Raw genomic sequence first — 40,758 nt, forward strand, 5'->3', positions numbered from 1 at the left:
AAATCATCCGTGATTATTGTGTATCTTAATGTCTCATTCTTAAGTTAAATGACTATAATATTTTTCTGTAGCTAGAGCTAACCATTTCTTTTACTTTAGGTTGAGCTATGAAAAGTGATCTTAAATGTTGAAAATCTTGATGATATTCTAATGGTAAATTGCCGAGAAAGTTAAAAGTAAATGCAGGTAACATACGAGAAGATATTTGATCATTTGTTGAATTTGATGGTAAACCAAAAATAGGATAGGGAATATCGTAAGATTTACCTCTTAACTGAAATTCACCTGCACTATTATGATGATTTAAACTAAACTGCATAAAACAAATATCATCTTCAAATCTTGATGCTTCTTTATCAGTATAGTTATCTTCATGAAATTTTGGGGCAACTGCTATTAACTTAACTGGTAAAGAATAATTTATTTGTTCTGCAAAAGGTTTTTCTATTAAAAGTATTTTACGATAACGAATTAATTGAGGTACTAAACCTCTATCTTCTTCGTTTTTTAATTCAACTATTACAGGTTGTTGATCTAATTTTGTGCAACATAATAAATCAGTTCGTTGCATTTTAATACTAAACTGACGCTTGACTAAATCTAAATCAGGAAATATGAGAGTAAAATTTTCTTCAATATAATTTTCTAACTCGATTTCCGAAGCAAAACGTATTTCTCCTCCTGCATATATTAGCTTATGGCTGTTTTCATTGGCAAGTTCATTCCACTTTTTACCACTTTTAGATAGATGTCGAGCTTTGAGGTATGGCATAACACTGGATATAACATTAGTTTAGATAATTTTACCACAATAATAATCCTGTACCTCCTCAAATCCTGGATATCCTGATTCAGACAACCACAACTTAACAAAGACACAAAAACACAACAGAAAAACCCTTTGCGTCTTTGCGTCTTTGCGTGAGACTATTTAACTATAAGCCTCCATCGGTAAACAAGAACAAACAAAATTCCTATCCCCAAAAGCAGCATCTATCCTACCCACACTTGGCCAGAACTTATATTCCTTACTCCAACTTGCAGGATAAGCAGCTTGTTCACGAGAATAATCATGTTTCCACTCACCAACAATCAAACTTTCCGCAGTGTGAGGCGCATTTTTCAACACATTATCTTGTAAATCCATCTTACCAGATTCAATCTCAGAAATCTCCTTTCTAATTGCAATTAACGCCTCACAAAAACGATCCAATTCTTCCTTAGATTCGCTTTCTGTTGGTTCTACCATAATTGTACCAGCCACAGGCCAAGATACAGTAGGTGCATGAAAACCATAGTCCATTAACCGCTTCGCAACATCATCAATTTCAATCTGCGCTGATTTCTTCAAACTTCGCAAATCTAAAATACATTCATGTGCCACTAAACCATTTTTTCCCTGATACAAAACTGGATAATATGACTCTAATTTCTTAGCCATGTAATTAGCATTCAAAATGGCGATTTTGGTTGCTTCCGTTAACCCATCAGCACCCATCATGATAATATACATCCAGGAAATTACCAAAATACTCGCACTACCCCAAGGTGCAGCAGAAACAGCACCCAAATTACCACCCATTTTCATTACAGAATGTCCAGGTAAAAACGGTACAAGGTGGGAAGCGACACCAATGGGACCCATACCGGGACCACCACCACCATGGGGAATGCAGAAGGTTTTGTGTAAGTTCAAATGACAGACATCTGCACCAATATCACCAGGACGACAAATACCCACTTGGGCGTTCATATTAGCGCCGTCCATGTAAACTTGTCCACCGTGAGAATGAATTACTGCACAAATTTCTTGAATTGCTTCTTCAAATACGCCATGAGTTGATGGATATGTCACCATTAAAGCTGATAATTCATGACTATGTTTTTCAGCTTTGGCTTTTAAATCTTCAACATCAATATTACCATGATCATCACAAGCAATTCCCACTACTTTCATTCCACACATTACCGCACTTGCGGGATTTGTACCGTGTGCAGATTGGGGAATTAAACAAACGTTTCTGTGTCCTTCACCGCGACTTTGATGATATTCATGAATTACTAAAAGTCCCGCATATTCACCTTGAGAACCTGCATTTGGTTGTAAAGATATTCCCGCAAAACCTGTAATTTCTGATAACCATGTTTCTAGTTGTTGGAAGAGGATTTGATAACCTCTGGTTTGGGAAATTGGCGCGAAAGGGTGAATTTTGCCGAATTGTTCCCAAGTTACGGGAATCATTTCCGAAGTTGCGTTTAATTTCATGGTACAAGAACCCAAGGGAATCATTGAAGTTGTTAATGATAAATCCTTGTTTTCTAGTTGATGTAAATAACGTAATAACTCGGTTTCTGAATGGTAACGATTGAAAACTGGGTGGGTGAGATATTTACTTTCTCGTGATAATTGAGCATGAGAAATTGGTAATCCTTCCACAGTAAAAGGTAATTGATCTTTGAGTGCGAAAATTTGCCAAATATCAATTAAATCTGTTTCTGTGGTAGTTTCATCTAAGGAAATACCCACGGTGGAATTATCAAAAATTCTCAAGTTGATATTTCTCTCATTCGCAGCGTCAAGAATTTCTTCTAATTTGGTATTTCCTAATTCTACCCGCAAGGTATCAAAGAAGTTTTCCGAAGTGATTTTATAACCTAACTTTTTCAGTCCTGCGGCTAAAGTTGCGGTTAATTGATGAATATTTTGGGCAATTTCTCTGAGTCCATCAGGTCCATGATAAACTGCATACATACTCGCCATCACTGCCAATAAAACTTGGGCTGTGCAGATATTACTGGTGGCTTTATCTCTGCGGATATGCTGCTCACGGGTTTGTAAGGCTAAACGGTAGGCAGGTTTACCATGAATATCTTTTGATACTCCCACAATGCGCCCTGGGACTAAGCGTTTATACTCTTCCTTGGTGGCAAAATAAGCAGCGTGTGGTCCCCCAAATCCCAAGGGAATACCGAAGCGTTGGGTACTACCTACGGCAATATCAGCCCCTAATTCACCGGGGGGTGTGAGCAATGTTAAACTTAAAGGATCTGCGGCTATTGTCACCAATGCACCCTGAGCATGGGACTTTTCTATAAAGTTGCGGTAGTCGTAAATTGTACCATCAGTTGCGGGATATTGCAGAACTGCACCAAAGATAGTTTCGGTAAAATCAAAGGTTTGATGATCAGCGATAATGATGTTTATGCCTAAAGGTTTGGCGCGTGTTTGCAATACATCAATGGTTTGAGGATGACATTCATGGGATACAAAGTAGTTATGGGATTTGTTTTTGCACACACCATAACTCATACTCATTGCTTCTGCGGCCGCCGTCGCTTCATCAAGTAAAGAAGCGTTAGCAATTTCTAAACCGGTCAAGTCAATGATCATGGTTTGGAAGTTTAACAACGCTTCCAAACGTCCTTGGGCAATTTCTGGCTGATAAGGGGTGTATGCTGTATACCAACCGGGATTTTCTAAAATGTTGCGTTGAATGACCGCCGGGGTGATACAATCATAATACCCTGTGCCGATAAATGAGCGATAAACCTGATTTTTATCGGCTATTTGCTTTAATTTGGCCAATGCTGCATATTCGCTTTGTGCAGGTGGTAATTTCAACTCTTGCCGAAAGCGAATTGCCTCTGGTACTGTTTTATCAATTAAGTCATCAAGATTGGAAATCCCTAATGTATCAAGCATTTGCTGAATATCATCAGGGTTTGGTCCAATGTGTCTTTGTGTAAAGTTACCCAATTTTTGATTGGTTTTGGGTTGAGTACGGGCAAAATTAGCTACCACAAATTGTTCTCCAAGGATTTATATCTTCATATATTGTAATGATTACTTTTGGATCTTAGGGTTTTTGCTAGATATTGATTTTGTTTCGCGCAAAAATCTAAAAGTTAGGTGTGGGTTGAATTTGTAAGTTGGTATTGTTTCCATTTTTCTTGTTGTCGTTTTCTTTTGTCCGGTGTTAGACTGTGGAAGCAGTGGGGGCAAGAAATTCCCGCTTCATATTCAGATGATGATTTATCTTCGTCGGAAATGGGGTTTCCACAACAAAAGCATAATTCATGACTTCCCGGTTTTAAGCCATGACTGACAGCAACTCTTTCGTCAAAAACAAAACATTCTCCTTCCCATAAACTTTCTTTCTGGGGGACTTCTTCTAAATATTTGAGAATGCCGCCTTTGAGGTGATAAACTTCTTCAAAGCCGTGAGAAAGTAAGTAAGATGATGCTTTTTCACAGCGAATACCTCCAGTACAAAATAAAGCCACTTTTTTATGTTTACTGGCATCAAGATGTTTTTCTACATATTCGGGAAAATCTCGGAATGTCTGAGTTTGGGGATTTTCTGCACGTTTAAAAGTCCCAATAGTGACCTCATAATCGTTGCGAGTATCAATAACGGTGACTTCCGGGTCAGAAATTAAATCATTCCATTCTTGAGGTGTGACATAAGTTCCCACTTTTTCATTGGGGTTCACTGCTGGTATTCCCAAAGTCACAATTTCTTTTTTTAAGCGAACTTTCAGCCGCTCAAAAGGGGGAATTTCGGCATAAGATTCTTTATATTCTAAATCTCTAAACCGCGAGTCATGACGGAGAAAAGCTAAAACTGTATCAATTCCCTGACGAGAACCAGCAATTGTACCATTAATTCCTTCGGGAGCGAGTAATATAGTTCCCTTGATATCCTGTAACTGACAACAATTTAATAAAGGTGCTTGCAGTTGGCTATAATCAGGTAAACTGACAAACTTATACAATGCAGCAACAACTACAAAATTTTCTTGGTTCATGGTATTGACAAAATAATAATAAGAGTTTACGATGGTGTAGTTATATAATTATTGCATTCTTTGTATTAAAAACAGAGCTTGGGGGTTTAGCTCAGTTGGTAGAGCGCCTGCTTTGCAAGCAGGATGTCAGCGGTTCGAGTCCGCTAACCTCCATTTATTTGCGAAATTATGTAAATATGTCTCACGCAAAGGCGCAAAGGCGCGAAGATTCAAGGTTGATAGATTGCGTGGCGTAGCCATATTTTCCGGTTTGATATTTTAATTCAGCAAGCCCTAATTATGTTTAAATATTAGCGAAAGGTTATTTGCTGGCATGGGGTGAGTTTGGTGCAATATCAGATTTTGTGCTTCAGCAGATTTAATCACATCCTCTAAATTACGGACTCCCCAAGCTGGATCTTGTGCTTGTAAAGACTCGTCAAAAGCAGTGTTACTGGGTGCTGTATGTTCTCCATTTTGTTTATAGGGACCATATAAGTAAAGTATACCACCTGGTGGCAAAATTCTCCCAGCCCCTGCCATTAGTCCTAAACAAGCAGACCAAGGAGAAATATGAATCATGTTAATGTTTACTATAGCAGAAATGGGCGGTTCTGGCAATGGCTGTTTTTCTACAGGCCATATTGGTGCATTGGCATCTAAATCTAGGGGTGGCTTAAGATGATCACAGGGGAGATATTCAGCCCATGCTCTAATACTAGCACGCAGTTCTGGGTTGGGGTCAGATGGTAGCCATTGCCGGGGTGCTAAATGTTGGGAAAAAAATACAGCGTGTTCACCTGTGCCGCTGGCTACTTCGAGTATTGTCCCATTTTGAGGTAATATTTGTAAAAGCACTTCTAGAATGGGTTCGCGGTTGCGCTGGGTTGCGGGGGCAAATTTCCGCCAGTCTGGTGTCATAATTGGATGGGAGGGTGTTTGAGAAATGTTGGACGAATATAATATGGTAATATGGCTTCGCTACAGGGAAACGCTACTACACAGGCTAAGTCCACCTGGGTGGACTTAGCCTGTGTAGACGCGATTTCTAATTGCTTTCTTCGCTACACCACAGGAGAACAACTTGCCTAAATCTATTCATTCTACCCAACCACCGCTCAAGTTTATTCCCCAATTTCATAATCCATTGGTTGTAAAAATTATATCTTGGTTTTTGCCCTTGATTTTGCGGGTGAGAACTAGACCCTGGCTACCTGCGGGTATTGTGAATATTCAAGCTAAAAATGCTGAAGTCCTAGCTGAATTATACCATGAATTTCAGGCTGGTCAAGTCCGATTTTTAATTGCTTTTCGTCACCCGGAGGTAGAAGATCCTCTATCTATGTCATATTTGTTATCACGGATTGTCCCTAGAGTGGCGCGAAAAAAAGGTATTAAGCTCAAATATCCACTTCACAGCTATTTTATGTATGAACGGGGGATGACAATCTGGGCAGGAAATTGGTTAGGATGGTTATTTTCTAGACTTGGTGGTATACCTGTTCGTAGGGGTAAACGCATAGATAAGACGGCTATTAGTCAGGCAAGAGAATTATTTGCAACCGCAGAGATGCCCATAGCGATCGCTCCTGAAGGTGGTACAAATGGACACAGTAGTATAGTCAGTCCCTTAGAACCTGGTGTAGCCCAGTTGGGTTTTTGGTGTGTAGAAGACCTAAAAAAAGCTAACCGTGAAGAACAGGTTTTTATTATTCCGATTGGGATTCAATATAGCTATGTAAACCCACCTTGGAAAAGAATAGATTGGCTATTATCTAAATTAGAACTTGATAGCGGTTTACCTGTTAGGAAAACTAGTGAAATTGGCCAGGAAAGGGAAGAAATTTTATATCAGCGGGTGGTGGATTTATCTGAATATCTAATTTCGGAAATGGAGGAATTTTATCGGCGTTTTTATCATCAAGAATTTCCAGAAATTATAACTTGCGAAATTCCCAAAAATGAAATTTTAATTACTAGATTACACCGATTGATGGATACAGCTTTAAAAATTGCAGAACAGTATTTTAATATCCAGCCTCAAGGTAATTTTATTGATAGATGTCGCCGTTTAGAAGATGCTGGTTGGAATTATATTTATCGGGATGATATCGCTGATATTCAAAGTTTATCACCTTTCCAACGTGGTCTAGCTGATTGGGTAGCCCAAGAAGCAGATTTGAAAATGCAACACATGAGACTTGCTGAAAGTTTCGTCGCGGTCACTGCTAATTATATTCTAGAAAAACCAACCCCAGAAAGATTTGCAGAAACAATTTTATTAATGTTTGATATGTTGTCTCGCATTAAAGATTCTACCTTACCAGGCAGGCCGCGTTTAGGTTGGAAACAAGCCATGATTTCTGTCGGTGAAGCGATTAATATTAATGAAAGATGGGAAAATTGTCAAGGGAATAAACAAGCTTTACGAAAGGGTGTAAGTGATTTGACCCAGGATTTACAGACGATTTTGCAGGGGTTAATTAAGGATTAGTTTCTCCCTCCAGACCCATAAGGTAGACCTGTAGCGGGCGAGATGCCCGCACCACAGGGGTTTGATTATTTTGGACTTCATTTACTCACAATCTGATGTAATTATACTTAGTGATAGGATTAAGTTTGATTACCGCAGATATCGCAGATTCCCTCAACTGTCACTTCATACCTTTCTACTGTTAACCCCTCCCGCAGTTGACTGACATCAATACCGGGAAAAACATTCCAGTTAATGTCTTCAATCGCACCACAGCAGGTACAGCGAAAATGATGATGGGGCGCTACATTGGCATCATAACGAGATATTCCCTCTTGTAATAGCACTTCTCGCACTAAACCCACTTCACGCAGTGCTTGAAGCGCCGCGTACACCGTAGCTTGGGAGGAAGTCGGCGCTTCCTGGTTTAAGTCTCTCAAAATTTGATCAACTGTAGGATGATCTTCCCTTGCTAATAGGTTGGCATAAACCCCAAATCTTTGGGGTGTGACTCTCAACCCTCTACTTTTCAGGGTTTTGATAATATCATTAGCTTTTTGCTGCATAGGATTTACTGGATTATATAAAGATATAAACCCCTATTATAACTTTTCCTTTTTCAGAATTAAAGCTTTTTAAAAAATACATTATAAAATAAGTATTTATAACTATTGACAAATTCCTAAATCAGAATTATTCTGATTTGTAAGTTAAAGACACGAGTTAAAATCTTCCATCTAAAAAAGAGGTATTTATGACTGCTATTACTCACGTTCCAAATGTAGTATTCAAGACTCGTGTTCGGGATGAATCTGTACCGGGATCCAATCCTTACCGTTGGCAAGACGTAACCACTAAAGAGATTTTTGGTGGTAAAAAAGTAGTATTATTTGCCCTTCCTGGTGCGTTCACCCCCACCTGTTCTTCCACCCATTTACCTCGTTACGAAGAACTCTTTGCAGAATTTAAAGCGCAAGGTGTTGATCAGATCATTTGTTTGTCAGTTAATGACGCATTTGTTATGTTCCAATGGGGTAAACAACAAGGTGCTAAAAATGTCTTTTTGTTACCCGATGGCAGTGGAGAATTTACCCGGAAAATGGGAATGTTAGTTGATAAATCTAACATCGGTTTCGGAATGCGTTCTTGGCGCTATGCAATGGTTGTTAATAACGGCGAAATTGAAAAAATGTTCGTTGAACCTGGTTTTGAAGACAACTGCGGTAGTGACCCCTTTGAAGTATCTGATGCTGATACTGTTCTTGCTTACCTCAAAGGTGTACAACGTCCTGCTGAAGTTGCACCTCGGTTAGCATTTGTTGGTTAATTAGTAAAGTTAGAAATTTCTAACTGGCGATAGAAGTTGATAGTTTTTAATTTATCTAAAGCGAAGGAAGTTACTCAAATAAACTTCCTTTGCTTTTTTTGTTTTCATAGACAAAACACCCTTAATTCTGTCTAATAAATTAGCTAAAAATCATTTGTTTTGTCAGATACTATTCCAAAATATAAGTAGGGGATAAATTGATAGTTTTATTCCAGGGAATAAAGTATTTGAGGAGGTAAACCAATAGTGAAAATCATAATTTCCGAATTAGGAAAAAGGATTCCAGAACCGATTCTGGATGAACTAACACCTTGGGAAATGAAAAATATCAACGGTGGTTACATGACCAGAAGACAAATGGCAAGATATAACATGGCCAACAGTAACAATACTACTACCAATACTAATGATTTTTCCACCATGATCAAAGAAATAAACAGTAGTATAGCCGAATGGAAAACAACCGTCCAAGATACAACAGATAGTCTGGGAGTTAACTTTACTTTTTAAAAGATGCTGTTGTAAATTGAATATTTTCCTTGCTTTCGTGTATTTTCAGATGTTTTAATCTGAAGATCCACGATTTTCTTATTTAATTACAGCAGATTTCAACTTTATCAGGCACAAAAATAGCCCACTTTGCTAGGGTGAGGGTGTAAAGGTGTAGTTCATAAACCTAAAATAGCCTGTAGCTTAAACTAGGAAGTTAACTTTTAATAAAAGACAAAATTCATCTATTTGTGTCTTTTTTACTAGGTTCAAAGCCTTGATTTTTCTATTTTTCTTAAATAAAAATAGGAGTAACAGTTAAGAAAACACAAACTTAACTGACTCACAAGTCTCATTTACAAAAACAAGGAAGTTATGGCAAGTATTACTCTTTCCCAATTAAATGTAACTGGTTCTGAATTATTCCAAGATTCTGAAAGCTATCTTGATGACCTCAATGATGCAAGTTCTGTAGCGGTACATGGTGGTGGTAGTGATAGTAGTCATAGCGGCTTGGGGGCATATGGCGATTTTGGTGTGAAATACCTTGAATACTTAGTTGGTGGCTATGCGATCGCTAGTATTAAGAGTATAGCTCAATCTTTTAGTCATAGCGACTCTGCTAGCTACAGCCACCACTAATAATTCCTTAGCTTTGTAGTTCGCAAGGCTGATTTAGCAATCCTCAAGGAATTGTGAACACCGATATAGATGTTTATAATTTCTGTCAGGATTGCTAATACCTATCCAGAATGAAAAAGTAAAAGAAACAATCTATTACTAATAATTCTGGATAGTTAATCAGATTGGTTTTGATATTTTGATCTGCGGGCAGATTAATTGACAATTTACAAAAATTAGAATTTAATTTTTCTCAAGGTAGTAAATGGCAACTATTAGAATTTATAATCTACCTATCTCCCAGGAAATAGAGTTTATTAAGGATCTGAATAATAGGGAATTATCATCTTCTTTTGGCTGTGGGGATAATGATATGAATCAAATATTTTATTACGGTGTTAAGGGGCTAGAATTTATGTTAGCAATTTTTGCTATAGATAGCATTTTATTCTTAACAAACAAAGTGAGAAACTTTTTGTGATCTTTGAAATAACACAACTAGTTTATTTCGGATATCATTGACTTCTTTCACATATTATCATCAGCAATTATGCCATTTATTATCAGTTCTAGCAATGTGTTTGATTACTTAATTGAACACCAAATTTGTCATCCACAAGATAATTCAATCACTAAAATAGAGCTAAAACCTGCTAAAAACTTTAACTTATTAATCAGTTTAGCAGATGGTCGTCAACTCTTAGTAAAACAAGAACGTCATGATCGAAATGGTAAAACATTGGGTGAATTTATAGATGAATGGAAAATTCATGATTTTTGTCAACAATTACCAGAGATTAAGCATTTACAATCATCTTTTTCGGAAGTAATTCATTTTGACTTAGAAAACTCTATCATTATTTTTAATTACCTAAATCAATATCAAGATCTAGCAGAATTTTACGCTAAAGATCAGATATTTCCTGTGGAGATTTCCCAGATAATTGGTACAACTTTGGCAATGGTGCATTGCTTAACTATAAATAATAAAAACTATCGAGAATTTCTAGAAAATTCTCTCCAGCAGCAAAATATTACCAAAGGATTAGATAGAATTACCCCGCAAGTATTTGGTCAAGTTACTGCTGATGGTTTGAAGTTTTTTTCTCTCTATCAACGTTATGATAATTTAGGAAAAGCAATTAAAGAATTGAGTCAGGCTTTTACTGCTTGTTGTCTGACTCATAATGATCTCAAGCTTAATAATATTCTTTTATTTTTGAATTGGAAAACAGAAATTGAGCAGAAACTAGTAGGAAATCAAAATATCATTAGGTTGATTGATTGGGAAAGAGGTAATTGGGGAGATCCTGCTAATGATTTAGGGACAATAATTGCTAGTTATTTACAAATTTGGTTGCATAGCATAGTCCCTAATAAAAGCATATCCATTGAAGAATGTTTGCGTTTAGCTGCTATTCCGTTATCAATGATTCAACCTTCTTTATCAACATTAGTTAGTAGTTACTTAAATACCTTTCCAGCAATTTTAGAAACTCGTCCACACTTCTGCCAATTAGTTATGCAATTTAGCGGTTTAGCATTAATTAGAGCTATTCAAGCTAGAGTTCAACATGAAAAAATATTTGATAATTCTAGTATCTGTATGCTCCAAGTTGCTAAGAGTTTATTATGTCGTCCCCAAGCATCTATTCCCACCATTTTGGGAATGGAATTTTCAACAATAACCTCTAAAAATTTATCTCTTGTTTAGAGAAGGAAAGCCTGTATGCAAGTATTAGATTCTATAAAGAGTCAACTTTTCCAATTACCAAAAGAGTTACAAACAGCACTGCAAAATATTGTTGATCATCTGGAAATTGAATCATTTTATGCAATTAAACATCCAGAATACAAGTTATTTGAATTACCAGAATCGGTAATCTCTCGCTTTAAAGATTTACCCTTGGATATTCAACATAAACATTTGAGTATGCAATTGCGTAATTTTCTTTATAGTGCTTATTATAACGGTTCTTGGAGTGATTTTTCTACCGCTGATTCGCAGATAAATAACCTGAGTAATAATAGCTTATTTGGCATAGATTTGGCTTTTTATGAACGACTACATACCAGTAATAAAGGTATAGGCTATTGGAGTCAAGATTGGTTAGTAATTAATGAAGAAGAAGATGGATCTTTGGCAGTCCACAAAAATGGTTTAACCTTGCATATTGAGCGGAATTTATATTTATCAGAAGTTGATAAGTCTGCTACTGTTGGTAACTTAGTAGCGATCAAAATGCCAAAAAATTTAGTTCAAAATGGATTTTATATGGCAGCATCTAATTTAGGGACTGAACATAATCAAGATATTCTGAGAATTTACTTTAATGTATCACCAGAAGGTGCATTATCAGTGATGGAAAATATAACTACAGAACTCAATAATCTGCCAGTTGCTTTCTCATTCAAAGCCCTATATACCCCCGATGAATATAAACGTTATGATTCAGCCGTACTATATTTCAATAAACATGAATATAAGACTATTTACCCTATATTGCAAAAGGTATATTTAGCCAATCAAGAGATTTTTTCTCCACAAGTACCGTTGTTTACTAAACCACTAGCACCAGGATTGAGTTGTGCTGAAGAACCAGAAAATAAATTTGGTGAAAAAGAAAGTTTTGGTACTCATCGTTGTCAAATTATTGCTAATGGTTTAATTGCTGCTTGGCAAGCAGATAAAAATGATTCAGAAAGTCGAATGACAGCTATTTTTGAACAATTTGCATTACAAAAAATTAAATTACAATATCCTTATCTTAATACACATTCACAGGATATCTATACACCATTAGATAGATAGTTTTCCTGAAAATTATCTCATAATAAGATCCCTGGTTAAAACATTCAGGGATCTAACTCTTCTCAATTTTAACTGGCTTTACTCAATATTTCTGCTGGAGAAGAGGAAAAATTAGCACTTTGTCCTAGTGTAGCGACAATCTCTAATTTATTAACTTGATCTTTTAACCAATTAGTAAATAAATCGTCGAAGATTTGTACACGCATTTGTTCATTTAATTCGGGTTCAATTATTTCTTCAACTATGATGATATGCGCTCCTTTTGGTGTAATTACTGGTTTGAGAATTTGTGGGGGATTAGCTGCAAATACTAGAGAGGCAATTTCTGGCCTAAAATCACTACGTTTGCGAATACCTTGATATCCTCCAGCACGTCTTATTTCAGGATTTTGGATATATTGACGAGCGATTTCTTGAAAACTAATTTCTCCTTCTTGAAGAGCGTAAAATATCTCTAACGCTAAGTCTTCATCATCTAATATCACTTCATAGGTAACAGCAGCACTGTAATTAAGTTGATGAGCATAAAAGAATGGTTCAACTTTATCAGCAAATAAATGATGAGCTAATTTTGTAGATAAGATATTGAGATGTGCTATTTCTTCAAAATTATCTAAGGAAAGATAATGTTTTTGTAACCATTCCCAGGTTTCTTCAGCTTTAATAAGTTTATTAGCTAATCGTAATCTATCTGCGGACTCTTGTAGCTCTGATATTTCGACAGTAATCCCTACTTTTTCAGATGTTTCAGTAATAACTTTTCTAGCGGCGATCGCCTCTAATAAACTAGGGATTTGACAAGATATTTTTAGATGATAAATAATATCTTCATTGGATATTTTTAAAATATCTGACATGGCGTAATTCCTCAATTTACTAACTCAATTAAGAATTTATTTGATCCTATTTAAATGAATTATCAGTGTATCTATTATATTTACCTGATATGTTATTTTCTTATCTCTATCTAATGATACTTTTAATATTTTTGATAATTTTATATGAGAAAAATTACCAGATTTATACCCCCGAATTATCTGAGAATCGGGGGATATGATTGTGATCAAGTTATTTGGTAACTAAATAAAGAGATGGATTGGAAAAATCAACACTAAAAATCTTGTTATTACGGGGATCTGAACCAAATAGCCCATTATCACTTGATGCCTGGTTAGTGATAAAATCCTGAATGGTAGTTACCAGAAAATTAAGATCAAAACCACCCGATAAAGGGAGAATATCAGTATCTAATATTTGTTGTATTTTCTCGGAATTTAAGTCATACAAGAATGTATTTTTATCAATAGTTTTCAAGTCAGAAATTATGATTTTAGCCATGACATGATTTCCTAATCACAAAGTGAACAGTTGTACAATTATCACTGCGTAAGTATTCAGCTACAGCAATTATCATTCATGCCCAGATCCCCCAATTTAACAAAGCAATTTGTTAAATATTCAGATTACTAAATAGGCAGATATTTTGGAAAAGTCAATAGCAAAAATCTTGTTATCATGGAAACCAAATGGACCTTCATACGTTGTTTGAGGATTGTTCATTCCATCATAAACTGTTGATAACTGAACAGCAGGACGATCTCGATCCCATAAAGGCAGAAAAATACTACCTAATATTTGTGTAATTTCCTCTGAATTTAAGTCATGTAAAAATGTCTTTTTTTCAGAAGTTTTTAAATTAGAAATTATGATTGTAGCCATGATATTATTTTATTATCGAAAGTGAACATTTTGGTTGATCGCACCTTAAAATTAGGTGAAATAATTAATGATATACCCAAGCATTAACTGTCCGCGCATAATCTATCGTATGGAATTTATTATCATGAAAATTCCCTGCTCCTTCATAAGTTGTTGATATGGTATTTAAACCATCATAAATGGTCATGACAAAAACATTAGGGGTTTCTCCCCAATTTGGATAATCGCCCCAAACTGATCCTCCTAATACAATACTTGATTCTATTTGTTTTAAATCATAAATAAAGCTTTCTAAATCCGTGGAATCAAAGTTATTAATTACTATTCTTTCCATTATATTATCCCCTTAATCTTCACTCTACTCTTATATTTTTACATTATTCCCTCATGGATTATATAAAAGTTGCATATTAAATTATTTTTTTATTAGACATAATTCAGGGAATTATGTCTTTAATTTTTGTTTACATTAAAGTTCTAAACCATTTTTTTGTAACTTCTTAAATGGATCTAAAACAAAGTCAATAACTCGACGTTGACGGATAATTGCTTCGGCGCTTGCGGTTTGTCCAGGGGTAAGAGGAATCTGCTTATTACCAACTTGAATATAAGGATTTTCCAAAGCAATATCTACTTCATAGGTTTCTAGACGATTGGCACTATTTTCCTGAATTTTAGAGTTAGGTGAAATCCAAGTAATTCGCCCTGATAAAATTCCATATTCTTGGAAAGGATAAGCATCAAATTTAATTTTTACTGGCATTCCTACCTTAACAAAACCACTATGTTGACTGGCCATGTGTGCCTTTAAAATCAAGTCCGCATTTTTGGGTGCAATTTGAGCAATCATTTGTCCTGGTTGCACTACAGAACCAGGTTTTTTAATGGGTAGTTCAAAAATTGTTCCATCAATAGGAGAGCGGATAATTCGCTGTTTTAATTGTAAGTTTAGGGAGATGATCTGTCCTTCTGTTTGCATAATTTCTGATTGCAGGGAAGTAATTTGATTTTGTAGGTCTTTAAACTGTTCTTGACTTTTTAATAATGCTAACTCTCCTCCTTGCATAGCACTTTTATAACTACTTTCCTCTTGTTGTAATCGCAATTTTGCTTGTTCAATATCTGATTTAAATTGATTCATAAGCAATTGATAACTACTTTCTTGTTCTTTTAAACGTAACCGTGCTGTTTGAATATTAAATTTTGCTTCTTCTTGTAAACGTTGACTTTCTTCGGCAATCTTTTCTAATTCTACTAGTTTAGTGTTAGGAATTATGCCTTCCTCTAACAGGAGACGATAACGGGCAACTTCTGAAACATCTCGACGCAAACGGCTTGTAACTAACCTATAGTTACTTTGAGTAGATTTTACATTCTGTTTCATCTGATCAATTTGTGCTAATTTCTCTAAATTTTGGAAAGTATAAGCACTTTTTCTAGTTGCAAATGTTTGTCTGGCTTGATCAACTTGAGCCATTTTTTCTAATGATTGAGATTGGTTTTGTTGACGTTGAATATTAATCGCCATTAAAACTTGATTTTTCAATATTTCTAGTTGAGCTTTACGATTTTTTAAGCCTTCTAATTTAGCTTTTATTTGTTGTATTTCTGTTTCCATCACCTCAGATTCCATTTTCACTAAAACCTGCCCTGCTTTAACTGTTTCTCCTTCTTTCACATTAACAGAAACAATAGTACCAGTCACCGCACTATCTAATTTTTGTGTTGCACCTTTTGGTTCTATTCGTCCAATAGCATTTCCAGTTTCATCAACTTTAGTTAACATCATCCAAGGTAAAATAATTGCTGCAAAACTGACCAGCAAATACAACATTGAACGAGTCCAGACTTTTGGTAAAGCATCTAATAATTCTTCTGTACCATAAAACCAATCCTGGGTTTTAACTAATGTCTGATTCTGATTTTGATCGGGGAGAAAAGCAGTAGATTCGGTTTGATTCTGCTGATTTATAGTAGTTGTTGGTTGTGTATAAACTGACTGGGGCATAAATAATTTTACAGTTCTCTATTTTTGTAGTTATATATCCCTAACTTCTTGCCGAAGTCAGGGATAGGTTGGCAATTAAACAATCAAAACAATTAATTTGTTTGTGCTAATTGTTGTTGATTGAGATAAAAATAATGTCCTTTTTTGCTAATTAATTCGTCGTGAGTACCACTTTCCACTAAAACACCACGATCTAAAACTAAAATTAGATCAGCATGACGAACTGTAGAAAGACGGTGAGCAATAATTAAACTTGTACGTCCTTGGAGAATTTTTTTGAGGTTGTTTTGAATAATGCGTTCAGATTCAGAATCAAGGTGGCTCGTAGCTTCATCTAATATTAAAAGTCGAGGATTTCCTAATAAGGCGCGGGCAATTGCTAACCGTTGGCGTTGTCCTCCTGATAACATTCCTCCACCTTCACCAATTTGTGTTTCATAACCCATTGGCATTCTTTTAATAAACTCATCTGCCCCTGCAAGTTGGGCAGCTTCTATAATCTCTTCTAAAGAGGCTTCAGGATGGGCAATACTGATATTTTCCCGAATTGTTCCTCCAAATAAAAATGTATCTTGATCAACAACTCCAATTTGCGATCGCAGAGAATGCAAGGAAATACTAGTCACATCTTGATTGTCAATTAAAACTCTTCCATCTGTCGGTGGATATAAACCTAAAATCAATTTAGAAAGGGTGGTTTTCCCTGAACCGCTGCGCCCTACAACTGCTACAGTTTGCTCTGGTAAAATTTCAAAACTGAGATTTTCTAGAATGTTAATTTCACTTTCAGAGTGATAGCGAAATGTGACGTTATTAAAACGAATTTTACCGATTAATCTGGGTAAATATTGCCGAGGTTTATGTTCTAAATCTTCTTCTGGTTCTGCTTCTAAGACATCATTAATTCGTTCGGTAGCAACAATTACTTCTTGTAGTTGATTCCACAAGATAATTAACCGTTGGAAAGGCTGAATAATGTTGCCTAACAACATATTAAAAGCAACTAATTGACCAATGGTAAGTTGGTTTTGAATAACTAACCAAGCCCCAAACCATAGTAATCCTGTACTGGCTAAAGATTGAATGGTAGAGCTAACTAATTGCAGTTGGTTACTAACTACTTGACCACTAAAGTTCTTTTTAATTAAATTATTCAGCAATTCTTCCCAATGCCAACGCACCGTTTGTTCAATTGCCATTGAGCGAATGGAAGAAATCCCCGTCAAGCTTTGAATTAAATAGCTATTTTCTAGGGTTCCTGCGGCAAATACCTCTCGACTAATTCGACGTAAAAATGGCGTAGCAAATAATGTTAATAACACAAATGGTGGCACAATTGCTAATGTCATCCCCGCCATTGGTGGACTGTACCAAAACATTAATCCTACATAAACAACGACGGTCAATAAATCTAAGCCAATAGATAAAGCTTCACCAGTGAGAAAACGCTGAATTTTCTGATTTTCCTGGACACGGGAGACAATATCACCAACATATCGAGACTCAAAAAAGGACAGAGGTAAGCCAAATGTATGCTTAATAAATCCCACCATTAAAGCGACGCTAATTCGGTTGGCTGTGTGGTCAAGTAAATATTGTCTTAACCCATTAATGGCGACACGAAACAAACCAAAAATTAATAATCCGAAGCCTACAGTATTTAAGGTTAAGGTGCTACCTTGAACAATCACTCTATCTAATAAAAGTTGAGTAAATAGGGGTGTTACTAATCCAAATACCTGAATTAATAACGAAGCCATGAATACTTCTAGTAGGACTTGAAAGTGAGGTTTAACTAAATCCAATAACTGCCAAAATGGCGTATTAGCTTCTGGTGTTTTTTTGAGTGAAGTTGTGGGTTCTAGTAATAAAGCGTAGCCTGTCCAACCTGCTTGGAATTGATTAATAGTCAGATAGCGTTGACCAAGGGCAGGATCGGCGACAATTACCTGTTTTTTGGTAATTTCATAGACAACAATGTAATGTTTACCTTCCCAATGAGCGATCGCTGGTAAAGGTTGTTGAGCCAATTTATCTAAGCTGGCTTTCACGGGACGGGTGGCAAAACCAAGACTTTCCGCTGCTGCACTTAAACTTCGCATGGATGCACCGCTACGGTTAACATTAGCCAAATCCCGCAGACGATTAATACTGAAGTTTTTCCCCCAATAACGACCAATCATTACTAAACAAGCAGCGCCACAATCAGCAGCACTTTGTTGCTCAAAAAATGGATAGCGTTTGGTAAATTTACGCCACCAATTCCCAGCAGTTACACTCGGAATAGGAAAGTATTTGGGGCGCTTTTTTGGTTGTGCAAGTGCGGGAATTGTCAGTTGGGTAAAATTGGCATTTTTTGCTGGTCTTGGTGTTTCTGTAGGGGCAATTTCTGGAGGTTTGACAGTGCTAATTAATTGTGCTTTTTTCAGCAAAAGATCATAAGTATCAGGAAATTCTTCCATTACCTTTTTCACCATCTGTTGGGGAAGATAGGCAATTTTTAAATTCACAGAAGCTCTAGCAACGTAACTACTAAATTCTTGTTCTGGAAATAAAGTTAACTCCCCAAATGATGACCCTGGCGCGAGAGTAGTAATTAAGTTATTAGAGTTATCAAGTAATCTCACCTTACCCGTTAGCACAATATAAATTCCCGGCTTTGCTGTCGTCCCTTGCCAAAATTGCTTTGCTACTGGTGGTTCAATAATTTCTAAAGCCTTGATACAATCTGCAACTGCTTGATTTGATAGTGAATCACCCAAGACTTGCTTAATGTTTGTAGCTAACTGTTCCTGAGAAAACGTTGATAGCATTTCCTAACCTCCCACTATTATTGATTGGCCTGCATGAGATTAAATGACCAATGAAAACTAGGTTCAGGTAAAGAATGCAAATCACTAATTGTAATTGTCATATCCTGATTTTCAGCAGTTGTCAATGGAGAATTTTTACGTTTTGTGGAAAGTCCCATTTGTTTAAGTAAACGGTTAATATGACGATCACTAATTTTAATTCCCAACTCTTTAGCTAAATGTTTGCTCAACCATTGAGCCGTCCAATCACTAAAAGCATAGCCATATTCACGAGGACTAGAATTAACTAATTCTTTCAATCTTTCAATATATTGATGATTAACAATCTTGGGTCTACCCAATGGCCGCTGATTCCATTTATGCGCCATACCTGCCTCAGCAATACCTATCCAATACCTGGCCATTTCTTGAGAACAACCTATGATTTCACAAATATGAGTTTGTGATTTTCCCATATCTGCTAACAACATTATCTCAATGCGTCGCCGATATTCTGGTTGTGAATTATTTTGTAAGTTTTTTAGCAAGGCCTTCCGCTGAAAAGGTGTTAAAAACTTACTTTCATAAGTATCGTAAATATTAACAACCTGATCTTGATGAGAATAAGATGACATAATTCTTACCAGTTGCCTTCTACTTTCAAATTTTGGCAAATCTATCTGTTACATCTATTGCTCAAATACAGATGCAAAAAATTTCACAGATATTTAGTATTTAATCTGTAGGATGTTTGCTGTTTTCCCCCCAAAAAACAGCATTGTCTGCTAAAATACCTACAGATAAACTCTATTCATTTCTATCCTTAATACTTAATTTATCCCCATTAGTTAATCATCGAAAAATCCACTTCAAGGATGATATTATTCCTAATTTAGATTTCAGGACATTCATAAACACTGGTATTTATATTTATCAATCAAGACTAGACTATTTAAGTTCATGCAGTTTTAATTCCTCAATAATTACGACACACCTATTCCAAATATTGCAGCCTCAAAGTAGATAAGTTCAGGAAGAATGTAATCTATCTCTTACAGTAGCCTAAAATCAAAAAATTCTCATCAGCAAACTTTCTAAATATGAAATTGTCTGTCTGATAACTTAGCGTTAGCCCTTCAGTTTAGATAAAAAAGTGACAAAGCTTGGACTGTTATTTTTAAATTTTGCTATATCTTCTTTGAAAATTTATGTAAAAAATCAAATCTTTATCTAAACTTCATGATATCTTTACATAAAATTTATAGAAACTTCAATCTGGTAAAAATATGTTTAGTAAATTCCCATGATCAAATTCTTGTGGTGCGGGCATCTTGCCCGCTAATATTTTACCTTAAATGAATGCACCACGCTGAATATTAGATAAGATGCGTCAAATCTTAAATATCTGCTTATTGGCAGCGTTTAAAAAATATGACACACCTTACTAATATGCCAATTGCGTAAATCCTGATTTATTTAATTATTAAGAGACACAAGTGCTACAAGCAATCGGCTTTTTGGGAAAAATGCAGTCTGCCATGCACCTTTGTTTAGGCTGCTATTTCTAATTTATAAGATGTTACAAATGTATATTTACCATGCCGGCAGATAGGGATTCAGTAATTGCAGTTACTCGCATTTCAGATCCAATTGTACTGGGTAACAAGCAATTACAGTATATTCAGCAACTATGCTGACTTTTTTTCCCTACTGTTAGCACGTGCTTCTGCTTTTTGCTTACCTCCCACTTCCAGATAAGCTATATCTTTAATCTTGCTTAAACAGCTAGAGGTCAGATTGCTTTCAGACTTGTCTGTGGTTGGTTTAGCAATTTTCAGACTTTCATTATTTTGTGAAGTGGACCTATTTGTGCGGGCATTTTCTTTCAATATGCGGTTATAAGTGCGATAAGGAATATAGTGCATCGGATTATAACCAACAAACCGCAACATTAAAACACAAGCCCAAGAATACTTACCTGCTAAAATCGCTTCGACTACTTGGTCTAATTGTTCAGGATGGATTTTCGGTCCTAAGTTGTTACCACTGCCAGCAATATCTTGATTCATAATCTTAGTTGTCTTTAAATTGAGTAAATTAGTCCAGTTTCTGCATTGCACTTGATAAATAGCCTCAGCTAAGTTGCTGGTGCGGGAATGACCGGAATCTATAGGTAATCAATTGCTGGCAGATGTTGAAGAAAGCAAAAACCCGTTTTAAAAGTACGGTACTTGATAACATGAATAAATGATGGGTATGGAATTGAGAGAACTGCATCTCTAAATTTACCCGCTCAACTAAGCTAAAAAGCGCATTTGACCTGATGATTTTTTTCATAACCTGACCTGTGATTGAAAACCTGACTTTTTTTTAATTAATCAAGCTTCTGTACCGTTTTTGCCGTATATATCCTAGTTTTCTGGGCAGTTTTACAGTTTTCATTTAGTTGGTAAACCCTATTCCTTGTCTAAGTAATGTATATTAATCACTTTTAGGATTTAGGTTGGTACTTACTAATGAATCAAAGGTAAATATTTTCCTTTTGTCTGGTTTCTACTGAGAGAACTCGAATTTGACGTAGCTTTTCGTAGATACAGTTGTCTGCTGTTGAAACTTCCAAGGGTTAATCTTCTGCTTTTCCCTAGTTGCTGCTGTATAACTTCTTACCATTAGTTTTGTTGCTTCTCTGTAAAAGCTCACAATTGCTGGATGGAATCAGGAAAACCGTTGATTTCTCAATTTCAAAAGCCACATTTTTATTTATACTATTTTTTCTCGCTAATGTCATCTGCCAAACTAGCAAAATTTAAGTTAAATTTACTCAACTTATCTAGAGATTTACCCATCTCTTGTGCAGGTTTAAGTTTTGACCCCTCTGGGCAAAAAATGAGGGGTGTTACCCCCCACTTTAATCTCAATGGCGGATGCTATCATCGTTATGTAAAGCAAAAATACTAGCAATGTCTTCTATCTATGTTATTAGCATCTAGACAATGGCAAATACTATATATCTATCAACAAAAGATCCTATTTGTATTCAACAGTTTTTGATGTTTACAAAGTAGATTATTTATGGATTTTTTTAAGAAAGTCTTTACTGCATAAGGATTACAAGGTTCTATGTCCTCAATAAATATCCTAAAAACAGGTGTAAATAACTGCTAAAAAAATAATTAAAGTATCGTTATTTTAATTTATTGTTAATGCCCAGATTGGGAATATTATTTTAATTTACTGGTAGATTTTTATTCAAATACAAAAATCCATCCGTTCATTTGTGAACAGGAAAAACCGTATCAGCAGAAACATTTAGTTATTATCTCATTTATTTATGAGATAATATTGCCATTTAATTAAATAACAGACTGAGTAATTATCTATATATAAGTTATAGGAATAAGTGAGATTGCAGTGATAGTTATTAAACTGATTGAGTAGGAATAACTATTATTATTTAATATCAATTATTGCTGATGATTCTGATAGCAGAGTGTGGTGTTAGCTATGAAAAACGGATACTTCGGTATATAGGCCAGGTTAAATAAGTATATTTAAGTAATTATAGAAATATGAAGACTTCTGAAATTCTCAGTATATAAACTGCTGCTGTTTGACTTTGGGAATACAAAAGTAAATTGCTTGACAAATAACAATGAAGAGGTTAAGGTGTAACTCCCAAGGCTGTTGAAGTTTCTATAAATTTTTCAGTCACGGGACAAGAATTGCAGGGTGATATACGCTGCACTCAGTAAAAGCTAAATCAAGATCAAAATTTTCATGATCTTGAAACTAACCGGGAACTTATAACTGAAAATGGGAGTCATAGACACCAGCTGCATTTGAACCTGGCCAACCTGACCAAATAGATTGATAAAGCTGCTGCTGTCCTGGCCTTATTTATCTAACGTGCAACTAGGTATATTTTTAGATAATTGAAGTCTACTGATAAATTCTGAATTTATTTCCAACTAGAGGAGAGAGTTTTTTTAAGTAGATAACTTCAATCTTTTTATCTCCCATAACCCGAAATAAAGTAGGGAATTGGTGATTATTTTTTGCGAACCTGGGTAAAAAATGTACTTTGACAGATCATCGCTCGAATGAGCCATTATAGGCACAAACTCTGTAAAACACAATTACTGATTTCTGATTTCTCAGTGGCTTTGGGAGTGAAAATCAAGAAAATTATACTTGAAAAGAACCCAGGAGGACAGAGGACACACTAGAGTAGGAGAGAAGATAAAGGTTTGATATCTTTTGAGCAAACCCCGATTTAATTAGGGAAAAGAGACAGATTTTCCAGCATAGGTTTTCAGATTAAAATTCCTTAACTCTTACCATTACTGATTTTTTCACTAAATTCCGGAAATAACAGGAAAATAAAAGAGCTTCAACGAATTAGAGTATCAGGACTTACGCAAAATCTCCGAAAAACTCTCTTTTATTAGTTTCCTTTGGGTCTGCGTGGTTTCTAATTCCGTGAATTGTGCGTAAGTCCTAAAAACACTAAAATTAACACATCAGCAAATAAATTCCCCAAATAGCCATAGCGCGGAGATAGGTACTAGCGCGGAAAGTAGCATTAGCGGTGATAGCTTCCGGGGTGCGAAATTGCAAACCATTGTCGTAAATTTGCCTCACCACAGCCTCAGTTAACCGCATTGCTTCATTTTTCATGTCCATTTGCACTAAGAAGGCTGCTAGACCAAAATTAATTCCAGTCCAAACCTCCAGAGGGTGGGTAGAATGAGGATTTTCTGGTAAACCATTGGGAAGAACACCATTAGCAGCGCCAAACTTACCATTTTGGAACTTGAGAAAACAGGAATCATAGACAGTTTTCAAAGCAGACAAAGCGCGATCGCTGGGGACAATATCTGGTAAACTCAATAAACGAGCGTAGAATTGCCCACACAATTGATCAGCCATAACCACATCAGAACCACTTTCACTATCTAAACGGTAATACTTGCCATTCCAAAGCTTTTCTTGGTATACTGACTTTGATTGATTTAACCAACCTTGATAAATTGACCCTTGCACCTCCACCTCCGTGACCTCTGTGCCTCTGTGGTTCGTTAAAATCTTAGAGATATCAATAGCAGCTTCCAAAGCAGCTAACCACAAACCACCACAATAGGCACTAACACCATTTAAGCGCCAATCATCAAAAGTTTGGTCAGGTGCGCCAGAATTTTCCGGTATACTGTCCCCATCTAGATCAAATTTTTTCACATAATCGAGAGTTTGCACAATAGCATCCCAACAATCTGCTAAAAAGTCAAGATCATTAGCACCTGTCAACAAAAAATCTCGATATACCTGTAAAACAAAGTCACAACCTAAATCTTTCCAAAGATTGCAATCTTGATAACTAGTGTAATTGGTTTTTTCCCAAACGTGTTCATTGGGAGCGCCTAAATCGTGAGGTGTCGCACCTGCGACTTTACGAACTGCCAGGGGACTTTGAGATTTAATTGTCAGATAATAACCGATAATTCTAGTTGTATCATCACTTTGGGGAATTGCTCTAGCAAAGGCGCGAATTACTGATTTTTCCAGTTCAGGAAATAACATTAATAACCCAAAAGAACCATATAACCGCACATCTAGACTTTCATACCAACGGTAATCCAAACATTCTAACACAGCAAACTGACCAACGGGGTCAATGTCCGAGGCTGCATTCCAAAGAGTTCCTCCACTAGTTAAATCATAGAGTTCGTTGAATAAAGCCATTTTAAACCAGTTGGGTAAATCTGGTCTTTCTAAAATAGGATTTTGCCAATTTTGAATGTGCGATCGCCAATTATGATATGATTTGAGAGCAGTAGTAGCAATTTGCCAAGCATTCTCACCATTACACCCAAAAAAGTCCGTATATCTGCGGTAATAGTTCACTCCTGCGGCAAATTCTGTTACCGGAAAATCCCAACTGAGGACAAAGGGAACTTCTAAAGTTTCTCCTGGTTGTAAAGTCAAACGCACCGCAATTGCAGCGCCTAATCTAGAATTTTCATCTGCGGGAGTTTCATCTATATAATTAGGTAAAGAACCATTTTCCGAGAAACTTTGCCAAATATCAGCACCATTACCTAAACAATTAAAATGGGAATGATAAAATATTTCAACTTGAGGATTTTTTGCAGTTGCAATACACCAAGTTCCCTCTCCTTCTTGAACAGTTTGATGATCAGAAACTGCACCGAAAACACAACCAAAATATTGATCATCTTCTGCTAAACAATTATAATTTCCTTGACTTTTTCCCCAGGCTGGCTGATATTCATAAACAGGACTACCATCATCTCTAACTTGCACTTCGGGAGATTTTAAAGTATTAGTAAACCAACCGACCATATTTTCCCAAGTTAGCATGATGCTAATAGTAATTGGTGCATTTGTGGGGTTGTGCGCTTTCCACAAAAAAACCGCCACAGGATAACTAGTTTCTTGATAATTATCTGCCCAAATTGGCGAAAATTGCTCACAGGTTAATTGAGTTTTGAAAACATTTTCATAAACAAACCAACTGCGAGGATAAAGTGCATGATAAGTTCCTGACCTCACCCCCAACCCCTCAAGGTCCACAGAGGAAGGTGGATACCATTGCCAAGATTGTAGTGTATCATCTTCTGGAGGTTGGGTAGATAATGCGTAGGCTTGGCCAGATTCAAAGATACTAAATTGACAAGCAGGAACAGTTTTGAAAGTATGTTCTCCTCCGTCAATGTGCCACAGGTTAAAGTCTCCCCGTGAGGAACGGCCTATACACCCCGCACCAAAGCCACCAAGGGGCATTCCGTGCCAGGGACCATCATCTATATTACTAGGATAACGGACGGTGTAGGGCTGATTCCAGCCTAGGCCAATGGGACGTTTCCAGGTGCAGGGAGGTATTTGGGGGTGGTTGGTCATGGTTGTGAAAATTACGTTTTTGATGTTAATGCAGGGTAGCTGTTTATGTGGTTTTTTTCAAGTAGTTATGAGGTTGTTTTTTTTCACGCAGAGAGGAAGAAAGGTTTTTGTTTCGCGCAATCTCTCTTAGAGATCCCGAAGGGTAGGCGCAAAGGCGCTAAGGTTTGGGTTATGGATAGGAATTTTATTTATTAGATATTTAATATGTGATAATATGAATGTTATTTCAATAAATGAAATAAGTCTATGATGACTCAAGTGATAAGGAAGTAGTAAAAATGCTGGCAAGTTACATTGATAAAGCAATGGAGTTAGCAGTTTATGAAATTGTTGAAGATGATGGTACTTATTGGGGTGAAATTCCCGATTTACAGGGAGTATGGGCAAATTATAAAACTTTAGAAGGTTGTCGGCGTAAGTTAAGAGAGGCGTTAAGTGATTGGTTGGCTTTGCGTTTACGTTTGGGGTTAGATATTCCTGTAATTGAGGATATTAATTTAAATCAAATTACACAATCTGTATAAAATACATAGATTAACACCTGTTTCTTGGAATTATTTAGTTAAGCGTTTGCGTGAGTTAGGTTTTGAAGGACCTTATGCTGGTGGGAAACATCCACAGACGGGGTGATTTAACTGTTATTTTCCCAAAAGATTAACTGGCTGAATTCCAGAATAAATTAGCAATCAATCTGATTTTCAACTTTTCAAAATATTTGTTTTAAAGCTGTTCTATTTTATTTCTCAATTCTATTAAATCAGGATGTTGAGTAATGTCAATATTATTAACTGCCCATTTAGAAAATTTATCCATAGAAATATATGATTTATATGGGCGTGTTTTATCTTGACTTATTTTGTGCATTGCTTTGTAAATCTCTTTACCATTAAACCAAATTAAATAATGTTTTTGCTGCCAAAATTCCTGTTGATTAAAAAGCTGTAAATACTTAGATAGACTTTCTTCAAACTTATCTATTGTCACTTCCTCAACTGTATTTTTAAATTCATTAATTAATGACCAAGCCCGACTTTTACAAGTAGATAAATCTAGAGAATCTGGAATTGTATTTTCAGTCCATTTTGTTTTTAACTGTTGTCTACTAGCACTAAGTTGACATAAATTACCTAAAGCCCATCTAACAGCTTGATAATCTTGTAAATTCTTCGCAGCTTCTTCTATCCATTGAGTAATTTTATCAACTCCTGGTGAATCTTTATGTCCCCATTTAGAAATAGGATTTTCTAATTGTTCTTCATATTTGGTTATCCAATATTGATGAATGAGTTCAGGATCAAGTAAATAATTTTCAATACAGGTACGATGAGATAGAAACGATCTATTTCCTAATTTATCTATTTGCAGTAACTTAATTTCTGATGTAGGTTCAGTATCAAAATCACGATCTCTGAAAGTAATATATTTTTTAGCAGATTTTTTTCGTTCATCTTGATTTTTTCTCTCATTATTTTTATCCTGTTTATTTTCATCTATAGAAGAAAAATATCCTTGAATAAATGTCGAAAAACTAAACTTACCGCCAGCAGCAACAATTGGTATATTATTGGATTGATTTTCGACCACTTTATCAAGTAGCCATAAGTCAAGATTACCCTCACAAAAAATAACTTTGTCAACTACTCTCACAGTTCAATTACTCCTCTATTATTCTGATAGATGATTCTGGTACTAATTGCGCTACATAATCAGAATGAGTGGTAATAATAAACTGATTATTTTTACCTAATTTCGGTAAAGTTCTGAGTAAAGCCTGTTGCATGGGTGGATGTAAATGCAATTCGATTTCATCAATTAAAATTACTGAATTGTGAATGTTCCAATTCATAAAATCCATAAGTATAGGAAATGTAGCACGCTCTCCCCCAGACATTTCCGAAAATTCATAGTGAGTTTTATTTTTACTGTTATAAATATAAAACCAAGGTTCGCTGAGAATATCATCAATATTATCTCGCATTTCTAAACCTGCAAATTCACGTCCTGGAAAAACAGTTTTATAAATTTCGGATATTTTTGCGTATAAGTCTTTTGCTCCTGGACGAAAACTTTTACCATTTTTTCCATATTTCTCATGAAAAATTTGCCACTTTGCTAGGCGATCGCGTAAAATATCCTCTGTAATTTCTAATTGTTTTTCTGGATCTTCAGGAGTCAGACTAGTTGCAGTTCTTTGTTCTGTGTACCAAAAGACTGTACCCACTCTTTCAAAAACTGAAAATCCTTGAGAACGAGATAGTTGTTTAGCATATTCTCGTCCTTTAAATTGAAATAATTCTGCTGCTCTATCTGCTGTTACACTTTCACCTTGCCATTTTAAGTTAACAAGATATTCTTGAGCAGGAGAAACTGGTAAATCGCGTCCCATTTCTCTTAATTTTTGGTGAAATTCGCTAATAGCTTGCAGTTCGGATTTAGAAAATTGTACATTAATAGTGACATTGGTGGGAGAACCACGCCAACTACTACCTAATAATTCATAATTAAATCCTGGCCAATCTAAATCAGCAGGTTTTTTTAATCTTCCTGTAGCTGTACCTAATGTGGATGCAATAGCTTGTAAAATGCTCGTTTTTCCCGCACCATTTACACCAATAATAACAATTAAATCTTCTGCTAAACCAGTTTCAGGATCAGTAAAATCTAACTCCTGATCTCGAAATTTCTTAAAATATTTGAGCTTAATATTTTGAATTTTCATAATAATTTGCTTTTGTTCTCTCTTTGATGTATATTATATTCAATATAACCCGTTTTATTGTCATCGAAACGAAGTCTGTATGTAGAAATAATCTCTGATTAGTAGCAGTTTCTAGTTCAATACATCCTGGGGTACGCTGAAGCATACCCCATAAAACTAACTAAGAAAGGTCTTTCAATTCAGCGGTACGAACTGAAAGTATTTGTGTTTGATCACCTCTTTGGACTTTTACCTGCAACGCTTGACCCAGAGTACTGTCTTCTACTATAGATTGTAATTGTTCCGCACTGGTGATAGCTTTATTGTCAATCTGCACAATCACATCTCCACGACGGATACCTGAAATTGCAGCGGGAGAATTAGGAACAACCCGCAAGACTAAAACTCCTTTGACTTCAGGAATCGTAAACATGGAGTTAGGATCACTGTTATTTTGTTTTGCTAATTCTGGTGTTAATGTCACCATTTGTACACCTAAGTAGGGGTGAGCTACTTTACCATTGCGTTGTAATTGAGTAGCGATCGCTTTAGCTTTGTCAATAGGAATTGCAAAACCGATACCCATGGCATCAGCGCGAATTGCTGTATTAATTCCAATTACTTCTCCTAAACCATTTAATAATGGTCCACCAGAGTTACCAGGGTTAATCGCTGCGTCGGTTTGAATGAAGTCTAACCGTTTATCGCTGATACCAACCTGAGCGCTAGAACGTTTTAAGGTGCTGACAATCCCCAAAGTAACGGTATTATCAAATCCTAACGGATTACCAACTGCGATCGCCCAATCTCCCACCTGAACATTACGAGAAGAACCTAAAGGTGCTACGGGTAAATCATTACCAGCATTAATCTTAACTACAGCCAAATCTGTAACTTCATCAATACCACGGACTTTACCTTCAAAAGTGCGACCATCTTTCAGACGAACTGTGACTTTATCAGCTTTGTCAACTACGTGAGCATTGGTAAGAATGACACCGCTTTTGTCAATAATAAAACCAGAACCTAAACCCCGTAACTGTTCAGTCGGTGATTGTTGGGGAAAACTATCACCAAAAAACCGCCGAAAAAAGGGATCTTCCATAAAAGGATCATTGCGGCGCGTAATCGTTCTTTCTGTATCAATTCTTACTACTGCCTGCCCAACACGATTCACTGCTGTTGTCACAAAACTATGACCACCAATCGCAGCCGCAGCGGAAGATGGCTTTTGAGCCACTTTTGTTAAGGACTCCGTGACAGCATTAGGACCTGGTTCTGCTACGGAAGGTAACACCCGCAGGGAGGTAGCAGTTAATAGCACTCCCATAAAAATCGCTAAGATATGGGTACTGAGTTGTCGGATAGACGGGGATATTTTGGGAAATCGCATAATCACAACCTAATCTACAAGCCTAGTTTTTGCTGTTTCTTGATAAATCTATCTACAGTTATTTTTACAGATCAGATTCAGAATTTCTGTTTATTGACATTTTGACTCAATTTTAAGTTTCTGTGATGTTGTGGAATCTATTTTTTTCAAGCTAAAATACTAGTTAATGCCAAAATGCCAAAACAAATATCAGTATAATAGCATGAATAATGGAGCAAACCCACTAACTAACGAATCCCTAGCTACATTAGAGCCAGGAGAGCATTCACACCATCACAATCATACAAATCATACACATTCTCATGTCCACAGTGAAGAGTCGTTACGGCGAATTATTAACCGACTTTCGCGCATAGAAGGCCATGTACGTGGTATTAAAAATATGGTACAACAAAATACTTCATGTCCTGATGTATTATTACAAATTGCGGCTGTCCGTGGTGCATTAGATAAGGTAGCACGCATTGTGCTAGATGAACATTTGACTGAGTGTATCGCTAGGGCTGCCCAAGAAGGTAATATGGAATCGGAAATTGAACAATTAAAAGCCGCTTTAGATAGATTTTTACCCTAATTCTTAACTTTTAATTGCGCTATCTATGACTGGGAATCAATATCAATTTCACTATTTTTTAAATCAAAATGCACATAAACCAATAATTCTATTTTTACATGGTTTTATGGGTAATATTTATGAATTTGATCAAGTCATAAAATTACTATTTGATGATTTTTCCTATCTGATTATTGATTTACCTGGACATGGAAAAACTCAGGTTTTAGATGATGAATACTATACCATGCCATCTACAGCCACGGCCATTATACAATTATTAGATCAATTAAAAATTGACCAATGCTATTTAATTGGTTATTCTCTGGGAGGAAGATTAGCTTTATATCTCACTCTTCATTTTCCCAGTAGGTTTATTAAGGTTATTTTAGAATCTGCTTCCCCTGGTTTAGCAACAGAAATGGCCAGGTTAGCTAGAATTAAAAGTGATGCTCAAATAGCCAGGAAATTAACGAGAATGCTGAATAAAGATGATTTTTATCACTTTCTCAATAATTGGTATCAACAAAGGATTTTTGGGAAAATTAAAGATCATCCCCAATACCAATGTATGATCGCAAGTAGATTAACAAATCATCCCCCAAATTTAGTCAAATCATTGCAATTTATGGGAACAGGTTCTCAACCTTGTTTATGGGAATTACTCACAGAAAATACTATTCCTCTCCTATTATTGGTGGGAGAAAAAGATGAAAAATTTATTGATATTAATATATCAATAACTGAAAAATGTAAGTTTGCTAAATTACAAATAATTCATGATGTTGGACATAATATTCACCTGGAAAATACCTTAGCATTTGTACAGAATATTCAAGATTTTTTCTCCCCTTCTTCTAATTTTGCATAACTGCATTCAACAACAATTCAGCCCCGAAACGAATGGGATCTGTACAAGGTAGTCCGGTTTCTGTTATGATTTGAGCGATCGCATTTTTTGCCTCTAATTCCTCTAAATTCCTGGTATTTAAAGCTATACCCACTACTTTGACATTTCTAAAAGCACCAGCACCACGGGCAACAATTTCATACATTTGGATCACTTCCGGTAATGGGGGAATCGGTATACTGGGATTATTACGGTTGTGAGTTTGTCCCGCTTGATGCACTAATATTAAATGTGTAGGTTGAGAACCGCGAATTAAAGCTAAAGTTGCCGTTGAACCGGGGTGTAAAAGAGAACCTTGTCCTTCAATTTGCAGAATGTCGTAATGTTGACCAAAACGCATGACTAACTGTTCCACCGCACCGGCCGCAAAGTCTACCCGCACAGCATCTAAAGCCACCCCTTCTCCTTCCAACATTAACCCAGTTTGACCCGTGGCTAAAAATTTAGAACGTAAACCCCATAATTTAGCCGTTCGATGTAATTCTAGACTAGTGGACATTTTTCCAATGGCCATATCTGTCCCCACTGTCAAAACTCGGCGACAGGGTAAAGTTCGCGCCAGTCCAGATGCTACATCTAAATTAGCTGGTTCTCTCCGTACATCCCAAATTAATTGTCCTGGTTTGAGGAGGGCATTTAATTCAGGTATATTTGCTAGGGGTGTATGTAATCCATTTACCAAAGACATTCCGGCTTTGAGAGCATCTTTGATATCAGCCCAATAATCATCAGGAACAGCACCACCTTTGGGAGCAATCCCAATTACTAGAACTTCTGGCTTATACTGTAATGCTGCTGTCATAGATGCCACAATTGGCACATCTCGCTGAATACCTGTTAACTCTACTAAAGATTTACCTACAGATTCTCTGTCAATTACAGCCACAATGGGTGATTCACTATAGCGTAAAATTGATAACCCTGTTTTTCCTTTAACTCCAGTAATTCCCTCATGGAGAAGAATTGCTATTTTTTGATTAAGCGACAGACGCACTGTATTTTACTCCTAAACCAGGTAAATTATTTGGCAAAACTCTCCCATTTTCTACCAGCGCACCGCTAAAAGGATCATCAATTAAATTCAAATGACTATCTAAATCCAAATAATCAGCTAGTGGTGCAAGTTGTAAAGCGGCGGTATTAGCCAGAGAACTATCAGAATAGCAGCCAAACATCACTTGTAAATTATGAGCTTTGGCTGTATGTACCATTCGCATGGCCTCGGTAATTCCCCCAGATTTCATTAACTTAATATTAATTCCATCTACATTATCAGCTAATTGGGGAATATCCGCACTAGTAAAACAACTTTCATCAGCGAAAATAGGTAAGGGGGAATGTTTTTTCAACTTGGCTAAATTTGCTTCTTCACCTCTTGCTAAGGGCTGTTCTATGTATTTTATCCCTAAATCAGCTAACCAACTACACATATTAATAGCATCTGCTAAATTCCAACCTCCGTTAGCATCAACAAATACATCTCTTTCTCCTGTTGCTTCCCGTACTGCTAAAAACATTTTTTGATCTGCTTCTATTCCTTGAGTTGAACCTAATTTGACTTTGAATAACTGCACATCCATAAATTGTAACCAGTCTTGGGTTCTGGCTTTAGCACCTGCTGGGGAATTAATCCCAATTGTTACTGATGTTGATACTATAGCACTTTTATTTAGTCCCCAAAGTTGCCACAAAGGTAAACCTAAGCGCTTACCTAGCCAGTCCTGTAATGCCATATCTAAGGCTGCTTTCACAGCAGAAGGAATTTGCATTTGTTCTAATAGTGACTCAATTTCCTGTCTTTGCCAAGGGCTAAATTTCTGAAATATAGGTACAATTTGCTCTATAGTATTTATAATTTGCTCAGTAGTTTGTCTGCAATTACCCACCCCAAAGGGAGATGCTTCTCCCCAACCCTCAATCCCTTCTTGTGCGATTTTTAACCATACATTTGTTGTTTGTGCTGTTGTTCCGCGACTAATTGTTAAGGGAAATCGTTTATTAACGGTAAAGGGTTGAAAATTAATTTGCATAAGTATATTAAAATATTTTAAAATGGGGAAGGGGTAACTAACAACTCAAAACTTACCTAATTAGCATCATATCCTATGTAGTGAGAACTTTAGTCCTCACCTGAGAAAATCAGGGCTAAAGCCCCGACTACGAACAAAAAAGCCTAATATCTCATATATGTAGTGAGAACTTTAGTTCTCTACTATCACCTTCTGTCCTATCACCTGTTAATAATCAAGTCTGGCAGTTAAACTAGATCAGGAAACTGTAATTTCTAGATATGACAAGTTCTCAGAAAAACAGGCGTAAAGGATAACTATTATGAAAAATTTGCACAAAAATTTTTTGATGAAACAGCATTTATCAGGTTCATCTTCAACTCATGTTTTAACTGGTATGATAGCTGCTGGGTTGATTATGTTACCTGGTATAGTTGGTGCTAGTCCCGTTTTAGCGCAGCAAAAAACAGAGCGTCGGGAGTTAACTTATGGGGAGTTAATTCAGAAGGCGGATAAAGGCGAAGTTAAAAAGGTAGAATTAGATCAAACTGAGCAGATAGCTAGGGTTTATTTAACTGGACAAAAGCCAAATACACCTCCTTTACAGGTGCGCCTTTTAGAGCAAAATCCAGAATTAGTGAATAAACTTAGGGAAAAAAATGTTGATTTTGGTGAGGTTTCCTCCGCTGGAAACAGGGTTGCTGTGGGGTTGTTAATTAATCTCATGTGGATTTTACCCCTGGTGGCTTTAATGATATTATTCCTGCGTCGTTCTGCGAATGCTTCTAACCAAGCCATGAGTTTCGGTAAATCTCGCGCCCGCTTTCAAATGGAAGCAAAAACCGGGGTCAAATTTGCTGATGTCGCAGGAGTGAATGAAGCTAAAGAAGAATTAGAGGAAGTTGTGACTTTCTTAAAACAGCCGGAAAAATTTACCGCTGTAGGTGCGAAAATTCCCAAGGGTGTGTTACTAATTGGACCGCCCGGAACTGGGAAAACTCTACTAGCAAAGGCTATTGCGGGTGAAGCAGGTGTACCTTTTTTCAGTATGTCTGGTTCAGAATTTGTAGAAATGTTTGTTGGTGTGGGTGCTTCCCGTGTGCGAGATTTGTTCAAAAAAGCTAAGGATAATGCTCCCTGTATCATTTTTATTGATGAAATTGACGCGGTAGGTAGACAACGGGGTGCGGGTATTGGTGGGGGAAATGATGAACGAGAACAAACTCTTAACCAGCTATTAACGGAAATGGACGGTTTTGAGGGAAATACGGGGATTATTATTATTGCTGCTACTAACCGCCCTGATGTTCTAGATTCGGCTTTGTTACGTCCAGGACGCTTTGATAGACAGGTGATTGTGGACGTTCCAGATTTGAAGGGAAGAGAGGAAATTTTGACAGTCCATGCTCAAAATAAGAAAATTGACCCTAGTGTATCATTAGCGGCGATCGCCCGACGAACTCCTGGGTTTACCGGTGCTGACTTAGCTAATTTACTCAATGAAGCTGCTATTTTGACAGCCAGAAGACGCAAGGAAGCAGTCACCGATTTAGAAGTTGATAATGCGATAGATCGAGTAGTTGCGGGTATGGAAGGAACTGCTTTAGTAGATAGCAAAAGTAAACGCCTCATTGCTTATCATGAAGTGGGACACGCTTTGGTAGGTACGTTGGTTAAGGATCATGATCCTGTACAAAAAGTTACTTTAATTCCCAGGGGACAAGCATTAGGTTTAACTTGGTTTACTCCCAATGAAGAACAGGGTTTAATTTCCCGTTCCCAGATTTTAGCGCGAATTGCAGCGACTTTGGGCGGTCGTGCAGCGGAGGAAATCGTTTTTGGTCAAGCAGAAGTGACTACCGGTGCGGGAAATGATTTACAACAAGTGACTAATATGGCTCGACAAATGGTAACAAAGTTTGGAATGTCTGATTTAGGTCCAGTTTCTTTGGAAAATCAAAATAATAATGATGTATTTTTAGGCCGGGACTGGATGAATAAATCTGAATATTCGGAGGAAATTGCTGCTAAAATTGATGCTACAGTTCGGGAAATTGTCAGCAAATGCTATATTCAAGCTAAGGAAATCATCCAGGAAAACCGTTTAATTTTGGAGCGGGTGGTTGATTTGTTGATAGAACAAGAAACTATTGACGGTGATGTTTTTCGGAAAATTGTCGCCGATAATACTGCAATTCAACTAAAAACTCATGAGTCGGTAGCCGTACCTTATTAATTGAGTTTACAGAGTCCTTGTAGAGACGTTCCATGGAACGTCTCTACATTAATTTAAACTTAAATAGAAAATCTCCCCATAGTGGGATTTAGGGACAGATAAACGCTAAAATTAGCAATTGGAGAGTTAAACTATGCTATGTTTGATATATTGCCTTTTCGCTTTGAAATAGATAAAGTTGCGATCGCTGGTACTTGTTTATGGGCTTTAGCGTTATATTTGAGTTTTTCACAGGTTAGAGAATGGGTAACGACACAACTCAACCGCTGGTTTAATTTTGCTGAACGTTTCCTATACACTAGTCAATCAGAATTTGACAAGACTCGTCAAGCCAGAGAAGCGCAAAATTCCTTTTATGCTTCACTATTTAGCATTTTCCCCTTTTTAATATTTGGTGGTTTATCTAACTGGATTTTAGATATCAGTTTAGGTAATAGCTGGGGAGTTAGCACTGGAATACTTGTTTGTATGGGCGCTGGAGTGTATGAATTAGGACGCAGACAAGGGGAAGAATAAATTTAAGTTTATGTACTTTGAATACTTTCAATCATAGTTATTTCTGCATCAGTTAATTCATAGAGTTCATAAACTAATTGATTGATTTGTCTATCAGTGGCTTGAATTTGTTGCTGAATCATTCTTTTGGCTGGGGGTGTGTTTGCTTGATTGAGTTGTTGATGAAAATCAAGCATTTGTTGTACTAAATTAACAATTAAATCATGTTTTTGCTTTTCTGTAATTTGAGAATTATCAATAATTTTAATCGGAAGATTGCGAATAAACCGAGATTCAAAACTATAGTAACCACCTCTCATTGATGTAGATGATTTTTTGAGATAAAATTCTAGGACTTGACTATTTAACAATCCTAAAATGTATTCCCATGAATAAATAGATTTAACTAAAATTCCATATCCTCCAGCGACACCACCCGTAAAAAAGATATTCCCTGTTTTATCCCATGTAAATGATGAACCAGTCGCAATATCAGGAGTAAATATTTTTGGTAAAGCCATGACATTTAAAGCTTGAAATCTACTATATCCATACCAATTTTCTCCTAACATTTTACTATTTTCTCTACTTTCTAAATAATCTTTATTATCTAGTAAATAATTCCAGGTTAAAGGATATTCTCTTTCAAAGGTATTCATAGAAATTAATTCCATGGAATCATTATTTTTAAGCATATAGGGAAAAATAATCAACTTATTAGTTTTAGACAAATAATATCTTTTACTATCACCACCTTTAATCAAAGGATGTAGTAAATTAGATTCTAACCAATATGCTATTTGTTTTTGTTTTGAAAAAACCTGGATTAAATTATCTTCCCGTGATAATTCTTCGACGATATATATTTTATCAGCACCGGTTTTAATTCCTTGAAAAATCCTTTCTGTTACATCTTCTAGTCTAGATTTAATTTGTTGTAATTTTGCAAAAAACTTAGCATCTTCTCCCAGAATAAAATTCCATGCTAACCCAGAAACTAACGAATGATTAATAATTCCTGTTTGACTATTATGATTATTTTTCCAATCTATTAAATCAGTAACTTTTTCCATTTCTAAATTAGATTGTTCTGATTTTCTCAAGAAAAGTAAACAAGTATAAGTTGAAACTTTTAGAAACACTTGTTGATCTCCAAAATGCACTACTTTATGAAGATATTTACCTTCAGCAATTAATTTTCTGATAGATTCCCCATATTGAGCATTAAAAAACTTATGGGGTAAAATAAAACCTAAATAGCCATCTTTTCTTAATAGTTCTAATCCCTTTTCCACAAAGACAACATAAATATCATAGTTTCCCTTACTAGCAGAAACATACCGTTGTTTATAAAATTCAACTTCTAAAGCAGCCCATTCTTTTAAAGCTTGGATTCTAATATAGGGAGGATTACCAATAACTACATCAAAACCACCTCGTTTCATAATAGCAGAAAAAGCTGATTTCCAGTCAAAAATATTAACTCTATAAGCCGTATTTTCGTCTAAAAAATTTAATTGAGTATGTTGATAAAATTCGCCATCTATCAAGGTATTACCACACTGAATATTATAATCTAGATCAGGTAAAGCCCGTTCTTTAAATAACTGTAATTGTCTGGTAATTGTTTCTCCTGATTCTCCTTCTAATACCTTTAATAACAAAGATAACTTAGTTGTTTCTACCGCTTGTTGATCAATATCAACACCATAAATATGAGTTAATAAAATTTGCTTTCTCTCACTTGCGGTTAAACGCCATTGATGATCTGAAATTTGGTAGAATTTATTTTTGTATTTCTTGGGATTTTGCAGATATTGTTCTAAATACCAATCTAGGAGAAATTGATAGGCCACAATTAAAAAAGAACCTGAACCACAAGCAGGATCAAGAATTGTTATATCTTGGATTTTTTCTGGTTTCTTATTTTCTAAAACCTTACCAATAGTTTGTTTAATAATATAATCAACAATATAACTAGGAGTATAATAAACACCTCCAGCTTTTCTTACTTCCGGTTTATCTTCAATAACTGCTTGACGACTTGCAGATATTTGAATGACTTTACCTAAAAATTGTTCATAAACTTGTCCTAAAATTTCCACAGGAATCACAGAAAATTCATAAGGACTTTCTGGAGGATAAAGTTTTCTAATAATTAATGTTAAAATAGCATCATCTATAGTTAAATTCAAAGTAAAATCATCAGGATTTTCTCGTCCTTTTTCACTTTGAAAATGGAATAAACCAGAATTATAGCGATAATCTGCATTAATAAATAACCGCGCTAATTCTTGATAAAAATTTTCCAACTTTAATAAATTATATAACTGTTGATAAGGTTCAATTCCTCTATCTTCACAAATGCGTAAAAAGACAATTCTATTAATCGTCATTTGCACAGCAAAATTTAACTCTCTTTGTTGAATTTGGGGATTTTTCCAAACAATATTAGCAGCTAAATTTTCTCGCCAAATTTCAATTTCTTGGAGAAATTTTTGATCAACAGTAATCCCAGCTTTAACTTTGGTTTCTGCAAATCTTTCTAAAGAACCATTTAAGACAGCTTCCTTAGAAAAAAGATCATAAATCTCTTGCCATTTTTCCACATATTTTGTATAATGAAAATGTTTGATTCTCGCTATCAATGGAGAATCATTTTTATTTGGCATAATTCGACAATCATAAACTGCAAATTCTTCAAAATCTGTTAAAATGCTTAAAGGTAATTTTGCAGACCAGCCATAACGTCTGACTTGAAAAGCCGCACTCATATTATTACCAATATTAACAGCGGGTTTTTTCGCTTCCACAAAAAACTTTCTTGTTCCCCCAACCCAAAAACTATAATCAGGTGCTTTGGCTTTGTTTGCGTCGCTAATTTTTAAAGAATCTTCATGAACAACGTCTTTATAAATATCAGAAATTTGTCGTTCATTATTAATATCCCACCCTAAAGCAGCAAAAAAAGGATTAATAAATTCAATTCTAGTTTGTGTTTCATTAATTCCTCCCGCACGATACTCTTCTATCGAAGAGTGAAAATGTTCAACAAGTTGAATAATAATATCAGGTGCTTTCATAGCTGAAAAAATCTTAGTTTTATATAAGTCTATAATAACTCTTTTTTCACCAAAATTGCCAACTTTTTCGCAGCCCCACCTTCACCCCTCACACTGCGTAATTTATGACGAATAGCCTCTAATTTCTCTGGATTTTTTAACAAATCTAGAACCATTTCTCCCACTTCCTCTGGTTGCAATTTACCTACTAATTCTGGTACAATTTCTGCTTGCGCCCAAATATTTGGCCAAGCTAATAAACCCTTATTTTTTGACATCCACCAATTAATTATTTTAGCAAAAAAAGAGCCTAATATCGGTAAATTTGCTAATATTCCTGGTAAACCATCCCAAGAACGCATTGCATCTAATTGTTGCATGGGTAATAATACAATCATGGGTACAGCTAACGCTCCTAATTCTGCGGTATTTGCACCAACTGTAGTTAAACAAATTGAACATTGAGACAATAAATGATAAGCGGGGTTTTCTTGTTTTAATTCTACTGTTAAACCTGTAGAAGTTAGGAAATGATTATCTATTAAATCAGCACCTTGAAAATTAAATGCTTTTGTAAATGGGTTATTCTTAGGATTTGCAAAACTGGCTAAAGTTGGTAGATCTAAAGTTGGCGCAACAGGAATAAAAAACTTTGTCTGAGGTAATTGACTGTGAATATATTCAGCAATAGCTAAAGTTAAAGGTACACCTTGAGTTAACTTCGCTGATTTTGAACCTGGTAGAAGTCCAATAATGTTAAAGAATTGGGAACTTTCAATTTTAGATGTGATTTCATTCTCTGCTGGTTCTAACATTAAATCACCAACAATAGTAAATTTATCTGCATATTTTGGAGAAACATTTTTTGCAACTTGTGCTTTCATAATGGCGAATTTATCTATAAAATTGTGCCAACGTGCTTCCCATTCCGCATAAACTACTGTTTTATATCCTAACTTTTTACCAAAAATAACGGGAAAAATTTGATCACCACCTAAAAATATAACCACACCTTGATTTCTCCATTGCCAATTTTCAGCGGTTTTTCCCCACAGTAAAAATTGCCAAAAATGTTCTGGTGCTTGAACTCTATCAACCTCCGAATAACCCAAAGCTATAGCAGTTTCTTTACCACTAGCATGAGGACAAGGTGATAATATTACAGAAATTCTGACCTGAGAAATATCATGTCCTAATTGTTCTCGCAATGCTTTGACAACAGGACGTACCCAGGTTGTTACCTCCCCAGGTCCATTGGAAAGAATTAGAATATCTACTGGAGTCATTTAATTATTACCTCATCAGTTACAAAATATGATTATACTGGTATAATAAATCAAAAAAACAAAACGGAATCTATAAATTACAATCTCAATGAGATATGGTAACAAGCAGAAATGTTGAATGTCGTTACAAAACTTTACATATTTAAGTATAGTAGTATTATCAAGGGTA

Annotated in this window: 33 protein-coding genes and 1 tRNA gene; 13 read left to right on the forward strand and 21 right to left on the reverse strand. The window is 35.8% G+C overall.

Annotated features, from left to right (window positions below):
* Positions 1-52 precede the first annotated feature (52 nt).
* The 3 genes from ACIR131C_RS21320 to trhO form a co-directional block, all read right to left on the reverse strand.
* Positions 53-772, reverse strand: a complete 720-nt coding sequence (locus ACIR131C_RS21320) for a PDDEXK family nuclease (protein ID WP_035371201.1) — start codon at positions 770-772, stop codon at positions 53-55.
* A 159-nt stretch (positions 773-931) separates the two neighbouring features.
* The gene (gene gcvP, locus ACIR131C_RS0100010) at positions 932-3,802 is read right to left on the reverse strand and encodes an aminomethyl-transferring glycine dehydrogenase (RefSeq protein WP_028088591.1); all 2,871 of its coding nucleotides are present in this window, start codon (positions 3,800-3,802) and stop codon (positions 932-934) included.
* A 104-nt stretch (positions 3,803-3,906) separates the two neighbouring features.
* Positions 3,907-4,809, reverse strand: coding sequence for an oxygen-dependent tRNA uridine(34) hydroxylase TrhO (gene trhO / locus ACIR131C_RS0100015; RefSeq protein WP_028088592.1), 903 nt, complete (start codon positions 4,807-4,809; stop codon positions 3,907-3,909).
* Positions 4,810-4,889: 80 nt separating this feature from the next.
* Between trhO and ACIR131C_RS0100020 the strand changes: the two genes are divergently transcribed.
* Positions 4,890-4,962, forward strand: a tRNA-Ala gene (locus ACIR131C_RS0100020).
* A 120-nt stretch (positions 4,963-5,082) separates the two neighbouring features.
* On the opposite strand, the gene ACIR131C_RS0100025 is transcribed toward ACIR131C_RS0100020, so the two are convergent.
* Positions 5,083-5,712, reverse strand: a complete 630-nt coding sequence (locus tag ACIR131C_RS0100025) for a DUF938 domain-containing protein (RefSeq protein ID WP_028088593.1) — start codon at positions 5,710-5,712, stop codon at positions 5,083-5,085.
* Between the two features lie 160 nt (positions 5,713-5,872).
* On the opposite strand from ACIR131C_RS0100025, the gene ACIR131C_RS0100030 reads away from it, so the two are divergent.
* Entirely contained in the window at positions 5,873-7,282 is a 1,410-nt protein-coding gene (locus tag ACIR131C_RS0100030) for a lysophospholipid acyltransferase family protein (protein ID WP_028088594.1), read from the forward strand.
* 119 nt (positions 7,283-7,401) lie between these two features.
* On the opposite strand, the gene ACIR131C_RS0100035 is transcribed toward ACIR131C_RS0100030, so the two are convergent.
* Complete coding sequence (locus ACIR131C_RS0100035) at positions 7,402-7,827, reverse strand: Fur family transcriptional regulator (protein ID WP_028088595.1); 426 nt, start codon at positions 7,825-7,827, stop codon at positions 7,402-7,404.
* A 188-nt stretch (positions 7,828-8,015) separates the two neighbouring features.
* Between ACIR131C_RS0100035 and ACIR131C_RS0100040 the strand changes: the two genes are divergently transcribed.
* From ACIR131C_RS0100040 to ACIR131C_RS0100065, 6 genes are all read left to right on the forward strand, one after another.
* On the forward strand, positions 8,016-8,588 hold the full coding sequence (locus tag ACIR131C_RS0100040; RefSeq protein WP_028088596.1) for a peroxiredoxin: 573 nt from the start codon (positions 8,016-8,018) through the stop codon (positions 8,586-8,588).
* A gap of 246 nt (positions 8,589-8,834) precedes the next feature.
* Positions 8,835-9,098, forward strand: coding sequence for a hypothetical protein (locus ACIR131C_RS0100045; RefSeq protein WP_028088597.1), 264 nt, complete (start codon positions 8,835-8,837; stop codon positions 9,096-9,098).
* Between the two features lie 354 nt (positions 9,099-9,452).
* Positions 9,453-9,719, forward strand: a complete 267-nt coding sequence (locus ACIR131C_RS0100050) for a hypothetical protein (RefSeq protein WP_028088598.1) — start codon at positions 9,453-9,455, stop codon at positions 9,717-9,719.
* 244 nt (positions 9,720-9,963) lie between these two features.
* Positions 9,964-10,179 (forward strand): hypothetical protein, encoded by a 216-nt coding sequence (locus ACIR131C_RS0100055; protein WP_028088599.1) that lies wholly within the window; start codon positions 9,964-9,966, stop codon positions 10,177-10,179.
* 69 nt (positions 10,180-10,248) lie between these two features.
* The gene (locus ACIR131C_RS0100060) at positions 10,249-11,412 is read left to right on the forward strand and encodes an aminoglycoside phosphotransferase family protein (protein ID WP_196811698.1); all 1,164 of its coding nucleotides are present in this window, start codon (positions 10,249-10,251) and stop codon (positions 11,410-11,412) included.
* Positions 11,413-11,427: 15 nt separating this feature from the next.
* Positions 11,428-12,510 (forward strand): T3SS effector HopA1 family protein, encoded by a 1,083-nt coding sequence (locus ACIR131C_RS0100065; protein WP_028088601.1) that lies wholly within the window; start codon positions 11,428-11,430, stop codon positions 12,508-12,510.
* Positions 12,511-12,578: 68 nt separating this feature from the next.
* Here ACIR131C_RS0100065 and ACIR131C_RS0100070 read toward each other — a convergent pair whose 3' ends face one another.
* From ACIR131C_RS0100070 to ACIR131C_RS0100115, 9 genes are all read right to left on the reverse strand, one after another.
* Entirely contained in the window at positions 12,579-13,367 is a 789-nt protein-coding gene (locus tag ACIR131C_RS0100070) for a peptidylprolyl isomerase (protein ID WP_028088602.1), read from the reverse strand.
* A gap of 211 nt (positions 13,368-13,578) precedes the next feature.
* On the reverse strand, positions 13,579-13,848 hold the full coding sequence (locus ACIR131C_RS0100075) for a hypothetical protein (protein ID WP_028088603.1): 270 nt from the start codon (positions 13,846-13,848) through the stop codon (positions 13,579-13,581).
* A gap of 120 nt (positions 13,849-13,968) precedes the next feature.
* Positions 13,969-14,229: a hypothetical protein gene (locus tag ACIR131C_RS0100080; RefSeq protein ID WP_028088604.1), complete on the reverse strand. Its 261-nt coding sequence runs from the start codon at positions 14,227-14,229 to the stop codon at positions 13,969-13,971.
* A 64-nt stretch (positions 14,230-14,293) separates the two neighbouring features.
* On the reverse strand, positions 14,294-14,563 hold the full coding sequence (locus ACIR131C_RS0100085; protein ID WP_028088605.1) for a hypothetical protein: 270 nt from the start codon (positions 14,561-14,563) through the stop codon (positions 14,294-14,296).
* A gap of 135 nt (positions 14,564-14,698) precedes the next feature.
* On the reverse strand, positions 14,699-16,237 hold the full coding sequence (locus ACIR131C_RS0100090; protein ID WP_028088606.1) for a beta-barrel domain-containing protein: 1,539 nt from the start codon (positions 16,235-16,237) through the stop codon (positions 14,699-14,701).
* Between the two features lie 92 nt (positions 16,238-16,329).
* Entirely contained in the window at positions 16,330-19,050 is a 2,721-nt protein-coding gene (locus ACIR131C_RS0100095; RefSeq protein ID WP_028088607.1) for a peptidase domain-containing ABC transporter, read from the reverse strand.
* A 17-nt stretch (positions 19,051-19,067) separates the two neighbouring features.
* Complete coding sequence (locus ACIR131C_RS0100100; RefSeq protein WP_028088608.1) at positions 19,068-19,664, reverse strand: helix-turn-helix domain-containing protein; 597 nt, start codon at positions 19,662-19,664, stop codon at positions 19,068-19,070.
* 1,053 nt (positions 19,665-20,717) lie between these two features.
* Positions 20,718-21,098: a HetP family heterocyst commitment protein gene (locus tag ACIR131C_RS0100105; protein ID WP_028088609.1), complete on the reverse strand. Its 381-nt coding sequence runs from the start codon at positions 21,096-21,098 to the stop codon at positions 20,718-20,720.
* 2,443 nt (positions 21,099-23,541) lie between these two features.
* A complete protein-coding gene (locus ACIR131C_RS0100115) occupies positions 23,542-25,947 on the reverse strand; it encodes a GH116 family glycosyl hydrolase (RefSeq protein WP_028088610.1) in 2,406 nt (801 codons plus the stop codon).
* A gap of 278 nt (positions 25,948-26,225) precedes the next feature.
* Between ACIR131C_RS0100115 and ACIR131C_RS0100125 the strand changes: the two genes are divergently transcribed.
* Positions 26,226-26,471: a type II toxin-antitoxin system HicB family antitoxin gene (locus ACIR131C_RS0100125; protein WP_028088611.1), complete on the forward strand. Its 246-nt coding sequence runs from the start codon at positions 26,226-26,228 to the stop codon at positions 26,469-26,471.
* A gap of 196 nt (positions 26,472-26,667) precedes the next feature.
* Here ACIR131C_RS0100125 and ACIR131C_RS0100130 read toward each other — a convergent pair whose 3' ends face one another.
* The 3 genes from ACIR131C_RS0100130 to ACIR131C_RS0100145 all read right to left on the reverse strand — a co-directional run bounded on the left by ACIR131C_RS0100130 (position 26,668) and on the right by ACIR131C_RS0100145 (position 30,038).
* Entirely contained in the window at positions 26,668-27,594 is a 927-nt protein-coding gene (locus ACIR131C_RS0100130; RefSeq protein ID WP_028088612.1) for a hypothetical protein, read from the reverse strand.
* 7 nt (positions 27,595-27,601) lie between these two features.
* Positions 27,602-28,666 (reverse strand): AAA family ATPase, encoded by a 1,065-nt coding sequence (locus tag ACIR131C_RS0100135; protein WP_028088613.1) that lies wholly within the window; start codon positions 28,664-28,666, stop codon positions 27,602-27,604.
* A 160-nt stretch (positions 28,667-28,826) separates the two neighbouring features.
* Positions 28,827-30,038, reverse strand: a complete 1,212-nt coding sequence (locus ACIR131C_RS0100145; RefSeq protein WP_028088614.1) for an HhoA/HhoB/HtrA family serine endopeptidase — start codon at positions 30,036-30,038, stop codon at positions 28,827-28,829.
* Between the two features lie 202 nt (positions 30,039-30,240).
* Here ACIR131C_RS0100145 and ACIR131C_RS0100150 point away from each other — a divergent pair, with 202 nt between their 5' ends.
* Together ACIR131C_RS0100150 and menH are read left to right on the forward strand one after the other, a co-directional pair.
* A complete protein-coding gene (locus tag ACIR131C_RS0100150; RefSeq protein ID WP_028088615.1) occupies positions 30,241-30,612 on the forward strand; it encodes a metal-sensing transcriptional repressor in 372 nt (123 codons plus the stop codon).
* 25 nt (positions 30,613-30,637) lie between these two features.
* On the forward strand, positions 30,638-31,462 hold the full coding sequence (menH, locus tag ACIR131C_RS0100155; RefSeq protein ID WP_028088616.1) for a 2-succinyl-6-hydroxy-2,4-cyclohexadiene-1-carboxylate synthase: 825 nt from the start codon (positions 30,638-30,640) through the stop codon (positions 31,460-31,462).
* On the opposite strand, the gene ACIR131C_RS0100160 is transcribed toward menH, so the two are convergent.
* Both ACIR131C_RS0100160 and ACIR131C_RS0100165 read right to left on the reverse strand, forming a co-directional pair.
* A complete protein-coding gene (locus tag ACIR131C_RS0100160) occupies positions 31,449-32,495 on the reverse strand; it encodes an N-acetyltransferase DgcN family protein (protein WP_028088617.1) in 1,047 nt (348 codons plus the stop codon). The genes menH and ACIR131C_RS0100160 overlap by 14 nt on opposite strands.
* The gene (locus ACIR131C_RS0100165; protein WP_028088618.1) at positions 32,479-33,531 is read right to left on the reverse strand and encodes a dipeptide epimerase; all 1,053 of its coding nucleotides are present in this window, start codon (positions 33,529-33,531) and stop codon (positions 32,479-32,481) included. Before ACIR131C_RS0100165 ends, ACIR131C_RS0100160 begins: the two co-directional genes overlap by 17 nt.
* Positions 33,532-33,832: 301 nt before the next feature.
* Here ACIR131C_RS0100165 and ftsH point away from each other — a divergent pair, with 301 nt between their 5' ends.
* Complete coding sequence (gene ftsH, locus ACIR131C_RS0100170) at positions 33,833-35,746, forward strand: ATP-dependent zinc metalloprotease FtsH (RefSeq protein ID WP_028088619.1); 1,914 nt, start codon at positions 33,833-33,835, stop codon at positions 35,744-35,746.
* A gap of 138 nt (positions 35,747-35,884) precedes the next feature.
* The gene (locus tag ACIR131C_RS0100175) at positions 35,885-36,262 is read left to right on the forward strand and encodes a hypothetical protein (protein WP_028088620.1); all 378 of its coding nucleotides are present in this window, start codon (positions 35,885-35,887) and stop codon (positions 36,260-36,262) included.
* An 8-nt stretch (positions 36,263-36,270) separates the two neighbouring features.
* Here the strand turns inward: ACIR131C_RS0100175 and ACIR131C_RS0100180 are convergent, their stop codons facing one another.
* On the reverse strand, positions 36,271-39,324 hold the full coding sequence (locus tag ACIR131C_RS0100180; protein WP_028088621.1) for an Eco57I restriction-modification methylase domain-containing protein: 3,054 nt from the start codon (positions 39,322-39,324) through the stop codon (positions 36,271-36,273).
* 29 nt (positions 39,325-39,353) lie between these two features.
* Complete coding sequence (locus tag ACIR131C_RS0100185; protein ID WP_028088622.1) at positions 39,354-40,589, reverse strand: glycosyltransferase family protein; 1,236 nt, start codon at positions 40,587-40,589, stop codon at positions 39,354-39,356.
* Positions 40,590-40,758: the final 169 nt, after the last annotated feature.

Origin of the sequence: Dolichospermum circinale AWQC131C, assembly GCF_000426905.1 — a bacterium.
GTDB lineage: Bacteria > Cyanobacteriota > Cyanobacteriia > Cyanobacteriales > Nostocaceae > Dolichospermum > Dolichospermum circinale.

Bases quoted from the DNA above. Each gene is read 5' to 3' on its own strand.
- ACIR131C_RS0100145 (WP_028088614.1), bottom strand. From the start codon at position 30,038: ATGCGATTTCCCAAAATATCCCCGTCTATCCGACAACTCAGTACCCAT.
- menH (WP_028088616.1), top strand. From the start codon at position 30,638: ATGACTGGGAATCAATATCAATTTCACTATTTTTTAAATCAAAATGCA.
- ACIR131C_RS0100070 (WP_028088602.1), bottom strand. From the start codon at position 13,367: ATGTCAGATATTTTAAAAATATCCAATGAAGATATTATTTATCATCTA.
- ACIR131C_RS0100075 (WP_028088603.1), bottom strand. From the start codon at position 13,848: ATGGCTAAAATCATAATTTCTGACTTGAAAACTATTGATAAAAATACA.
- ACIR131C_RS0100100 (WP_028088608.1), bottom strand. From the start codon at position 19,664: ATGTCATCTTATTCTCATCAAGATCAGGTTGTTAATATTTACGATACT.
- ACIR131C_RS0100180 (WP_028088621.1), bottom strand. From the start codon at position 39,324: ATGAAAGCACCTGATATTATTATTCAACTTGTTGAACATTTTCACTCT.
- ACIR131C_RS0100150 (WP_028088615.1), top strand. From the start codon at position 30,241: ATGAATAATGGAGCAAACCCACTAACTAACGAATCCCTAGCTACATTA.
- ACIR131C_RS0100055 (WP_028088599.1), top strand. From the start codon at position 9,964: ATGGCAACTATTAGAATTTATAATCTACCTATCTCCCAGGAAATAGAG.
- ACIR131C_RS0100185 (WP_028088622.1), bottom strand. From the start codon at position 40,589: ATGACTCCAGTAGATATTCTAATTCTTTCCAATGGACCTGGGGAGGTA.
- ACIR131C_RS0100095 (WP_028088607.1), bottom strand. From the start codon at position 19,050: ATGCTATCAACGTTTTCTCAGGAACAGTTAGCTACAAACATTAAGCAA.
- ACIR131C_RS0100115 (WP_028088610.1), bottom strand. From the start codon at position 25,947: ATGACCAACCACCCCCAAATACCTCCCTGCACCTGGAAACGTCCCATT.
- ACIR131C_RS0100175 (WP_028088620.1), top strand. From the start codon at position 35,885: ATGTTTGATATATTGCCTTTTCGCTTTGAAATAGATAAAGTTGCGATC.
- ACIR131C_RS0100105 (WP_028088609.1), bottom strand. From the start codon at position 21,098: ATGAATCAAGATATTGCTGGCAGTGGTAACAACTTAGGACCGAAAATC.
- ACIR131C_RS0100040 (WP_028088596.1), top strand. From the start codon at position 8,016: ATGACTGCTATTACTCACGTTCCAAATGTAGTATTCAAGACTCGTGTT.
- ACIR131C_RS0100060 (WP_196811698.1), top strand. From the start codon at position 10,249: ATGCCATTTATTATCAGTTCTAGCAATGTGTTTGATTACTTAATTGAA.
- ACIR131C_RS0100080 (WP_028088604.1), bottom strand. From the start codon at position 14,229: ATGGCTACAATCATAATTTCTAATTTAAAAACTTCTGAAAAAAAGACA.
- ACIR131C_RS0100065 (WP_028088601.1), top strand. From the start codon at position 11,428: ATGCAAGTATTAGATTCTATAAAGAGTCAACTTTTCCAATTACCAAAA.
- ACIR131C_RS0100085 (WP_028088605.1), bottom strand. From the start codon at position 14,563: ATGGAAAGAATAGTAATTAATAACTTTGATTCCACGGATTTAGAAAGC.
- ACIR131C_RS0100090 (WP_028088606.1), bottom strand. From the start codon at position 16,237: ATGCCCCAGTCAGTTTATACACAACCAACAACTACTATAAATCAGCAG.
- trhO (WP_028088592.1), bottom strand. From the start codon at position 4,809: ATGAACCAAGAAAATTTTGTAGTTGTTGCTGCATTGTATAAGTTTGTC.
- ACIR131C_RS0100125 (WP_028088611.1), top strand. From the start codon at position 26,226: ATGCTGGCAAGTTACATTGATAAAGCAATGGAGTTAGCAGTTTATGAA.
- ACIR131C_RS0100165 (WP_028088618.1), bottom strand. From the start codon at position 33,531: ATGCAAATTAATTTTCAACCCTTTACCGTTAATAAACGATTTCCCTTA.
- ACIR131C_RS21320 (WP_035371201.1), bottom strand. From the start codon at position 772: ATGCCATACCTCAAAGCTCGACATCTATCTAAAAGTGGTAAAAAGTGG.
- ACIR131C_RS0100035 (WP_028088595.1), bottom strand. From the start codon at position 7,827: ATGCAGCAAAAAGCTAATGATATTATCAAAACCCTGAAAAGTAGAGGG.
- ftsH (WP_028088619.1), top strand. From the start codon at position 33,833: ATGAAAAATTTGCACAAAAATTTTTTGATGAAACAGCATTTATCAGGT.
- ACIR131C_RS0100050 (WP_028088598.1), top strand. From the start codon at position 9,453: ATGGCAAGTATTACTCTTTCCCAATTAAATGTAACTGGTTCTGAATTA.
- ACIR131C_RS0100135 (WP_028088613.1), bottom strand. From the start codon at position 28,666: ATGAAAATTCAAAATATTAAGCTCAAATATTTTAAGAAATTTCGAGAT.